The organism is Gluconobacter sp. P1C6_b (assembly GCF_018811945.1).
Lineage (GTDB): Bacteria > Pseudomonadota > Alphaproteobacteria > Acetobacterales > Acetobacteraceae > Gluconobacter.
The window spans coordinates 1-57671 of sequence record NZ_JACRVU010000009.1 but is presented as its reverse complement, the minus strand read 5'-3'; the positions used below and the strand labels follow the sequence as shown (position 1 = coordinate 57671).

46 protein-coding genes (1 of these 46 running past the window's edge) are annotated in these 57671 nt (G+C 62.2%); 20 read left to right on the top strand and 26 right to left on the bottom strand.

From position 1 onward, the window contains the following. Window positions 1-1852: the 5' portion of a TonB-dependent siderophore receptor gene (locus tag KP701_RS08330; RefSeq protein ID WP_215746769.1), read on the bottom strand. The gene continues 470 nt to the left of window position 1, outside the view; only the first 1852 of its 2322 coding nucleotides appear in the window; the start codon lies at window positions 1850-1852; its stop codon lies beyond the left edge, outside the window. A 284-nt stretch (window positions 1853-2136) separates the two neighbouring features. On the opposite strand from KP701_RS08330, the gene pstS reads away from it, so the two are divergent. The 3 genes from pstS to ppk2 all read left to right on the top strand — a co-directional run bounded on the left by pstS (window position 2137) and on the right by ppk2 (window position 5705). Beyond that, window positions 2137-3126: a phosphate ABC transporter substrate-binding protein PstS gene (gene pstS, locus KP701_RS08325; protein ID WP_215746768.1), complete on the top strand. Its 990-nt coding sequence runs from the start codon at window positions 2137-2139 to the stop codon at window positions 3124-3126. Between the two features lie 104 nt (window positions 3127-3230). Then, a complete protein-coding gene (locus KP701_RS08320; protein ID WP_215746767.1) occupies window positions 3231-4685 on the top strand; it encodes a carbohydrate porin in 1455 nt (484 codons plus the stop codon). 102 nt (window positions 4686-4787) lie between these two features. Continuing rightward, window positions 4788-5705 (top strand): polyphosphate kinase 2, encoded by a 918-nt coding sequence (ppk2, locus tag KP701_RS08315; RefSeq protein WP_215746766.1) that lies wholly within the window; start codon window positions 4788-4790, stop codon window positions 5703-5705. Window positions 5706-5777: 72 nt separating this feature from the next. Here the strand turns inward: ppk2 and KP701_RS08310 are convergent, their stop codons facing one another. The 3 genes from KP701_RS08310 to KP701_RS08300 all read right to left on the bottom strand — a co-directional run bounded on the left by KP701_RS08310 (window position 5778) and on the right by KP701_RS08300 (window position 10303). Next, complete coding sequence (locus KP701_RS08310) at window positions 5778-8084, bottom strand: TonB-dependent receptor (RefSeq protein ID WP_215746765.1); 2307 nt, start codon at window positions 8082-8084, stop codon at window positions 5778-5780. A 249-nt stretch (window positions 8085-8333) separates the two neighbouring features. After that, window positions 8334-9488, bottom strand: coding sequence for a Xaa-Pro peptidase family protein (locus tag KP701_RS08305; protein WP_215746764.1), 1155 nt, complete (start codon window positions 9486-9488; stop codon window positions 8334-8336). Window positions 9489-9664: 176 nt separating this feature from the next. Continuing rightward, window positions 9665-10303, bottom strand: coding sequence for a TetR/AcrR family transcriptional regulator (locus tag KP701_RS08300; RefSeq protein WP_215746763.1), 639 nt, complete (start codon window positions 10301-10303; stop codon window positions 9665-9667). A gap of 291 nt (window positions 10304-10594) precedes the next feature. On the opposite strand from KP701_RS08300, the gene KP701_RS08295 reads away from it, so the two are divergent. Further along, window positions 10595-12748, top strand: coding sequence for a TonB-dependent receptor (locus KP701_RS08295; protein ID WP_252345494.1), 2154 nt, complete (start codon window positions 10595-10597; stop codon window positions 12746-12748). A gap of 7 nt (window positions 12749-12755) precedes the next feature. Here the strand turns inward: KP701_RS08295 and KP701_RS08290 are convergent, their stop codons facing one another. From KP701_RS08290 to KP701_RS08270, 5 genes are all read right to left on the bottom strand, one after another. Beyond that, window positions 12756-13964 carry a DUF1501 domain-containing protein gene (locus tag KP701_RS08290; RefSeq protein ID WP_215746761.1) on the bottom strand — a complete coding sequence of 403 codons (1209 nt, stop codon included), beginning with the start codon at window positions 13962-13964 and terminating at the stop codon, window positions 12756-12758. Window positions 13965-13967: 3 nt separating this feature from the next. Further along, on the bottom strand, window positions 13968-15281 hold the full coding sequence (locus KP701_RS08285) for a DUF1800 family protein (RefSeq protein ID WP_215746760.1): 1314 nt from the start codon (window positions 15279-15281) through the stop codon (window positions 13968-13970). Between the two features lie 106 nt (window positions 15282-15387). Then, the gene (locus KP701_RS08280) at window positions 15388-16587 is read right to left on the bottom strand and encodes a glutathionylspermidine synthase family protein (RefSeq protein ID WP_215746759.1); all 1200 of its coding nucleotides are present in this window, start codon (window positions 16585-16587) and stop codon (window positions 15388-15390) included. A gap of 9 nt (window positions 16588-16596) precedes the next feature. Beyond that, window positions 16597-16944, bottom strand: a complete 348-nt coding sequence (locus tag KP701_RS08275) for a hypothetical protein (RefSeq protein ID WP_215746758.1) — start codon at window positions 16942-16944, stop codon at window positions 16597-16599. A gap of 78 nt (window positions 16945-17022) precedes the next feature. After that, window positions 17023-17817 (bottom strand): deaminated glutathione amidase, encoded by a 795-nt coding sequence (locus KP701_RS08270; protein ID WP_215746757.1) that lies wholly within the window; start codon window positions 17815-17817, stop codon window positions 17023-17025. Between the two features lie 660 nt (window positions 17818-18477). Here KP701_RS08270 and KP701_RS08265 point away from each other — a divergent pair. Beyond that, on the top strand, window positions 18478-20313 hold the full coding sequence (locus tag KP701_RS08265; protein ID WP_252345493.1) for a hypothetical protein: 1836 nt from the start codon (window positions 18478-18480) through the stop codon (window positions 20311-20313). A gap of 21 nt (window positions 20314-20334) precedes the next feature. Here KP701_RS08265 and KP701_RS08260 read toward each other — a convergent pair whose 3' ends face one another. The 3 genes from KP701_RS08260 to KP701_RS08250 are packed head-to-tail and all read right to left on the bottom strand — an operon-like array spanning window position 20335 to window position 25751. Further along, complete coding sequence (locus KP701_RS08260) at window positions 20335-23412, bottom strand: efflux RND transporter permease subunit (protein WP_215746755.1); 3078 nt, start codon at window positions 23410-23412, stop codon at window positions 20335-20337. A 9-nt stretch (window positions 23413-23421) separates the two neighbouring features. Beyond that, complete coding sequence (locus KP701_RS08255; RefSeq protein ID WP_215746754.1) at window positions 23422-24585, bottom strand: efflux RND transporter periplasmic adaptor subunit; 1164 nt, start codon at window positions 24583-24585, stop codon at window positions 23422-23424. Next, window positions 24582-25751 (bottom strand): TolC family protein, encoded by a 1170-nt coding sequence (locus KP701_RS08250; protein ID WP_371818931.1) that lies wholly within the window; start codon window positions 25749-25751, stop codon window positions 24582-24584. Before KP701_RS08250 ends, KP701_RS08255 begins: the two co-directional genes overlap by 4 nt. Window positions 25752-26070: 319 nt before the next feature. Between KP701_RS08250 and KP701_RS08245 the strand changes: the two genes are divergently transcribed. Both KP701_RS08245 and KP701_RS08240 read left to right on the top strand, forming a co-directional pair. Continuing rightward, window positions 26071-26754, top strand: coding sequence for a Fe2+-dependent dioxygenase (locus KP701_RS08245; protein WP_215746753.1), 684 nt, complete (start codon window positions 26071-26073; stop codon window positions 26752-26754). Window positions 26755-27025: 271 nt separating this feature from the next. Then, window positions 27026-28762 carry a putative bifunctional diguanylate cyclase/phosphodiesterase gene (locus tag KP701_RS08240; protein WP_371818925.1) on the top strand — a complete coding sequence of 579 codons (1737 nt, stop codon included), beginning with the start codon at window positions 27026-27028 and terminating at the stop codon, window positions 28760-28762. Window positions 28763-28791: 29 nt separating this feature from the next. On the opposite strand, the gene KP701_RS08235 is transcribed toward KP701_RS08240, so the two are convergent. Next, the gene (locus KP701_RS08235; protein ID WP_215746752.1) at window positions 28792-31098 is read right to left on the bottom strand and encodes a TonB-dependent receptor; all 2307 of its coding nucleotides are present in this window, start codon (window positions 31096-31098) and stop codon (window positions 28792-28794) included. Between the two features lie 234 nt (window positions 31099-31332). Here KP701_RS08235 and KP701_RS08230 point away from each other — a divergent pair, with 234 nt between their 5' ends. Further along, entirely contained in the window at window positions 31333-33669 is a 2337-nt protein-coding gene (locus KP701_RS08230) for a TonB-dependent receptor (RefSeq protein WP_215746751.1), read from the top strand. Window positions 33670-33683: 14 nt separating this feature from the next. On the opposite strand, the gene KP701_RS08225 is transcribed toward KP701_RS08230, so the two are convergent. Together KP701_RS08225 and KP701_RS08220 are read right to left on the bottom strand one after the other, a co-directional pair. Further along, window positions 33684-34337, bottom strand: coding sequence for a TetR/AcrR family transcriptional regulator (locus KP701_RS08225; protein ID WP_215746750.1), 654 nt, complete (start codon window positions 34335-34337; stop codon window positions 33684-33686). Between the two features lie 127 nt (window positions 34338-34464). After that, window positions 34465-34941: a cytochrome c gene (locus KP701_RS08220; RefSeq protein WP_252345491.1), complete on the bottom strand. Its 477-nt coding sequence runs from the start codon at window positions 34939-34941 to the stop codon at window positions 34465-34467. Between the two features lie 164 nt (window positions 34942-35105). Between KP701_RS08220 and petA the strand changes: the two genes are divergently transcribed. The 3 genes from petA to KP701_RS08205 are packed head-to-tail and all read left to right on the top strand — an operon-like array spanning window position 35106 to window position 37618. Beyond that, the gene (gene petA / locus KP701_RS08215) at window positions 35106-35738 is read left to right on the top strand and encodes a ubiquinol-cytochrome c reductase iron-sulfur subunit (RefSeq protein WP_215746749.1); all 633 of its coding nucleotides are present in this window, start codon (window positions 35106-35108) and stop codon (window positions 35736-35738) included. A 12-nt stretch (window positions 35739-35750) separates the two neighbouring features. Then, on the top strand, window positions 35751-36929 hold the full coding sequence (locus tag KP701_RS08210) for a cytochrome b N-terminal domain-containing protein (protein ID WP_215746748.1): 1179 nt from the start codon (window positions 35751-35753) through the stop codon (window positions 36927-36929). Next, window positions 36926-37618: a cytochrome c1 gene (locus tag KP701_RS08205; RefSeq protein WP_215746747.1), complete on the top strand. Its 693-nt coding sequence runs from the start codon at window positions 36926-36928 to the stop codon at window positions 37616-37618. The genes KP701_RS08210 and KP701_RS08205 overlap by 4 nt, the downstream gene beginning before the upstream one ends. 15 nt (window positions 37619-37633) lie before the next feature. Here the strand turns inward: KP701_RS08205 and KP701_RS08200 are convergent, their stop codons facing one another. Then, on the bottom strand, window positions 37634-38023 hold the full coding sequence (locus KP701_RS08200; protein ID WP_215746746.1) for an STN domain-containing protein: 390 nt from the start codon (window positions 38021-38023) through the stop codon (window positions 37634-37636). A gap of 179 nt (window positions 38024-38202) precedes the next feature. Then, window positions 38203-38745 carry a cupin domain-containing protein gene (locus tag KP701_RS08195; RefSeq protein WP_215746745.1) on the bottom strand — a complete coding sequence of 181 codons (543 nt, stop codon included), beginning with the start codon at window positions 38743-38745 and terminating at the stop codon, window positions 38203-38205. 285 nt (window positions 38746-39030) lie between these two features. Between KP701_RS08195 and KP701_RS08190 the strand changes: the two genes are divergently transcribed. Further along, complete coding sequence (locus tag KP701_RS08190; protein WP_153429962.1) at window positions 39031-39381, top strand: hypothetical protein; 351 nt, start codon at window positions 39031-39033, stop codon at window positions 39379-39381. A 6-nt stretch (window positions 39382-39387) separates the two neighbouring features. Here KP701_RS08190 and KP701_RS08185 read toward each other — a convergent pair whose 3' ends face one another. The 3 genes from KP701_RS08185 to KP701_RS08175 are packed head-to-tail and all read right to left on the bottom strand — an operon-like array spanning window position 39388 to window position 42832. After that, a complete protein-coding gene (locus KP701_RS08185) occupies window positions 39388-40155 on the bottom strand; it encodes a sulfite exporter TauE/SafE family protein (RefSeq protein WP_215746744.1) in 768 nt (255 codons plus the stop codon). Between the two features lie 7 nt (window positions 40156-40162). Continuing rightward, window positions 40163-41851, bottom strand: coding sequence for a bifunctional protein tyrosine phosphatase family protein/NAD(P)/FAD-dependent oxidoreductase (locus tag KP701_RS08180; RefSeq protein WP_215746743.1), 1689 nt, complete (start codon window positions 41849-41851; stop codon window positions 40163-40165). 54 nt (window positions 41852-41905) lie between these two features. Then, complete coding sequence (locus KP701_RS08175; RefSeq protein ID WP_215746742.1) at window positions 41906-42832, bottom strand: MBL fold metallo-hydrolase; 927 nt, start codon at window positions 42830-42832, stop codon at window positions 41906-41908. 108 nt (window positions 42833-42940) lie between these two features. On the opposite strand from KP701_RS08175, the gene KP701_RS08170 reads away from it, so the two are divergent. The 4 genes from KP701_RS08170 (at window position 42941) to KP701_RS08155 (ending at window position 45658) form a co-directional block, all read left to right on the top strand. Further along, window positions 42941-43588, top strand: coding sequence for a peroxiredoxin (locus KP701_RS08170; RefSeq protein WP_215746741.1), 648 nt, complete (start codon window positions 42941-42943; stop codon window positions 43586-43588). Then, window positions 43585-43968, top strand: coding sequence for a helix-turn-helix transcriptional regulator (locus KP701_RS08165; RefSeq protein WP_011252152.1), 384 nt, complete (start codon window positions 43585-43587; stop codon window positions 43966-43968). The genes KP701_RS08170 and KP701_RS08165 overlap by 4 nt, the downstream gene beginning before the upstream one ends. Before the next feature lie 127 nt (window positions 43969-44095). After that, the gene (locus KP701_RS08160) at window positions 44096-44353 is read left to right on the top strand and encodes a hypothetical protein (protein WP_215746740.1); all 258 of its coding nucleotides are present in this window, start codon (window positions 44096-44098) and stop codon (window positions 44351-44353) included. Between the two features lie 231 nt (window positions 44354-44584). Then, window positions 44585-45658: a LacI family DNA-binding transcriptional regulator gene (locus KP701_RS08155; protein WP_225197411.1), complete on the top strand. Its 1074-nt coding sequence runs from the start codon at window positions 44585-44587 to the stop codon at window positions 45656-45658. Between the two features lie 20 nt (window positions 45659-45678). Here the strand turns inward: KP701_RS08155 and KP701_RS08150 are convergent, their stop codons facing one another. The 5 genes from KP701_RS08150 to KP701_RS08130 all read right to left on the bottom strand — a co-directional run bounded on the left by KP701_RS08150 (window position 45679) and on the right by KP701_RS08130 (window position 51437). Then, entirely contained in the window at window positions 45679-46344 is a 666-nt protein-coding gene (locus KP701_RS08150; RefSeq protein WP_215746739.1) for an HAD family hydrolase, read from the bottom strand. Between the two features lie 63 nt (window positions 46345-46407). Then, a complete protein-coding gene (locus tag KP701_RS08145; protein ID WP_215746738.1) occupies window positions 46408-48594 on the bottom strand; it encodes a family 20 glycosylhydrolase in 2187 nt (728 codons plus the stop codon). 28 nt (window positions 48595-48622) lie between these two features. Continuing rightward, window positions 48623-49627 carry an ABC transporter substrate-binding protein gene (locus KP701_RS08140; protein WP_215746737.1) on the bottom strand — a complete coding sequence of 335 codons (1005 nt, stop codon included), beginning with the start codon at window positions 49625-49627 and terminating at the stop codon, window positions 48623-48625. Then, window positions 49624-50406 carry an ABC transporter ATP-binding protein gene (locus tag KP701_RS08135; RefSeq protein WP_215746736.1) on the bottom strand — a complete coding sequence of 261 codons (783 nt, stop codon included), beginning with the start codon at window positions 50404-50406 and terminating at the stop codon, window positions 49624-49626. The genes KP701_RS08140 and KP701_RS08135 overlap by 4 nt, the downstream gene beginning before the upstream one ends. Then, on the bottom strand, window positions 50403-51437 hold the full coding sequence (locus KP701_RS08130; protein ID WP_215746735.1) for an iron ABC transporter permease: 1035 nt from the start codon (window positions 51435-51437) through the stop codon (window positions 50403-50405). Before KP701_RS08130 ends, KP701_RS08135 begins: the two co-directional genes overlap by 4 nt. Window positions 51438-51899: 462 nt before the next feature. Here KP701_RS08130 and KP701_RS08125 point away from each other — a divergent pair, with 462 nt between their 5' ends. The 4 genes from KP701_RS08125 to KP701_RS08110 all read left to right on the top strand — a co-directional run bounded on the left by KP701_RS08125 (window position 51900) and on the right by KP701_RS08110 (window position 56833). Then, window positions 51900-53234, top strand: coding sequence for a cytochrome c (locus KP701_RS08125; RefSeq protein ID WP_215746734.1), 1335 nt, complete (start codon window positions 51900-51902; stop codon window positions 53232-53234). 26 nt (window positions 53235-53260) lie between these two features. Next, window positions 53261-53737, top strand: coding sequence for a (2Fe-2S)-binding protein (locus KP701_RS08120; RefSeq protein WP_062497722.1), 477 nt, complete (start codon window positions 53261-53263; stop codon window positions 53735-53737). Next, the gene (locus tag KP701_RS08115) at window positions 53730-56045 is read left to right on the top strand and encodes a xanthine dehydrogenase family protein molybdopterin-binding subunit (RefSeq protein WP_215746733.1); all 2316 of its coding nucleotides are present in this window, start codon (window positions 53730-53732) and stop codon (window positions 56043-56045) included. The genes KP701_RS08120 and KP701_RS08115 overlap by 8 nt, the downstream gene beginning before the upstream one ends. 194 nt (window positions 56046-56239) lie before the next feature. Beyond that, complete coding sequence (locus KP701_RS08110) at window positions 56240-56833, top strand: DUF4339 domain-containing protein (RefSeq protein ID WP_215746732.1); 594 nt, start codon at window positions 56240-56242, stop codon at window positions 56831-56833. Window positions 56834-56837: 4 nt separating this feature from the next. On the opposite strand, the gene KP701_RS08105 is transcribed toward KP701_RS08110, so the two are convergent. Continuing rightward, window positions 56838-57671, bottom strand: an 834-nt coding sequence (locus KP701_RS08105) for a glycosyltransferase family 4 protein (RefSeq protein ID WP_215746731.1), incomplete at its 5' end; no start/stop codon positions are given.

Here is a 57671-nt window from a genome sequence, read left to right as displayed (position 1 = left end):
AGCCGGTGATGATATTGCCGCTCTCGTCATAGGTGTACGAGTTGTTCTGCTCGATCTGATACAGCGCCGCCGTCATGCCCAGATGCTTGTTGAGGAAGTCCATCTTGGTGCCGACTTCGAACAGGTCGCTGCGCTGAGGCTTGAGGTTCTTTCCGTTGACCGGGACGTCTCCAACGCTCGCCTGATTGGTGATTTCAGACGACACATCCGTTCCGACCGGCTTGTAGGAGCGGGAGAACGTGAAATAGACGGTCTTGTTGTCGTCCAGATCATACATCAGGCTCGCGGACGGGCTGAACTTGCTGGACGACTGGGACTGCGTGCCCGAGGAAGCGGCCGCCGCACTCCAGTATGTGCTCTCGAAGCTGTCCCAGCGGAACGTTCCGAACAGGGACAGACGCTTCGTGATGTGAATCTTGTCTGCCAGGAAGAGACCCAGATCGCGGAAATCCGCCGTCCGGTGCCCGCTGGAGGGCCAGGTGATATAGGTGCCCGGCGAGGAATAGGACGGGTTGCGGATCGTCTGGTCGTTCACACGGTTCACATACGTGCCCATGATCCGGTCGTCCTTGGTGTAGTTGATGTCCACACCTGCACTGACGTCGTGACGCAGGAAACCCGTGTTGAACTTCGCCCGCGCCATCATGACGTTCTGGATGCCCCATCCATCCTGCTGATAGGCCACACCACCGCCAGCACCGTAAGGCAGCGTCGGGTTGCCGCCTGACAGGAACGACGTGACACAGGTCCCGGTGCAGGCATTGGGGGTCGTTGCGGAATAGTCACGATGGTAGTGCGTAAAACGCGTATCATTGTTGAACGTCAGCCAGCGCGCGATTTCCGACGAGAACTTCGACGTCACCATGTGGATGTTCGAATTGTCCATGTTGAAGCTGCGCGCATAGCTCGTATCGCGGTTCAGACCATGGCTCGTGATCGGGGAATAAATGCCGCCGATCTGGATCATCGGAACACCGTAATCCGGCGTGCCACGGCTGCCGAGCCACTGGTAATTCAGGTGATAGGTCGTTTTCGTCCCCAGACCGAAACCAAGATCGGCTGCGACACCGTAACGGTCCGTGCGGATATTATCGCGGTCAGCCACGTCCTGCTTGTTGTACATGCCGTTCACGCGCAGGGCGGTATGCTTGCCAAGCTGGTAGTTCACATCCGCCGTGCCGCGATACTGCATGCCGCTGGCGAAGGTCTGGTCCAGATCGTAATGGTTACCCAGATGCGCCTTCTTGAGCGTCTGGTTGATCACGCCACCCACATTACCCGCGCCGAAATACTCGCCGCTCGGCCCCTTGATGACTTCGACGCTCTCGGTATTGAACGTATCCCGCACATAGGTTCCGAAGTCCCGCAGGCCATCCTCATAGATGTCGCCACGCGCCTGCTGGCCGCGGATGCGGAACTGGTCGCCATTGAGGCCGCCATTGCCCTCGCCCGTGGACATGGTGATGCCCGGAACATTGGCGAGCGCCTGATCCAGCGTGAACAGGCGCTGCTGGATGATCAGCTCTTTCGGCACGACGCTGATGGTCTGCGGCGTGTCACGGACCGTGCCCGGCATGCGCCCGATATCGAGGGACGTGTTGTTCGTATTGCTGCTGTCAGCGTCCACCTGCCCGTGAACGCGCACGGCGGACAGGTTGATCGTGCTGTCGGTCGCGGTCGTGCCAGTATCCGTTCCGTCCTGTGCCTCGGCATCCCCGGCTTCTGCGACACCCAGTCCTGCGCCGAGCGCCAGCATGACGAGGGCTGACCATTTCTGGCCCGAACCGTCGCGGGATGACCTGAAAGATGCGCCCGATGGCGACGGGATCGAAAAATCGTTTTCTGAAGGCATGCGGCACCTGAACTCTGGAAACTTCACAGATCTTCGGACGGTTTCCGCCTGATCCGGAGGGGACCACGCGTCAGGCAAAACCGCCGCGACGTTCTGACTGGGGTCTGTTTCCCGCATCCCAGATGTTAATGCAAATGATTCTCATTAGCAATATTGTGTAATAATGACACTGTTGCTTCGAGGCCACAGGTGGCCGCTTAAACCTTGATGACAGGCATGGTCACGACGTTCCCCGCAGTGATACTGACAGGGCAGCCGGAGCATCAGAACGGAGCGTGGTCAGCATGTTTGATCGTGTGGGGTTTATCGCGCGCGTCCTTGCGGGCGCTCTTGTTATCATGGCCTTCGGGACGGCGCATGCAGCCGCTCTCACAGGGAGCGGCTCGAGCTTCGCCGCGCCCCTTTACCGTGCCTGGGGCGCTGAACTCCACCGTCAGACCGGCCTTTCCCTGACATACCGCAGCGTCGGTTCGGGCGAGGGACAAAAGCTCGTCATGGCGGGAAAGGTGGATTTCGGTGCATCGGACCTCCCGCTTTCGGGGGACGTTCTGGATAAACGGGGGCTTTACCAGTTCCCGACGGCGATCGGCGCGATCGTGGTGGTCATCAATGTTCCTGGCGTCGCGTCCAATCAGATGAAGCTGGACGGACCAACACTTGCCGCCCTGTTTGACGGCAGGATCACGTCATGGGCCGATCCGCGCATCCGTGCGCTCAATCCCGGCCTGCGCCTGCCGGATCTGGATGTGCTGCCGATCCATCGCGAGGAAGCCTCGGGCACCAGTCAGGTCTTCAGCGACTATCTTCATGCCGTCGCCCCCGACTGGAAAGCCGGGATGTGGGGTGATGGCTCGGAAGCGCGGGGCAATGACGGGGTGGCGGCCAGCGTGCGGCAGTCCATCGGCGGGATCGGCTTTGTGGAATACGCCTTCGCGCGTCGGGACCGGCTGAATACCGTACGGCTGAAAAACCATGCCGGGCAGTTTGTCGCCCCCGGCAAAGCGGCTTTCACAGGCGCGGCCAGCAGCGCGGACTGGCTCCATGCGGACCATTACGCCGTACATTTTCTGGATGCCCCGGCCCCGCAGGCCTGGCCGATCATGAGCGCGACTTTCGTTCTGGTTCCCGCCCATCCGGCGGACAGGACAGCGACTGCGGCAGTGAAAACATTGTTCCGGTATGGACTGAAACAGGGCGATGATATCGCACGGGATCTGGATTACGTGCCGTTGCCCGGACCCGTAAAAGACAGGGTCCTGTCCAGTTGGCCGTGAACGCCTGATCCTGAGCGGACGTCATAATAACTTCACTTCCCATCTCCCTCCCCTTGCTGTGAATGGTCGGGACATTCCAGCACCTTGGGGAAAGGGGACCCCTCTTGTCAGACCGCGTTCCGGATCGTTGGCATCTGGCCGGTCTGTGTATTGTTCTGGGTTTACTGATCGGAACCGGACACGCGGCCACAGCGCCGCTGGTGACAGACGTTCTGCCCTCCGGTGTGCCTCTGCCCTCCCCCGCCCCCGGTTTTGTCCTGCCCCCTGAAGACACCGGCACCGAGCTTCTGGGCGACGCGGGTGGGGCGCGGTCCTGGCTGGCCCGCAAGGGGATCCGGTTCAATCTTCAGGATGTCGAGGAAATCTGGGGCCTGACCTCGGGCGGACAGCATCCCGGCCCGACCTATGACGGCATGACGGCCGCAACACTCCTGCTGGAGACGCGGCGGGCTTTCGGCTGGCATGACGGGCTGCTCAATATCAGCGCCATTCAGGTGCGCGGACGTTCGCTTGCAGGAGAACGCCTTGGCTCCCTGAACCCGGTCAGTGGTTATGATGCGGGCCGCACGACGCGCCTGTTCGAACTCTGGTACGGGCAGGGATTTTTCGGAAACCGGCTGGATATCCGCGTCGGCACGATCGATCTGGATACCGAATTCCTCGTCAGCCAGAACGCGTCCCTGTTCCTGAATGCCAGTTTCGGCTGGCCGCTCTCGACATCCAGCAATCTCTATTCGGGCGGCCCGTCATGGCCGTTTTCCGCCGTCGGCACACGGATTAAATGGTCGCCCGCCTATCCGCTCGTGCTCATGCTGGCCATCACCGACGACAACCCGACCAAAGGACCGTTCTACAGCGACATCAGCCCGACCCGTATCGATCCGTCGGGCACAACCTTTTCCACCAGTGGCGGCACACTGTTCATGGGGGAGGCACAGCTCTGGGTGGATGCCGCACAAAGCCTTTCGGGAAAGGACGCGCCAGCCCTTCCCGGAACATGGAAAATCGGTGGCCTGTACGATACCGGGCGCTTCCCGGACCCGCGCTACGACAGCCATAGCGGCCTGCTCGGCAGTCCCGACAGCACGGGGAAACCGCTGTATCATTCCGGAACCTGGCTGGGATATGTCGTGCTGGATCAGGCCCTGTGGCGTACGGTGAGCGAGCCCGTCAAAGCCATCAACACCTTCGTCCGCGCCACCCTCGCCAGCGGGACACGCAACCGCTTCACGACGGAAGTGGAGGCCGGTCTGACCTTTCAGGGCTTCGTACCGTCCCGTCCCAATGACGTGATCGGGATCGGCTGGGGCACCGGGTTTTACAGTCATCGCGCAAAGGAAAACGCGCGGGACGTCATCCGCCTGTCGGACAGTTCGGGCAGGCTTCTGGTTCCGGAACATCATATCGAACTGACATGGCAGCTCCCTGTGCGCGACTACATCACCCTTCAGCCGGACTTCCAGTATTTCTGGAACCTTGGCGGACAGGAGCCGGAAAAAGGGGCGGTTTCCGCATCCCGCGGCGCCGTTCTGGGACTGAACATGACCACCACGTTCTGAAAACCTGCATTGTGATTTCAATTAACTTTCAAACTTCAGTCCCACTGCGCCCGGTAAGGTTCCGTTCACGGCCCGTGATGCCGATGACAAAGGAACCAATCCATGACGCAGGACAACGATTTCGTGGGCCTTTCGCCAGACGAACAGGCCCGGGAGCGCATGCGCTACGAAATCATCGATGACCTGGATGAGGAATTCGAACTCTCCCTGGAAGAAAACGAAGGGAAAGGCCTCGATCCTGCGGAGCGTGCCTTCCGTCGCACCTATTTCCGCGAGCTGATCCGCCTTCAGGGCGAGCTCATCAGGCTTCAGGACTGGGTCAAGGCCACGGGCGAGCGCATTGTCGTCGTGTTCGAGGGCCGTGACGCTGCCGGCAAAGGAGGCGCCATCAAGCGCATCACCCAGCGCCTGAACCCGCGCATCTGCCGCGTCGCCGCCCTGCCCGCCCCGAATGACCGCGAGCGCACGCAGTGGTATTTCCAGCGCTACGTGGCCCATCTTCCGGCCGCGGGTGAAATCGTCCTGTTCGACCGAAGCTGGTACAACCGCGCCGGCGTCGAGCGCGTCATGGGTTTCTGCACGGAGGAGGAATACGAAGAGTTCTTCCGCTCCGTTCCGGAATTCGAACGCATGCTGGTCCGCAGCGGCATCCGGGTCATCAAGTTCTGGTTCTCGATCACCGACGAAGAACAGGAATCACGCTTCCGCGCCCGCATCCAGGACCCGCTGAAGCAGTGGAAGCTCAGCCCGATGGACCTTGAAAGCCGCCGCCGCTGGGAAAACTATACCCTGGCCAAGGAAGTCATGCTGGAACGCTCCAGCATCCCTGAAGCCCCGTGGTGGGTCGTCCCGGCAGTCGACAAGAAACGTGCGCGCCTGAACTGCATCGCACATCTGCTGTCCCTCGTGCCCTACGAACCCGTCAGCCGCCCCGAAGTCGTCCTGCCCGAGCGCGTGTTCCATCCGGATTACGAGCGCGAACCCACGCCCGAAACGATGCTCGTACCCGAACGCTACTGAAAACCGCTCATCCTCTCTCCGTTCGGCTGGACGGGAAGAGGAGACACATCGCATCTGGCGAAGCGCACAGGTTCAGAAATCCACCCGCAGTCGGCCGCCCACCATGCGCGGCGTTCCCGGAATGCCGAAAATGCCGTTCAGCCCCGTCTGGCGCGTCACGTCATAGCGGCGGTCCAGGATGTTGTTGACATAGGTCCCGAGAGACCATTTTCCACTTTTCGGCGCGAAGGTCAGGCCGACGTCCATCAGGAAATACGCCGGCATCCGATACAGGTTGTTCCCCGGAACATCGACCTGCGAGCCGCGATAGCTGTAGTCGAGATACGGCGTGAGCGACCACTGTGCCCCAAGCTTCGCCTTATAGGATGCCGAGCCTTCCAGCGTGAGCTTCGGAATCCCCATATCAACCCCGGCATAGCTGCGATACAGCGCCATCAGCTTTCCGGTCCTGATATAGGTCGCCGCCACGGCCGTGGTATCGATCGCGCTGTAATCTTCATAGTTTCCGCGTTCGTACCCGAAATGCTGATGCAGCAGCAGCCCCGGAATGGGATTGGCGTCGATCTCCATTTCCACACCCCAGATCCGGCTTTTGGGAATATTCACGTACTGTCCGACCACACCATAATTCGGCACGACCGCCAGACCGGCCACCTGCTGGCCATGGTAGTCGTACCAGAACGCATCGCCATTGAGGCGGATTTTGTGGTTCCAGTAATCAGACTTGAAACCGACCTCATAGGCCAGGAGGGATTCCGGTTTGGTCGGATTGAGCTGCGAGGCCACAACCGTATTGTTCGCCGTAAAGCCGCCCGGCTTGAAGCCCTTGCGAATGGAGCCATAGAACATCAGGTTATCAAACGCCTGATACTCGATCCCGCCCATCCCCGAAAACTGGTTCGTCAGCGCCCCACGACGCCCGTAATGGTTGTCGAACGGTGTGGGATAGACAGCCGTATTATAGCGCATTGTCTGCATGTTATAGAGATCGCGGTCATCGGATTCATGCGTGATCCCCGCCAGAAGATGCAGCCGCTTCGTGACCGTCAGGCGCAGATGGCCGTACTGGCTGAACGCCTGCTGATCCTGATTGTAGCTCGTCCGCTGGATATAGGGCCGCGACCCCGACCCGGTGTAATCGTTGAAAATGACCGAATGCATCTGTGTGCGGTCATAATACATGCCCACATTCCATTGCAGCCGGTCATGCGGATTGCGCGACGCCAGCCTCACTTCCTGCGAGAACAGGTTCGCATCCGTATTGACGTCATCGTCATAAATCGCATAGCGCGTGCCATCCAGATCCATCAGATTATGCACATACATCTGCTGGAACGCGCTGATGGTGCTCAGATCGGCAAAACCGAGATTGCGCGTGAAATTGACGCCCGCCCCCCAGAACGTGTTGTTGTAGGATGGCTTCGTCCCTGCGGAATTGCCCGTGATCTTCAGGAAATCCGGCGTAAAGCCCCAGCCCGTGTTGCGGTTATTCTGATAGGTCGGCGTATTGCGCGCCAGATCCTGAATGTTATAGGCGCCCATCGCCTGGGAATTATCCTGCATCCAGTTGCCGCTGAAAACGATATTCGTCCTGTCATCCGGCTGCCAGGCCAGCTTGGCCCGCAAGCCGCCCTTGTTGGCATTCCCCAGCGACTGCCCGGTATTGATGTTCTTCTGAAATCCCCCGCCCTGCTGCGTAAAACCCGCAATACGGTACTGCACGTTCGACGACAGCGGCCCCGACACATACAGGTTCGTAATGCTCCGGTCATAGGTCGCAATGTCTTCCGATGCGCCATAATGGAATGCCTTCGTCGGATCGGCCGTCTTGATATTGATCTCACCGGCTGTCACCGTCTGACCATGCGTAAAGCCCGATGGGCCGGTACTCACATCAACCCCGGCCATGTCGAACATTGCCGCACCCGCCATATAACCGATCGGCAGCGCCACACCGTCCACATAGGTCATGACCGACGGCGTATTGTTCGCCGTAAAATCGTTCATGCCCACACCGCGCAGCGTGAAGTTCACCGCCGAACTCGAACCCTGCGGCTGCACCGTCAGATTGGGCGCAAGGTTCATCAGCCCCTTCACATCCGTCACCTGATGCCGCGCCAGTTCGGTTGAATCGATATGCGTGACCGACATGCCCTGATGCTGCATCGCCAGCTGCCCGAACGCATTTTTCCTGCGGTACACCTGGATCGATTCCGGATCCGAAGACGGCGCGACGTGCTTCACCCGCACCATCGACGGCCTGGCAGCAGGGTGACCTTTCGTTCCATGCACAGTCTTGCCCGACGTCGTTGCCGCGACAGCCGGCAGCGTCAGAACCAGCGCACTCGTACACAGGAGAATATTGTTAATTCGGAACATTTCAGGTCTCCCCGGGACAACTCCGGTTTCAGAAGATGTGGCAGTCATGCGGAAAGCATGGAAAACTCAGTACGCGTCCCCGAGAAACAGGAGCCGGTCGTGAAATCCGGAGAACGGAAGACGCTCCAGTCGATCTGCAATGAACATAGGTTTCTATTCCGGAACGAAAGACAGCAGAGAAATGCAATTTCTTCCGGCAGTTCTTCCGCCCCCGGCCTTTCACGGCAGGAGGCGCAGGCCGGAAGGGCTTTACCCGACGATCAGGTCTTCTTTTCTGTCGGGATATTGCGTGAGGATCTCGTAGCCCGTCTCCGTCACCAGAACCGTGTCGGAATGGCGATACCCGCCCTTCCCTTTGATGTAGATCCCCGGCTCGATGCTGAAGATCATGCCCGGCTGGATGACGTTGTCCTCGCCCAGCGCCAGGAACGGCGCTTCATGGCTCGTGACGCCAAAGCTGTGCCCCGTCCGGTGCAGCGGCGTCTCATAGCCGGCCGCATGCGCGATCGCCTGACAGGCGGCATCGATTTCCGAACCGATCGCCCCGGGTTTGAGCATGTCATAGGCCCTGTAACGCATCTCCATCATCGTATCGAAAGGCCGCTTTGCTTCTTCAGGGATCGTCTGAAGGAAGAAGGTGCGTTCAATTTCCGCCCCATAGCCGTTGATCTTGCCAGCCACGAGCCCGAGGAACGGGCCGCCCGGCTCACAGGTCGCCATCAGGCACGAGAAATTATGCGGATCATCCGTATAGGCCGGCGGCTGGATCAGCCCGGCCGCATGGCTCGACATGACGTTGTACTGCGGAGATTCCGTCAGACAGCGCTGATAGAAATACGGCGTCACGTCACCGATGGCATGCGCCACCATCCCACCGGGCTGCACCTTGTCCAGCATCATCGCCAGCGCCTTCGTCATCACATCGCTCGTCCAGGCGATCCGCGAAATCTCATGCGCCGACTTGATCTCACGGACCTCGTCAATGATGTTCAGCACCTTCACCGGATTGGGGATCTGCGCCTGCAGATACGCCGGACAGGCCCCCTCGATCCCGACCACCCCCTGCTTCGGCAGCGCCTCGGCAAACCGGTCGGACCAGCGTGATCCCACAACGGCCGGGAACTCCGCATAGCTCAGAAGCTTCAGCTCCCCGACTTTGTGCCGCAGCACATGCGGCACTTCGAGCACCGGCACGACAAAGAACGTCTCGGTCATCGTCAGCACGAGCACAAACGGCCGTTCATGCACGAAATTCGCAAAATTCGTCAGGTAATAGACATTGTTCGGATCAAAGGAGACATAGGCCGAAAGCCCGGCCTTCTCCATTTTCTCACGAACCTTCCCATGACGTTCGGCGATCTCGGGTGCGGAAACCTGTGCGGCAGTCAGAGGCGGCATTGTCATGTTTGACCTTATCTGTCCGGAACAAGCGCCTTTTCCCTTACGGGGCAGCCCGTTCGTGAATCCAATATAAAAGCAATACAACCTACTTGTTTTATGAGCGTCAAGAAAATTATTCTAAAAATGCAATGACCTTCGAGCCGCCGCAGCCTCTGCTCCCGAACCATGCTGCTCCAGACTTAAGGGGCTGCAATCCTGAGAAATTCCGCCCTGGAGAAGCGACGCCACACTTCAAAGGACCGCGCCAGATCCTCCAGCGGCACACCACGCGCACGCTCGACCGCCAACCCGCGCAAAAGCGCCGAATTGAGCAGCCGCAACTCGACGAAATGCGGGTCCGGCGGGGCCATGCGCCGCCCTGAAAGCCAGCGGATCATGAACTGATCGATCCGCTCCAGCACCGGTGCCGTCACCGCCTCCAGATCCGGATCGCTCCGCCGCGCCAGCTCGATTTCCACTGTGGCCAGAAATTCCGGCCCATCCGTCACCAGCCGCCACATCGTGTCCAGCATGGCATCCACGCGCTCTTCCGGACTGCCTTTCATGCTCAGCGCCCGCCGGTACAGCCGTGCGCGCTTGACCGCATAATGCCGCAGCACCATCGCCATGACCTGCGCCTTGGTCGGAAACTGATGCTGCATCGCCCCCAGACTGACGCCCGCCGTTTTGGCGATGCGCTGGACGGTCGTTGCGGCATAGCCCTGCGTCTGCAGCAGCATGACGGTTGCCTGAATGACCTTGCCGCGCGTCTCCGCACTGCGATCGGCCTGTGTCCGGCGACGGACGACCACAGGAGCGGGAGGAGATGAAACAGTCATAGGCCTGAGGAAAATTCCCTGACGAAAAACAGTCCGGAACGAGGTTCCCTCTTACAGACACTCCCCCCGATAGGAAATGCCCCATCGATCGGCGCCCTGCCCCGAAAACCTCAGACGAATCAATATAGCATATTGCATATCATAATGCAGATGCTTTAATCCTGACAGCCTTCCATCATCCATGATGACCCAAACCCCGTTCGCAGGCCGCCTTGCATGCACACCACCAGATATAGCATAAGCTATATAATAATCAGTTTACTATTCCGAAATAAGCGCTCCTGTGCGTGGATGACCGTCAGTCTGACCGTTCTCGGGACGGCGCTCGCAGACCCTGCATTGCCCGAAACAAAACCGCAGACCGTCAGGAAAGCCGCCTCAGCCGAAAAACCCCCTGTCCCCGAACGGATCAGTGTGACAGGGCATCTCAACCGCGAACGGGCCCGCATTTTTCCGGGTCTCGGGGCAGTGGATTACACCATCGACCAGCGCCAGATCACCACGACACCGGGTGGTCAGAACGCAGCCTTCAGCCAGATCCTCCTGCGTGTCCCCGGTGTCGTTCTCGACAGCTATGGCGAGGTCCATGTCCGGGGTGAGCATGGCGGCCTGACCTATCGCGTCAACGGAGTGCTGCTGCCTGAAGGGCTGAACGGTTTCGGCCAGGAACTCGATACCCGCATCATCCAGTCCGTGGATCTGCTGACCGGCACCCTCCCCGCACAGTTCGGCTTTCGCACCGCAGGCGTTGTGGACGTGACGACCAAAACCGGTGACAGCCTCAAACACAATCAGGTCTCGCTTTACGGTGGGAGCTACAACACGTTTGTCCCCTCCGTGCAGCTTGGCGGCCAGCATGGAAAGCTGGATTATTTCACCACCCTGTCCTTCACGCGCAACACCATCGGCATCGAAAATCCGAGCGACACGTTCCGCGCGATCCATGATGTGACCGAACAGGAAAAGGCGTTCTCGTATCTTTCCTGGCATCTGGACGAGGCGAGCCGCCTCACGCTGCTGACCAGCGCTTCTTACGCGGATTTCGAAATTCCCAACTCTTTCAAGACTTTCGACACGAACAGCCCGGACTACACGACCCTTTATAACGTCGCAGGCGTCAATCCGCACGATCCGTCCATGAACTGGGCCAACCTGAACGACAGCCAGACCGAACAGAATTACTATGCCGTCCTGTCCTATCAGCGCACGACCGACCGGCTGAATCTTCAGGTCTCACCCTATTTCCGCTACGGCCGGATCGACTACACGCCGGACCGTGACCGGGACCTGATCTATCAGGGCGTGTCCGAACATGAGGTCAACGATTTCACGACCGGCGGCCTGCAGACTGACCTGTCCTATGACATCGCACGCCATCACACCTTACTGGCCGGGCTGCTGGGACAGTACACGTCCGAACGTCTCGATACCGACACACTCGCTTTTCCGGTCGATGATATGGGCAACCAGACCGTGAACACACCCGTGCGTCTGATCGATAATACCGGAAACTGGTCGGTCGAGGCCGGGGCCTATATCCAGGACGAATACAGGATCACGCGCAACCTGACCTTCAATTACGGCATCCGCTACGACCGTTTCGCCTCGTCTTTCGACAATGAAGGCCAGTTGAGCCCGCGTGCGAACATGGTCTGGAAACCGACGCGCACCACGACGCTACATCTCGGCTATTCCCGCTATTTCGCCCCGCCTTCCCCGCAATATGTCTACCCGTCCACCTTGGCCCGCTTTGCCGGAACGACGAACGCGGCCGCCAATACCATCGACAGCGCCACGAAGGTCGAGAAATCGCATTATGTGGATGGTGGCATCCTTCAGCGCATCACGCCCGGTTTTCAGATCACGCTCGATGCCTATGCCAAATGGGCGCATGACCTTACCGATCTGGGCCAGTTCGGCCGCGCGGTCATTCTCGCGCCCTTCAGCTACCGGCGCGGGCGTGTCTACGGCGCCGAATTCGGCAGTTCCTGGCGGCATGGGCCGTGGTCCCTGTTCGGCAATTTTTCCTATGTAAAAACCTCGGCCCGCGACATCAATTCGGCACAGTACCAGTTTGATCCGGCCGAGCTCGCCTATATCCGCACTCATGCGATCCAGCTTGACCATCAGGGCGAATTCACCGCCACGGCCGGGGCTTCGTGGACCACGAAACACGACATGGCCTATGTCGATTTCATCTATGGCTACGGCCTGCGCAGCGGCTTTGCCAATCTGGACAAGGAGCCGCAATACGACGTCTTCAATATCGGTTACCAGCATACGTTCACGAAGGTCCCTTTCGGGCATGATATCAAAGTCCGGGCTGATGCCGTCAATCTGTTCGACAAACGCTACCAGCTCCGGGACGGCAGCGGGGTCGGCATTTATCAGGCGCAATATGGACAGCGCCGGGGTACCTTCTTCTCGGTCGTCTCGGAGTTCTGAAACGCGTTTAGACCGGGACGACCAGCCCTTTCATGGGGTCCACGGCCGGGCCCGGAAAGACCGTTGCAACGGCCCGCGACGGCAGATGCAGGTGATCGCATAGCACCCCAGCCGCTACCGCCCGCAGATCCGTCGTGGGGGCAAGATCCCGGTTCTCGAACAGCTGACTGCTCCGCAGACCCGGCCAGGTTCCCCCGACTTTCCCGCCAGCCACGGCCCCACCGGCCAGAAAGGCAACCGTGCCCGTTCCGTGATCCGTCCCACCTGTGCCGTTGATGCGCACCGTCCGTCCGAACTCCGTCATCGCAAGAACCACCGTACGTTTCCAGCTTTCGCCAAGCCCCTGACGCAGCGCTCCGATACCGCGATCGAGCTGCGCCAGCGGACTGCCCAGCCGTCCAAGCTGCCCGGCATGCGTGTCCCATCCGCCAATTTCCAGAGCTGCGATCCGCGGGCCATGCGGCGTGGCCAGCATCTGCCCGGCCGCCGTGGAGAGGCGGGTAAAAGCATCGGGCTTGCGGGACTTTTCCGGAGCGGTGGGGGCCCCCATGTCCATCCTGGACGCCTCGGAAAATCCGCGGGCCTTCAGGGCGCTGCGGAAAGCAGGGCCTGTCACGGGATCATGAGCGTTCAGGGCGAGGATCTGGCTGTAGAGATCGGCGTCCGGATGCTGGCTTCCGGCCGGGGCATAGCTGCCCACCCGGGCCGCACCCCGCAGCAGAAGCGGCACCGTCAGCCCCATGGCCAGCCCGTAGCCGTCCGGCCGGTTTGCCTTCCCCTGAAGCACCGCAACGGCCCGGTTCAGCCACCCGCTGTCCAGACGCTCATCCGCGCCGCTTTCCAGATAATCCTGAGCCTCGAAATGCGACCGGCTGCGATAATGCCCCGCCACCGCGTGGATCGGCAGCATCTGGCCTTCTCCATACAGCCCGTGCAGGTTTGCAAGCGACGGGTGCAGACCGTAGAACCCGCCCAGATCGAGCAAGCCGCCCTCCTGCCCCGGTTCGGGGAGGACGAGCGCCCGGCGATACGTCACGAGACCGGGGTCGCCATAGGGGGTGACAGCGGAGAGGCCATCCAGCGCGCCCCGAAGGATCACGACCACAAGACGCGGATCATCCGGCCCACCGGAAGAGCCCGCAAAGGCCAGAGAGGAACGTCCAAGTGTCCAGCTGCCAGCCAGACCGAGCAGAGCAGTACGACGGGAAATCATCATGACTCAGCGCCTCTGGAATTCAGGGGAAGAAAACAGCAGGGCCAGCGCATCCTGACGCGACCCGGCATGATGCATGGCCGTGCGGGTCTGGGGCCGGAGAGCCGGCCCAAGGGCGATATCGGCAATGTCCATCGGATCGCCGCTGCGGACATGCGCGGCCACCCTCCACGCCCAGTCCGCACGGGCCAGCATGTCCGCGGGTGCGCACCAGTCCGCCGCATCGTCGCTCCAGCCATTGGGCAGCGGTGCCGTCCAGAGCGGCTGTCCGAGGGTGCTGAAAGCTGACGTCAGCTGATGGGCGGGGGAATGCGGATCGTCCGGGCGGCTGGGCTCTCCACCGACGGATAAGGCACGCAGAACGGCCGTAGCGTAGTCCATGGGCGAACGGAACTTGCCCCCGCCCGGCCCCGGATCGGGCAGATCCGCCAGCGCGAGGGATGCCGCCTGCAGATCGCCTTCACTGTCCCGCAAAACGGTCTCGACATGCCGCACGGAAGCAGGGGACGGCGTGTCCGATACGAAATGCCGGACCATCTGCGTGGCGATGTGGCGATAGGTCGCGGGATGGGTACCAAGGAAGTGCAGGGCCTGCACGCCGCCGTCCTCGCCTTCCGGAAAGGTCTGGCCCATGAGCGTTTTCGGTCCCGGTTCGTGCGCCTTTTCCCGGAACACGAAACCCGGCCGGTCTGCCTTCATGTCCACGCCCCAGCCCGTCAGGATTGCGGCAAAGGACGTCACATCTCCCTGATTGTATCCGGCGGCAGGCGAGACTGTGTGCAGCTCCAGACATTCACGGGCCAGATTCTCGTTCAGCCCGTGATGGCTCTTCCGGCCAGCCACGCTGCCCGGCCCGATGGAGGACGCATTGTCCAGATACATCAGCATAGCCGGATGGCGCATGACCGCCAGAAGCATGTCCGAAAAGCGTCCGGTCACATGCGGGCGGATGGCCTCGCGCATATAGGCGCCGATGACAGCACGCGTGCTGCCCTGCCGCAGGCTCACGGTGAAATGATTGAACCAGAACCACGCCAGCCGCTCCCGGAAGGGCTGATCCGTCAGCAGCAGGGTATCCATCTGCGTGGCGACTTCCCCCTGGAAGATCGGCTTGACCAGTGGATCGCCCTGAACCTTCGTGCGACGTTGTTCCCGCAGTGCGATCAGGCCATCGGCACAGGGAGATACCCCTCTGAACGTGGCTGTGTCAGGCCCGGTCAGCTGATGCGCGAGCCAGTCACGTAGCGACAGGCCCGCTCCATCCCGCGCACTCTCCCGCTGGCCCCACCCAAATCTGTTGATTGCACTGACAGGTCGCATGGCATCCTCACGATGTCGGAAGTCGGCACCCTACAGGACGCTGATCCCCTCATGTGGCAAAACCGGGGCAGTGTTGTGTGAAGTTTTCAGACACGCTCGCGATCGCTCACCCCGAGCGCAGCAGCCTGCGCATGAAGCCCGGCCTGCGGACCAGATGCGGCACGATCGGCGAGGTGTGCCGCACAATCGGATCCTGGCTCTCCCGCATGGTCAGACCGGAAAAGCTCTCCCCGACAATCCATGCCCCGACCGATGCCGTCACCCCATCAATCCGGTGATCGGCGAATTCCTGATAGATTTTCGGATACGCGCCATAGGCCCCGGCCTCAGCGCAAAGGGCGCGGCCATCACGCAGAATGCGCACGTTCTCGCCGCCACGGGCATGGATCGGCTTCTCCACATAGGCCCGGGGAGAAGAACGCCCGTCCTTGCCGGTCACGTCCTGCGCCGAATAAGCGGCGGCAAGCAGGTTGGGATGTCCCGGATAGCGTTTCCACAGAACAGGCAGCAGCGCCTTGTTGGACAGCAGCGCCGTCCAGGGTGGGTTCAGGAATGTGCAGCCGCAGTGCTCAAGGTGTCGGGCGCCGGGATCGCGGAACATCAGCTCCCACGGATACATGCGGATCATGCTCCGGACGATGCGCCCGCGATGCAGAAGCTGGCCGCCATGCGTAATTTCCAGATCGCGTAATTCGCAGTGGATCGCTTCAAGTCCCGCCTGTTCGGCCCATTGCCGGTAATACACGGCATGGGTCGTGTCTTCGAGATTGTCCGGATAGGGCACGATATGAAGGATGCGATCAATCCGCCCCTTCCGTCGCAGATCCGCCAGCCGATTTACAAGGGCCTGCGCGTCCAGAGGGGCATGAGCATGCGGATGTCCTCTCTGCCGATACCATGAGGTCTGCATCCGCGTGCTTTCGGGCAGTGTCGCGGGCGTGTCGGCATTATATTCGATCAGCCGGGGCTGACCGTCGCACCAGGCGAGATCGAAGCGCCCGATCAGAAACGGATCACGCCGCATCCAGGACTGGCGCACCACGTCCTGCACGGCAGGCGGAATGTGAAACGCATCCAGGCCGCCCGGCTGCCTCACGGCCTCGTCCACGACTGACAGGCAGAGCTGGTGCAGCGTTTCGGAGACTTTTCGGATCAGTGTGACAGCAGCCGCATCGAACTCGTAACGGACATCCTCGCGCCAGGCGAAGCTTCCATCGGCGTTGCGGTAATAATGGTAGCCGAGCCGGTCCGCCTCAGCCCTCCAGTCCGGTCGTGCAGAAGACGTCAGGCGGCGGAGCTGAACCATGCGCGAAAACTATTCGCCCCCGCCCGCATGGCCACCCGCGCTTTCGCCAAATCCTGCATGGCCCGCCGAACTTTCCCCGCCTTCTCCCGAACCGCCTTCTCCGGGGCCAGAACGGCCGCCGCGGCCATCATCGTCAGGTTTTCTGGAGGATCTGGGAACATACACCGCCCCCGAGGAACGTCCGGAATCCGAACAGTTCTGGGGACGCTGGGCCTGCGCGGTGGCAGGAGCGCACGGGTCTGGCCGGCCCGCCTGAGCCTGCATCGCCTGCGGGTTGCGCAGACTCAGACCGATCACACCAAGTCCCGTAACGAGAGCCCCGGCTCCCACACCCCACGCGATACGGTTCTTCATCATTCGTCTGCAAGGCTGTTTAACAGAAACTCACTGTAACATACCCGTTTGCAGAAGATATACCTCTCGTACAGCCAGATTTCAGCCTTGCAGGTCCGCCAGAACAGGGGCCGCAAACCGCCGGTTTTCCAGCACCGGCAGCACCCGACGCGCATGCGCGACCCGCTCCCGGTCCAGCGTCGCAAAGCCCAGAGCCGGCGCCTCGCCCAGAGCCAGCGTCACAACGCCCAGCGGATCGACCACCATGCTGAACCCGGTATTGCGGGAGCCGCATTCCCCGACCGCCACGACATAGCAGGTGTTTTCCAGCGCCCGCGCCACGGACATGATTTCCCAATGGCGTTCCTTGCCCGGGCCCCGCACCCAGGCGGCTGGCAGCAGCAGAACTTCCGCCCCCGCCAGTGCCAAATGACGCGCCAGTTCCGGAAAACGCACATCGTAGCAGGTCATCAGACCCACCTTCATGTCCCCGATCTGCACAACAGGCGGCAGTTCCAGCCCCGGCGAAGTGCGCTGGGATTCTTTCATGCTGAACGCGTCATACAGATGCAGCTTGCGGTATGTTGCGATGAACGCTCCGTCGCGCAGCACGAACTGCGTGTTGTAGAACCGTCCATTCCCGTCAGGCACATTCACACACCCCACGACAGCGATGCCCTGACTGGCCTTGCGCAGCCCTTCCATGAACGGGCCGTCCAGCGGCTGCGCCGTCTTTGGCAGAAGCTCGGGATTGTTGATATCCTGCGCCAGGATTCCTTCGGGCAGGACCAGAAGCTCGGCCCCTCCTTCCCGCGCCCGTGCGATCAGATCGAGGCATTGCCGCTGGTTGGTTTCCCAGTCCGGCGCAACAGCAAACTGTCCCAGAGCAACTCTCATCACCGCGTTCCATTTCCCAAAAGCCGCATGAACCATCATGCCCGTCGACCCAGCATGCCTGAGCGGCAGGACGGGGTGAAGATGAAATGCAGAACCCGGTTGGGTGATCCTGTCAGCCGCCAGCGCCCGGAACGGCTCTGATACTTTTTATTACAGAGACAAGGATCAACACATCGAAAAGAAAATGATGAAAATTCCGGACAGGACACAAATCAAGACCGAACAAGTTATGAATACAAAATTATATTTAATCTGAATTTGTTTAAAAAAATATCTAATAAATTTACATTCAATTTTCTGAATTCTTGTTTGTTCTTTCAAGGAACGCTCCTCTCCTCACGGAAAATAATTTCACTATTCCGTGAATTTATCCGAAATCAGGGCGGGAATATTACACGTTCCCCGCACTTCCCCGCGGCCTGCGGCGCGTCAGGACCGACCTGAAAATCTTTTTAAAAGCTATCGTGCCCGAGTTCATGCACATGTTCAGGACATCTTTTGACATGGGGGAATTAGTTGAAACTGCTTACCTTCCGCACGCTACGTTCCCTGCGGTTATCGGGACGCGGATATCTGTTTCTCGGAACGACACTGGGTGCCCTTATGCTAGGCACAGCAGCACGGGCCGATGACGATATCGTTTCAAAGATGGAACAGGAAATGAGCCGTCTTCAGGCAGCTCAAGCCCATGTGCAGGAAGAACAGCGCGCCATCAATCACGACATGGCCGTGCTGAAAGCGGAAATCGCCCGACACCACGCCTCAGGCACTTCTGCCACCCATGCGTCCCCCTCGCATGACGGACAGCTCGCCACCGCCCGTCCGGCAGCTCGCAGTGATGTCCACGCAGACCATGGCGAACGGATCACCACCGCATCCGCCCGCCGTCATGGCATCAAAACCGCCGAAGCCCCCCAGTTCACGGCCGCCCCCGGCGAAATGGCCGCCGCCACGGGAGCCGAACCCGTCCGCGGAGCCGTGGCACGACGCGACCGCGTTTCCCTCTCCCCCACCGGACGCGGCCTGGTCGACACCGGCAAGGGGTCGGAACTCGATGTCGTCGGCCACCGCGCCGAAGACGTCCTCGTCCACTTCGCGGAAAACGGCGTGGGTCCACACCCGCGTGAAACGCTGGGCGCGCAGTCCGCGGGTGCCGTCGGCGATCACGGCGTGTTCCGTCTTGGCCCGGTCACGCTCATGCTTGGCGGTTTCGTCGACACCGCCGCCGTACTCGAGAACCGCCATGTCGCATCCGATACGTTCAACTACTGGCAGGACATGCCGTATCCGAACGAGCCGCGCTATCACACCAATAATTTCGACGGCGGCGCCCGCTACAGTCGTCTGTCCCTGCTCGCACGTGGCAACATCAATTCCGAAGCCACGATCTCGGGCTTCTTTGAATCCGATTTCGGCGCGGGTGCCGTCACGACCGATCCTTACGAGAGCAACAGCTATTCCTTCCGCATGCGTCAGGCCTATCTCGCCTATGACGACAACAAGGCGGGCTGGCATTTCCTCGGCGGCCAGGCCTGGAGCCTCCTGACGCCGGGCCGTGCCGGTATCGTCGCGCGACAGGAAAGCCTTCCGGAAACGATCGAGGCCTCGATGCTTGCAGGCCAGACCTGGTCCCGTCAGTGGCAGGTGCGCATCGTGAAGGATTTCTTCCATCACCGCCTGTGGACCGGTCTTTCGATCGAAAATCCCGCCACACTGTATGACACGACCGGCTTTTCCACCAGCAACGGTGCCGTGTCGATGCCCAACGGCTCCACCGTCACGATCGGCGAGAACGGCGTTGGCCTGACCAACGACACAACCAATTTCTCCAACGAGATCGCGCCCGACGTCATCGGCAAGGTCGCTTACGATCCTGTCTGGGGCCATTACGAAATGGAAGGCATCCTGCACTTCCCCCATGACCGCGTGACCATGGGCAATACCGGCCATAACAACACCGCCATTGGCGGCGGCGCGGGCGGTTCGATGATCCTGCCGCTCATTCCCGGCAAACTGGAACTGCGCATGGCCGGGCTCGCGGGCTGGGGGATCAACCGCTATGGGTCCGTCCTGCTGCCCGATGCCACGCTCAAGGCCAATGGCAGCCCCGATCCGCTCTTCGGCGTTCAGGCCCAGGCAGGCGTCATCGCGCATCCCAACCCGCGCATTGACGTCTACGGCTATTTCGGCACGCAGCGCGTCGGCCATTCCTATTTCAACGAAAACGGCAACTCCTACGGCTACGGCAATCCGGGCTACTCCAACGCGGGCTGTCTGCAGGAACTCTCCACCCTGTCCTGCACCGCCAATACCCGCAGCGTTTCGGAAATCACGATCGGCGGCTGGTGGCGTTTCTTCAAGGGCAAGTTCGGCACGGTGGAAGCGGGCACGCAGCTTGCCTATTCGCGACGGCAGATCTGGTCCGGCATTGGTGGCGATCCGCATACCAGCATGAGCCAGATTTTCTTCGACTTCCGCTATCTGCCCTTCCAGTAAGGGCTCCCGCCCCGGGCAGGCTTATCCCCTGTTTGGGGCGCTTTTGTCTTCGTGGCCAAAGAACCGCGCATACAGCGTCGGCAGCACGAACAGCGTCAGCAGCGTCGAAGACACCAGCCCTCCGATCACGACCGATGCCAGGGGTCGCTCCACTTCCGCGCCCGACCCGCCCGAAAACGCCATGGGAAAGAAGCCCAGACTGGCCACGGATGCCGTCGCCAGAACTGGCCGCAACCGGCTGCGCGCCGCCTGAAACGCCGCATCCGCTGCCGCCAGACCGTCCTGACGGAACACCCGGATCTGGCTGACCAGAACCACACCGTTCAGGATCGCCACGCCAAACAGCGCAATGAACCCGATCCCCGCCGCAATGCTGAACGGCAGCCCCCGCAGCGCGAGCACGAAAATCCCGCCCGTCGCCGCCATCGGCAGATTGGCAAAGACCAGCGCCGCCGCGCCGAACGACCCCAGAGCCGCCACCAGCAGCAGGAAAATCAGCGCCAGCGCGATCGGCACGACAATGAACAGTCGATGCAGCGCCGATTGCAGGTTCCGGAACTGCCCGGCCCAGACCATCCGGTAGCCCGGCGGCATCCGGATCTTCTGCGTTACAGCCTGCTGCGCTGCCGCGACGAACGAACTCACGTCCCGCCCGCGGATATTGGCCTGCACGATCACCCGGCGATGGATATTGTCCCGGTCAATCCGCGACACCCCGTCCGACAGCACGATATCCGCCACCTGCGACAGCAGAACCCAGCCCTGCCCGTCCGCCCGGCGCACCTGAAGATGTCCGATCCGATCCACTGAACTGACCGCATCCTCCCGCAAACGCACCTGCGTCGGAATGATTGCGCCCTGAACCGTCACCGGCTTGCCGACATGGCCGCCCACGGCCTCAACAACCGCCAGAATATCCGGTACCGACACACCCAGCCGCGCCGCCGCATCGCGATTGACGTCAATATGCAGGAACGGCACCGTCCCGCTTCCCTGCAACGCCACATCCGCCGCACCGCGCACGGTTCGCAACGTCTCGACCACCTGCCCTGCAATCCGGTTCAGCTCCGCAAGGTCATCGCCATAGACCGAAATCGCAAGCTGTGTGCGCACACCGGCCAGCAGATCATCCATCCGCATCTGGATCGGCTGCGACCAGGAATACGCCGCATCCGGCCGCGTCTTTTCCAGCACGTCATTGATCTTCGTGACCAGCCCGGCCTGCGTGGACGCCGTCTTCCAGTCCTCATGCGGGCGTAGGAAAATGAACGTATCGGTCTCGTTCGTCCCCATCGGATCGGTCGGGATCGCCGCCGTTCCCGTACTGCTCACAACCGTCTGCACTTCCGGAAAAGACCGCAGGATTTTCTCTTCCGCCGTCACTCCCTCCAGCACCGTATCGAGCGACGCCCCCGGCAGCCGCGTCGAGGTCAGGACCAGCGAGCCCTCCTCGAGCTGCGGCACGAACTCGCCGCCCAGACGGCCGCCGATCAGCACCGCCAGCAGAAACGCCGCCACGGTCACGACCAGAAGCCGCCCGCTGTGATGCTCCGTCCAGCGCAGCGCCGGTTCGTAATACCGTCGCACCGTCCGCACGAACCAGGTCTCCCGGTCCGGCTGGGCATTGCGCATCACCAGCGCCGCCAGCACCGGCACACAGACGAAGCAGTAAGCCAGCGAGGCCAGCAGCGCCATGATGACCGTCTGCGCCATCGGCCGGAACATCTTGCCCTCGATGCCCTGAAGCGTGAGCACTGGCAGATAGACCATGATGATGACGAAGATCGCGAAACTGACCGGTCGCACCACAGCCTTTGCGGCATCCGCCGTCAGCGCGGCAAAAGACCCTGCCTGCCGGCGCTCCCCACGCTCGACCATGATGTGCTCCACCACGACGAGCGAACTGTCCACGATCATTCCGAAATCGATCGCGCCCAGACTCAGCAGATTGGCCGACACGCCGAACAGCCGCATCCCCGCCATTGCCGCCACCAGAGACGCCGGAATGACGGACACGATCACCAGCGCCGCCCGCCAGTCCCCCAGCACGACGACGAGCACGAACAGTACCAGCGCCGCGCCGATCAGCAGGTTTTCCTTGACCGTATGGATGGTCTGCCCCGTCAGGCTCGCCCGGCTGTAAAATGGCTCCAGAGTCACACCCGGCGGCAGAGACTGCCGGATTGTCGGCAGAACTCGCCCGATCGCCGCCAGCGTCGCATTCGAGCTCGCCCCGGTCTGCATCATCACGACGCCGATGACCGCCTCGCCCTGCCCGTCGCGCGTCACGGCTCCAAGCCGCGTGCGGGGACCAGCGGAGACAACGCCCATGTCCCGCAGCCGGATCACATGCCCGCCCGTACCCAGCTTCACCGGAATGGCGCCGAAATCCGCCAGACTGCCTATAAGGGCGCGGCCGACCACCACATTCTGCTCGGCATGATGCGCAATCCAGCCACCGCCGGACGACGCATTGTTCGTGTCCACAGCCTGCACGATCTCGCTGACCGAAACGCCAAACGCCCGCATCCGCGCCGGATCGACCGCTACCTGATACGTCTCGACCGACCCGCCATTGACGTTGACGTCCACCACGCCCGGCACCAGCCGCAACTGCGGCACGACTGTCCAGGTCATGAGGCGGTTCAGTTCCATCAGTGACAGACCGCCGCCCCGGATCTGAAGCTGCATGATCTCGCCCATGCCCGTCGCCAGCGGCCCCATCGAGACACTCACGCCCGGCATGGTGATGCTGTCCCGCGCCGCCTGTAGCCGCTCGGAAACCCGCGTCCGGTCCAGATCAATGTCCGTCGCGTCATCGAATTGCAGATAAACCGCCGACACCCCCGTCCGCGACACGGAGCGCAGGTCTGTCACGCCCGGAATCCCGGTCAGGCTCGCTTCAACCGGAAAGGTGATGAGCTTCTCGACCTCTTCCGTCGCCAGACCGGGTGCCGTGACCGAAACCATGACCTGTTTGGGCGAAATATCCGGCACTGGCTCGACCGGCAGGCCGGGTACCGTCATCACCCCGCCGATCATCAGCGCGACAAGCAGGCCCAGCAGGACAAAACGGTTGGACTGGAAAAAATGCAGCATGAAACCCGGTCAGTCCGTATCCAGCCCGCTGACAAGCGACATGGATTTCAGAGCAAAACTGCCTTCCGTCACCACACGGTCCCCCGCCTTCAGATTGCCCTGCACAACGACACTTTCATCCGTCGCCAGCCGCACCCGGACTTCGCGCGGCGCATACTGGCCCTCGGCCGTCTGCACATAGACGAGATCGTGCCCTTCGATCGTCTGCAGCGCGCTCGATGGCACAATCATGCCGTCCACGGCCTCACTGGTCTCAAGAGCTGCATCCAGCATGATCCCCGGCCGCAGGAACGCCACCGGCCTGTCCACGACACACACCACCCGCACCAGCCCCGTCACCGGATCGGCCACGCCATCAATCGTCGTTATTTTCGCCCGGAACGGCTCGGCCCGCGCGTTCCCCGAAGGCCGCACCGTCACAACGCCACCGGGCACCAACCGCGACACCTCATCCGGCCGCAGATCCGCAACAATCCACACGCCCGACAGATCCACAATCGTCGCCACAGGCTGCCCCGGCGTCACATCCGACGCCACGGAGGTCTGAATGGACTGCACCACGCCCCGCACCGGCGAAATCAGCGTGGACGCCTCATCCTGCACGATCTTTTCCGTCACGGAAGTGAACTCTTCCGTCAGACGATGCTGGATCACCCCGATATCCGCTTCCCGTGCCACGACCGTGCTGCGCGCCTGTTGCACGGCCGCCTGGCGCCGTCGGACTTCTCCGACGGACACCGTGCTACCCACAAGCGACTGCCCACGCCGATACGCCAGCTCGGCTTCCCCCAACGTTGCTTTCGCAGACGCCAGAGCCGCCTGATCCTGCTCCATCTGAAGATGCAGGATATGCAACGAGTGATCCGTGTAATCGATGAGCGCCTGCCCGGGCACCACGTTCTGCCCCGGCGTGACACGCACAGCCGTGACTTTCCCGTCCCCGCTCGTGCGGATCACGACCGTCCGCGACAGATCCGCGCTCACCCGCGCCAGCGCTGACACCGTGTCATGCAGCGTTCCCTGCCGCACCGTCGCGGTCTGGAGATGCTCGCCCTCCCGCGCTTCGGCCCCGAGCGTCAGCGGCTGCATCCAGCCCGGCCCGTCCGCCGCACTCGCGTGCCCAAGTACGCACAGTGCCACCCCACAGACCAGAAAACGCACAAACCGGCTCATGGAATGGTCCCCGTCGCAATACCCATCCGGATGATCGCCGCATGCCAGGCGATCTCCGCACGGTTCAGATCCAGCAGCGCCCGGTACGCATCCATCCGTGCGCGCAACGCCTCGATCAGCGGCGTCTCACCCACCCGCCAGGACCGCTCCATCCCGTCCGCCCGGCGCAACATGGAACTCGCCTCGACCCGCGAATTCGACAGCGATCCTGTCGCCGCGACCAGATGTGCCCGCACCTGCGCCATCTCGTTGCGCACGGCCCGCCGCGCCTCGACTTCCTGCCGCGTGGCGGCCGCCATCCGGTCGCGTGCGGCAGATTCCTGCGGCGTATTCGTCACCGCGCTCGGCAGCGGCACCCGCAGATTGACCCCCACCTGCGTATCCCAGGGGCTCTGATACTGCCCCTGATCAATCGCATCGACGCCGATTTCCGGATTGGGCATGAAGCTCTTGCGCGCCAGCTTCATCTGGTTCTGCGCCGCAATCACGGCCTGATGCGTCGCCCGCACCCGCGGGTCCACATCCTCGACCCAGCGCGCATCATTGGCCCGCGTCAGCGCCAGCCAGTGCTCGTCCGCCTGCGTGATGTCCGGCACGCCCGGCAGCCCCGTCAGCGTCCGCAACTGGCTCGCCGTGGTCTCGATTTCCTCGGCCGCCATGTCCGCTTCGCTGCGGGCCTGCGCCAGCTGCGCTTCCACGGCCTGCTGGTCCGACACCGCGATTTCCCCGACATGCCCGGCCCGCCGCACATCCGCTTCGATCCGCTTTAGCGCAGCTACAGTCGCCAGCGCCGCCGTCTGCCGCCGCATGGCCATGATCGCAGCCCCGGTCGCATCCACGACCCGTACCGCAACCGACATCCGTTCCACATCAAGGCGAACGGTCGCCGTCTTCGCCTCGGCCTTGGCCACGTTCTCGGTCGCCGTGCCCTGCCCCGGCAGCCACAGCGGCACCGAAACCCCACCTTGCCAGGTGATGTACCCATGATTGGACCCGCTGATGCGGTCATCATAATAGTCGCCCGTCAGCGTCGGGCCGCCCGCGAACCAGGACTGCGCCGCCTTCGCCCGCGCATCGGCGGAATCCTGATTGACCTCCAGCTCAGCCCGTACGGGGTCCGCTTTCCAGGCCGCCGCAATCGCATCATGAATGGACAGCGGCGCCATGAGGCCCCCTTGCGCCCGGCTCTGTCCCGCTCCGACGATACAGGCCACCATGAGCGCCACGCCGGTCAGCCACCCGCGCGACATCCCCGTCGGGCGCGTAACGAAAAGGGAAAGAAATGCCATGTCCGTGTCATCCCCTGCCCCGCCAGTCCTGTCAACGAAAGGAAATGCGACATTTGCCGCCGTTCCCGCACATGACGCCAGAGGCCTGCACCAATTGCCCCCCTCCCCAAACGGCTTTATGACTCCGAGATAAGAGTCATTCTCATTTTGAGCCCGTTCTTCTCATCCCCGTCCTCCCCCTCAAGGCCCGACGTCCATGCTGATCCATATCCCGAACGTCCTCTCTCCCGAAGAAGTCCGCTACTTCCGTGACAGACTGGAAGCCGCCGAATGGACGGACGGGCGCGTCACCGCGGGGGAGCAGTCCGCCAAGGCCAAGCTCAATCTCCAGATCCCGCAGGACTCCCCCGAATGCCGCGAACTCGGCGAGTTCGTCCTGCGCGCTCTCGGCCGCAACCCGACCTTCAACAGCGCCGCCCTCCCCCTGCGCGTCTACCCGCCGCTCTTCAACCGCTACGACACCGGCATGCATTTCGACGCCCATGTGGACAACGCCATCCGCCCGATCCCCGGTGCCGGGATGCGCATCCGCACGGACGTCTCCTCCACGCTCTTCCTCACCGGACCGGACGAGTATGACGGCGGCGAACTCGTCATCCAGGACACCTACGGCACCCAGAGCATCAAGCTCCCCGCCGGCGACATGGTACTCTATCCCTCGACCAGCCTGCACAGCGTCAACCGTATCACACGCGGCAGCCGCTGGGCCTCGTTCTTCTGGTCCCAGTCCATGGTCCGCGATGATACGAAGCGCCGTCTGCTTTACGAATTCGACTGCTCCATCATCGAAACCCGCAAGGCGCTGCCCGACAGCCATCCCGCCGTTCTCGGGCTGACCTCGACCTATCACAACCTGCTGCGCCAGTGGGCCGAACTGTAAGAAAAGCCCCCCATTCAGGGTTCCGAAAGAGCTGGACGCGCCTCATTCTGTTAAGAAAATCTTCCTCCGAAACAGTCAAAATAAAACTGACATTTCCCACAGCAAGAAAGAAAAACTCCGCAACAGACCTTCAAAAATATACCTGAAAACAGAAGGATATCCTTTTAACGAACGCTTAATTATTCTATGATATTACTCAGATCTCCTATCGAGAGAGCCAGCCTGGGTGATGGAAAAGCAAGAGGATGATTTCAGGAGAAGCCTGGATTATGTGAAGAACTGGCCTCAGGGCACCCGCGACGATTTCGTTCTTCATGCCCTGGACTGTTCTGCTATTGTCGCCATTACCGACACCCGTGGCCGCATTCTTTCCGTCAACAGCCGGTTCGAGGAGATCAGCGGCTATACGCGGAACGAACTCATTGGCAACGATCACCGGATGCTGCGCTCCGGCCAGCATGACCGGAAGTTCTTCCGGCAGATGTACCGGACGATTGCCTCAGGCCATGTCTGGCACGGCGAGATCTGCAACCGCCGGCGCGACGGCTCCCTTTACTGGGTCGACACCACGATCGTTCCCCATATTTCGGAAAGTGGAAAAGTCACCAGCTATGTGGCCATCCGCTTTGATATCACGTCGCGCAAGCAGGCGGAAAACCACCTGAAATCCAGCCGTCAGAAGCTCCAGCACGCTGTCAATACGGACTTCCTGACCAAGATTTCCAACCGCCTGCACTTCTCCCATACCCTGCGTAAAACCCTGCGCCAGAGTGCGGCAGGCCATATCTGTCTGGCCCTGCTCGACATCGACACGTTCAAGACGGTCAACGACACGTCAGGGCACGATTCCGGAGACCGACTGCTGCGCAAAGTCGCCGAGAAGCTCCAGTCCTTCCAGAGTGAAAACTGCTTCATCGCCCGCATCGGTGGCGACGAATTCGCCATCCTCATGACGGGTGACTGCCCGGCACTGTTCGAAAAGATCCTTCTCGAAATCCTCGAGCAGATGCGCTTCAGCTTCCGCAACCGCACCATGACCCATGCCTGCACTGTCAGCATCGGCTATGTCCGCGTCCCCCTCGTCGATGCGCGGGAAAAAGCCCTGCTGAAATGCGCCGATCTCGCGCTCTATGCCGCCAAGACCAGCGGCAGGAACCGTATCCGCGAATATCATCCCGTCATGGAAGAGAAACTGGACCATGCCGGCCGCCTGCGCAGGCGTGTCCAGACCGGACTGCGCAACCAGAGCATTGCGGTCTTTTACCAGCCCATCTTTTCCCTGAGCACGCCCGGCAATATTTCCTTCGAGGCTCTGCTACACTGGGACCATCCGCAGCACCCCATCCTCTCGCCGCAGCATTTCCCCGAAGTCTTTGAAGACCCCAGACTGACCCTGACCCTGAACACCTTCGTCACGCGGCAGGTCATGCAGGACATGCGCAAGCTTCGCGAGCAGAACATCCGCTTCGAACGTATCGCCATCAACATCACGTCCTGCGATTTCGAAGGTAGCGATTTCTTCTGGAAAATCGCTCTCCTCGCCGAGGAAATGAATATCCCGCTCACCTCCCTGGCCCTCGAAATCACCGAGAACATCTTCTCGCGCCCACACCACGGGCAGATCGAGCAGGAACTCGACACCCTACACCGGAAAGGCATCCAGATTTCCCTCGATGATTTCGGGACGGGATTTGCGTCCCTGACGCATCTCAAGACCATCACGTTCGATGCGGTAAAGATCAACCGGGCTTTCGTGGCCGGTCTGGAACGCCATGGAACAGATGCCGCGATCATCAGGGGCGTGATCGACATCGTCCACAGCCTCGGGCGCAAGGTCGTGGCCGAGGGGATCGGCAACGCCACACAGGTCCGCACGCTTCTGGAGATGGAATGCGATTTCGTGCAGGGAGATTTTCTGTGCGAAGCCGTGCCGCTCATGGACATCCCGGCGGCCCTTGAAAAGATCCGCTACCAAGCGCTTCTGCCCCCGGCAGCAAAACCAGCCTGACGGATCATTCGACCCGTCAGGCACCAGCGTCAGAAACGCTGGTCAATACCGGTAAGGATCGTCCGGCGCAGACCATACTGCGGCGCCCCCACACCGATGCCACTACCGTCACGCAGCAGATAGGTCCGATCGAACAGGTTGGTCACATCCAGACGCAGCTGGGTGCGCTTGAGGAACGGCACCTGGAACAGATCCTTGAAGGACTGGACCAGCGACAGGTTGAACGTGGCGTACTGAGGCACGGAATCCCCGTTCGGCGTTGCACCATCGGCCCGTAGACCGCTGCCATAGACCATCGTGGCGGACAGGCGCAGCGGGTGGCCGGTTCTGTGGAAGAACGAGTAGCTTGCTCCGGCAGACGCCGTCCAGCGCTGGTCATGGTCGAGATGGATCCAGTGCTTGGCGGTATAGGCCAGATCATCCGGATCGAAGTTCCACTGGGCCGTGACGATATCCTTGCCGATGGCGCGCGACCAGGAGAAATTGCCGTACACACTAAAGGCGCCCCGGGTGTAATCAGTGGCGAACTCATAGCCATTGACCTGCCCGCGACGGTAGTTGAATGCCGACAGGATGACCGGGGAGCCGAACTGCCCTTCATCGATCATGTTCTTGGCGAGCTTCACATAGGCGTCAAACGACGCATGCCAGCCCGGCAGGATCGTCTGTGCGAAGCCTGCGTCGAAGTAATGGTCGCGCTCGGCCTTCACATTGCTGTTCAGGAACGTCCCCGGAGCCGCTGACGTATTGGCAAATTTGTTGAGCGACGTACCGCCAACGAGTTCGAACGGCGGCGGCGTGAAGTAACGCGAATATCCTGCATGGAACGTGCCACCGTGCCAGGGCTTGTAAACGATGTTCAGGCGCGGGCTGACCTGCTTGGCGTGGGTATATTCATCCACACCGTCAAACCGCAGACCGTAATTGATCGTCAGGTTCTTCAGCGGGCGCCACTCGTCCTGCGCATAGAGGCCATACATCCAGCCCGTCCGGCCCGTGCCGTCATGGATGGTGAGCGGATTGTCGGAATAGACCGCGTTACCATCAGCATCCTCACCACTCTGCGGGTAAACAGTTGAATCCGACTTGGAAACGTTCCGCTCCACATAGATCTGATAGCCGAAGCGGACCGTATGATCTCTGGCAGCCTGCCAGGTGGCGTCGGACTGCGTTCCCGTCGAAAAAACCGAACGCGCCGCACGCTGGGCAATACCGTTATAGATCAGATCGCCCAGCGGATCAGGCGAATACCGCAGCGAGCTGTAACGCAGCACGGCGGACGTCTGGAAGCTCAGCTTGCCCATGTCCTTCTGCAGGGACAGGATGCCGAAATCCGTAATTTCCTTCTGATGCTCGGTCAGGCTCGAACTGTCGCCATTGCCATAGAGCTTCTGCGACAGATCACTACTGGTAAAGGACGGATTGGCGAACTGGCGCTGCTGTCCCGGGTTGTTGGGAAGCTGGTACTCGGCGTTGGACACACCGGCGGTCAGGCTGATCCGCGTGTTCTCATCCACCGTGTAACGGGCATGACCCAGGAAGTGGTACTGGTTCGTCAGATCGTGGATCGCGTTGAAGCTCGGCGTGGTGTTTTCGATGCCGACACGGTTGTGAACGAAATCACCCGTCGCAAACCAGTCCCACTTGCCATGATGGCCGCCAAACTGCGCGGACGGGAAGAAATAGTCGCGTGCGCCACCATAGATCGAAACGTCACCGCCGGCATCGGAATAGCCGTTCTTGGTGTTGATATCGATCACACCAGCCTGCAGGAAGCCGTACTCACTGGGCAGCGCGCCGGTCGTCAGAGACATGGAATGGGCAAAGCGCGTCATGAGCGTCTGTCCGAACACGCTCATGCCTTCCGGAAGTGCCACGCCGTCGAGACGGAACTGCACCTCATTATGATCGCCACGAACGTGGATCTGCCCGTAGCTGTCCTGAGCCACACCCGGGGCCTGCAGCAGCAGCGTGTTCAGACCCGCATTGTCGCCGCCGGGATTCGTCTCGATGGCCTGCCGCGAGAAATTATAGGTCGTCGCACCCGTGGACGGCTGAAGGGCAGCGCGGGCGCGCTCGAGATGGGCGTTGACGGTAATGTCATCCGCGCCCGTGCGACTGCTCTCCGTCGTTGTCGTACCATGCTGGTCGTCAGCATGACCGAAGCTGGCGCGGGCGGCCGTGGACTCATCGTCCGTCTGGGTTTCAGCGGTGGGCGCAGCAGCCTGGGAAGACGTTACCGACGGGGTCACCGACTGGGCGAACGCGGAATCGGCAAGGGCGGTAGTGCAGCCCAGAAGCAGAAGAAAGGAACGGGCAGACACGATAGACGGCATGAAGCCTCCGGACAGGGGATACGGCAGAGACGAAAGATTGTCAGAGCGGAATGCTTATTATGTTATATCATAACAGTTCAAGCAAAATCTGCGCCTCTGTGCGCCATTGTGCATCGAGCGTTTGCTCTGTTGCATGAGTACAATATAAGCACGGTTATTTTTCGGGCTTTGCTGTCCTTTTTCAGGCAGGCTGCCCCTTCGGAACGTCCCCTCTTCAGGAGAACCGCCCTTTCCATGACGCTTCGCAAGGCCCTTCTCCTGAGCGCCAGCCTCAGTGCCAGCTTCCTTGGCCCGTCCCTCGCCCTGGCAGCCTCGCCGGAAAAGGCGAAGCCTCTGGCTGGCAAGGCCGAAGCGTCCCCTCACGCCAGCGCCCATCATTCAGCCGCAAAGCCTGTACCCCACAAGGTCGCCCCCCAGTCCATCCAGGCCCGTGACACCGAAACGATTGCCGTCACTGCCCGCCGGACAGACTTCGCCTTTGCCGCAGCACAGCACAGCCCGGACGCAGACACGCGCCTGACCGCCGACCGCCTGACCCAGCGCGGCGTCGTCACCCTGCGCGATCTGGAGCGCGTGGCGCCCAACCTGACGATCCAGTCCATCAACGGCACGGCCTCCACCAATTTCTATCTGCGGGGAGTCGGCTTCAACGACTTCACCATGAACAACATCCCGACCGTCATGACCTATTTCGATGACGTGCCCTTCGCGTTATCGACCATGTCGAGCGGCCTGATGTTCGATCTGGCGGACGCCACCGTCACCCCCGGCCCGGTCGGCACCACACACGGACAATCCGACACCGGCGGCGAAGTCCGCTTCCGCACCGCCGACCCGACCAGCACCCTGCATTACGGCGCCAGTCAGGACATCGCTTCCTACGCCCGCAGCCGGAGCGAAGCGTATATTTCAGGCCCGATCGCCAAAGGGCTGGATTTCCGGCTGGCCGGGCAGATCCGACAGGGTGGTGGCTGGCAGACCGATCCGCAGAACGGCGCCCATCTCGGAGACGCGGATTCCTACGCCCTGCGCGGCAAGCTGCGCTGGCATTCGGATGACAATCGCACCACGATCCTGCTCTCCGGCCATTTCGTACAGGACAACAGCCAGGTCGTCACAAGCCAGGCCATCCACCGCCTGATCGGCACGAGCGGCCTGCCCCAGCTCGGCCAGACGCAGGCCGAATGGTCTGTCCGTCCGCAATTCGCCAACCTGATCGGACGTCCGGAAAGCCTCAAACCCAGCGAGCACAACCAGTTCTGGGGCTGGGACCTGCATATCGATCATGATTTCGGGTTCGCGAAACTCACCTCCGTCTCCGCCTTCGAGACCGAACGGCAGGGTGAATACACCGATCAGGACGGCACCTCCCGTTCCGAAGCGGACACCTACCGCACCATCAGCGCCAATGCCTTCACGCAGGAACTGCGTCTGGGCTCCAGCAATCCCGACAGCCGCCTGCAATGGGTGGTCGGTGCATTCTACCAGCGCAGCCGCATGAAACAGCGCTTCTTCTTCGACTATACCGACTATGCGGCCCGCGGTTACATGATGGCCACGTCCTTCTCCATGAATCAGGAGAGCACGTCCGAATTCGGCCATATCAGCTATCGCCTGCCGCATAACGTGACGCTGTTCGCCGGTCTGCTGCACGAAATCGACGACCGCAGCCTGCCCGGTCTTACTTCGGAAATCTTCGGCGGCAAGACCACGGCCTTCCACGGCGAGAGCACGGCCTCGGCCCAGTTCGCCGGACAGGTTGGCGTGTCATGGCAGGCGACAAAGAGCACGCTCGTCTATTACAAGATGAGCAAGGGCTTCAAACCCGGCGGCTTCAGCGCCAACAACACCCAGATCCAGGCCCAGCTTGACCCGTTCGGTCCGGAGACCGTGCTGACCTACGAACTCGGCTTCAAGAGCGACCCGATCCCCAATGTCCTGCGCCTGAACGGTGCCGCCTTTTACAACGACTTCCATAACCAGCAGGTCGTGGGCACGGTGCTGATCCCGAATTACGGACCGCTGAGCGAGATCACGAACGTCCCCAAATCCGAAAGCTGGGGCTTCGAGGGCACGATCGAACTACACCCGGTACGCCATGTCTTCGTGACGCAGAATATCGGCTGGCAGCGCGGCAACTATCAGGACTTCCTGAACGTCAACCGCGCCGCAACCAATGCCGCCTACGCCAAGACAGGCGTCTGGCAGGCGGTGAACAGCAATTTCGCGGGTGTGGATAACGGCCAGCCCAAGCTAACCCTCAACGGTCAGGCCGAATGGCGACAGGCGCTGACACCGGGACTGGGCTTCGATATCGGGCCGGACTGGTCCTATCGCGGCAGTCAGGCCATCGCGGTCGGCGGCACGGGGTTCTATCGCCTGCCGCCCTATTTCCTGCTCGGCGCCCATGCGACCCTGCGTCCCTCATCAGGGAAGTGGGAAGCCACGGTCTACGCCTCGAACCTGCTCAACCGCAGCTTTTTCGAAAGCGGCGGCATGGCGACAACAACCTATTTCTACATCCCCGGACCGCCCCGTTTCATTGGCGGCCGCGTGTCGTACGGCTTCTGAGGCCCCTATAGCGCTCAGCCAACAATCAGGCTGCGCGCCAGAGACCGGATTTCCTTAAGGGTCCTGTCGGCATCCATGGGCTCGCGCCCCAGAAGATTCATGGCGCGGAAATGGATGGTGCTGAGCAGCATGTCCAGGACCGTGTCGGGATTCTGACAGAAAACCTTCTCGCCACGCCTGCTGGCACGCTCAAGGAAAAGCGTCATCTGCGCACGCGCCGGTACCACGCTCACTTCCCACAGGACCTGACCGAATTCCGGGTCATGCACGGCTTCACCCAGCAGGGTTCCGTAAGTGCGGCCCAGAGGGGTGACCAGAAACCGGATGCGTGCCGCGATAAGCTCATCCACGTCACCGGCGAAGCTGCCTGTATCGATCTGCGGGGTCAGATCGTCACGCCACAGACGCATCGCATCAAAGAACATGGCCTGTTTCGTCGGCCAGCGCCGATAGACCGTCGCGGTCGACACTCCGGCGGCCTTGGCGACGCGACTGATGGTGAGGCCCTGATAGCCTTCTTCCACGAGCACCTGCGCGATCGCCGCAAGGATATTATCCTTGAGCCTCAGATTGACCGGCCGCCCCGGTGCCCGGGTCGCTGTCCGGTCCCGAGCGGGAACGTGAACATTCTTTAGCGGTAAAGTATGCGGCACTATGGTCTGTGACATGGTCGTTCCCCTCTCTGGCCATTTCACCGGCTGGCATCACTTGGAATGAACGCAGCTAGTCAGATATGGACCCGCCGTTACAAGACGCATTTACGTTTGTTTGGTAACAAAATATGTCCGTTTTTCCTCAGGGGATCACATGAGCCGTCTGAAGGGCAGCCCGTTTCGCCTGAAGCGCGGCCGCATCCATTGGCGCAGCCCTGACGGAGGCCACATCCTGGGCGGACATCCCGGCAGGCGCCGCGCTGTTACCCACGGTGCCCACATAGGCCAGGACGGCTGCAATATCCTCATCCGACAGCGCCCGGAATGAGGGCATGAATCCCTTGTAGGACTGTCCGTCCACCGTGATCGGACCATGCAGCCCGTTCACCAGAACCGCCGCCAGATACGCTTTTCCGTCCGGATTGCCCGCAATCTGCCCGACCCGTCCCGCAAGCGGGGGGAAAGCCCCCGGACGCCCCGCGCCCGCAGGTCCGTGACACATCGCGCATTTTCCCCGATACAGCGTCGCTCCATCCGCCGCTATGGCCTGGGACACCATGAGCGGCATCAGACACAGAAGAGCCGCAGGCATGATCCTGAAACGGGTTTTCGTTGTCATGTCCGGGGCCCTTCCGCAGCTTGTGTCGTTACATCACTTCGGAAAACACTAGCTCCCAAACGCCCCGAAAGCTACCGCACGCCGCCTTTCTCGAAAGCGCAAAGACGCCTATCCTGCTGTCATCTTTCCTGCCGGGCAGCCGGCGCAGCCGGCAGAGGTTCCGCATGACCCAGAGCGAGACGCCCCCTTCTTCGGATGGCACCAGACGGCGGGATCTGCTGGCCACCGGGACCGTGGTGCTCGGCTGTGCGGGGGCCTGCGCCCTGGCTGTACCCTTTGTCGAGAGCCTGAAAAACCCGGCAGCAACTCCCCTGTCCGACCGGCTGCTGCACGTCGATCTGTCCTCCCTGACACCCGGGCAGGACATGACCCTGCGCTGGCGGGACTGGCCTGTTTTCATCCAGCACCGCACGCCTGAGATGCTGGCTGCGCTTCAGGCTCCGGACCATCTGGCCACCCTGCGGGACGCGGATTCGAAAGTCCTTCAGCAGCCAAAGGACGCGACGAACTGGCACCGTTCAGTCCGCCCGGAATATGGCGTGCTCATCGGGGTCTGCACCCATCTTGGCTGTGTGCCCTCTTTCGAAAAACCCGGCTCCACGCCAGAAGCGAAGGGGGGATATTTCTGTCCCTGCCACGGATCACATTTCGACGCGGCCGGCCGTGTCGCACGCCGCGCACCCGCGCCCTGCAATCTGCCAGTCCCGCCCGTGACGTTCCTTTCCGACACGAAACTTCGCATCGGCCACAGCGCGGGTGATCCGGGCTTCAGCATGTCCGACATCCAGCAGATCTGAAGACCGACCCGCATGACTTCGCCCCTGAAAACCCCCGACACAGATCCGCGCGGCTGGTTCGAACGTCGCTTGCCGGTCATGAGCCTGCTGCGCCGCGAATATGTCGCTTTCCCGATGCCCCGCAACCTCAATGCGTTGTGGAGCTTTGGCGCGTTCCTGATCGTCACGATGGTTTTCATGGTCGCCAGCGGCCTGTTCCTCGCGATCAACTACACGCCCGACATCACGCAGGCTTTCGCCAGCGTCGAGGCCATAGACCGGCAGATCCCCTCGGGCTGGTTCATTCGCAGCCTGCACATGGGCGGCGTGACGATGCTGTTCGCCTGCCTCTACATCCATATCGGGCGCAGCCTGTGGTACGGCTCCTACAAGGCCCCGCGCGAACTGCTCTGGCTGACAGGCCTTGGCCTGATGCTGATGGTGATGGTGACGGCCTTTGCCGGTTATGTTCTGCCCTGGGGACAGATGTCCTACTGGGGGGCCACGGTGATCCTGAATGCCGTCCATGCCATTCCCCTGATCGGGCAGCCGCTGTCCGAACTCCTGCTGGGCGGCGATACGCTTGGGAACGTGGCGCTGCACCGCCTTTTCGTTCTGCATTTCACGATGGCTTTCGCGATCCTCGCCGCCATTGCCCTGCATGTCGCGGCGCTGCATGTCGTGAAATCGAACAATCCTTCGGGCATTGACCCTGTCAGCCCGAGCCAGACCCTGCCATTCCACCCCTATTACACCAGCCGCGACGGCTTCGCGCTCTGCCTGTTCCTGATGGTCTATGCCGGGCTGGTCTTTTTCCTGCCCGATCTTCTCACGCTGGCCGACAACTACGTTCAGGCCAACCCGCTCGTTACACCACGCGACATCCGGCCGGAATGGTATTTCGCCCCCTTCTACGCAATCCTCCGCGCTGTGCCCTCACGCCTCGGCGGGCTTCTCCTCGCCTCGGGGAGCCTCGCCGTCCTGTTCGTGCTGCCCTGGCTGGACCGCTCGGCCGTCCGCCCCGCAACACGGCGACCAATGGTGCGCCTGTCGCTGCCCCTCGCCTTCGCGGCCTTCATCCTGCTCGGCATTGCGGGGATGCACGCGCCGACACCGGCATGGCTTCTCGCCAGCCGCGTGGCGATGGCCTGGTGGTTCATCCATTTCCTGCTCGTCATGCCACTCGCCTCCGAACGGGAGATGTCGTCATGACGCACTGGCCCCGGAACTTCCTCCTCGCCACCAGCCTGACCGTCCTGCCCGCCGCAGCCAGCACCCCGGCCCAGCGCGGCCTGATGGTCTTCCAGCAGGTCTGCAGCGCCTGCCACGGCCTGGAACATGTCGATTACGGCGACATGAGCAGCCTCGGCCTCTCGACGGATGAGATCCGAAAATGGGCCGCCGATCAGCAGCTTCCCAACGGCACGGACGATAACGGTGATCCAAAAACCCGTCCCGCCACAGCCACCGATCCTATCCTGTCGCCCTACCCCAACGAGGCTGTAGGACGGCTCGCCAATCACGGACTGCTGCCGCCCGATCTCTCCCGCCTGGCCCTGACGCTGCCCGGCGGTGCCGGGGAAATCCGGCAGATCCTGCTCTCTTATGCTCCCGCCCCTGCGGGCGTGAAACTCGACGAAGGGCGCTATTACAACACCGCCCTGAAATGGAAACATATCGGCATGCCCCCGCCCCTTCAGGACGGCATGCTCACCTATCCCGACGGCACCCAGGCCACCCCCGCACAGATGGCTGGCGACGTCTCGGCCTTTCTCGACTGGGTCGCCCATCCCCATCAGGCCGAACGCAGACGGATCGGCATCTATGTTCTCGCCTATCTCGCTCTGATGGCGCTCCTGACCTTCCTGCTGCAGCGCCGAATCTGGAAAGGACGCCGCTGACCACGCCTTCCTGAACTACATCCGCTCAGCATGGTCCATGCGATGCGCGGCCCGATAGGTCAGCGGCATGACGGCCAGCCCCTGAACCGTCTCGATCACGTCCAGCTCGGCATTACCCAGAAGCCGGATCAGCGCCTCACGCGGCGTATAGACGCCGGCAACGGCAATGCTGTTACCGCCTCGCAGAAGCCCTTCATCCATCAGTATGGGGCATTTCGTCTTGCGGGACAGTTCCGTCACAGCCTCGGCAAGCGTCTTCGTTTCGATCTGAAGCATCGTACGCTGAACCGGGCAGATGTCCCGTGTCCGCGTCACGCTCTCTGCCACGACCGGACCGCTCAGCAACAGGACACAGACCCCCACACCAAGCCCCCTGCGCAAAGAAGTGGCGACCACACGAAACATGTCATCTCTTTCTGGGTGCGGACAATCTGGCATGTCCGTGGCTCTCCGCAGGGCATGCCCGCCCTGTGGACCACAATACAGACAGGCATAATCCCACAACACAACGCCGCAACCTGTGGGAAAGCACACCCCTCCCGTTCTTTTGAACGCGGAGCTTCTGAAAGTCCGGGACGGAAATCCTAGAACGTCGGCGGCGTACAGGCGCTGATGATCTCGCAACCCTCGGAACTCAGGCAGCGGAAACGATGCGGCTGACGGCTGTCGAAATGATAGGCATCACCCGGGCCCAGGATCTCGCGCCTGTCTCCCACCGTGATTTCCACCTGCCCGTGCAGGACAAACCCACCTTCTTCGCCTTCATGGGCATAGACCGTGGCCCCGGTATCCGCCCCGGATGCATAGGTCTCACGCAGGATCTGAAGGCTTCGGCCAAACAGGGGGGCCCCGACCTGGCGAAAGGTCACACCACCCTGCTCGAACGTCATCAGTTCGCCCTCCCGGTAGAAGATCTTTTCTCCACCTTCAGGAGCTATGCTGAAAAACTCCCCGAGCGTCACGGGGATCCCGTCCAGAATACGCTTGAGCGTTCCAACAGACGGATTCATGTCACCTGATTCGATGAGGGAGATCGTGGAATTGGTCACCCCTGTCCGCTTGGCCAGTTCTCGCTGGGACAGGTTCCGTGCCGTCCGCACAAATCGCAGGCGTGCTCCCAGATCCATCCCTTTGTATCCTCCCCAACCTCATGCGTGTCACCAGTATGTCATATCGAAACAGAAAGGAAACCTTGAAAATCATAATACCGGGGGGTGGTACAATTTTTCTGCGCCGCTCAGGGGAGAAAGCGGCCTGCATCCGGGAACGTCTGGCCCGAAAGGCCGTTCTGGAGTAAACACGCAGTCGGAGCGACGTGCTTTGCAAGACCTGAAAAGCGCGGAGACTTCCGAATATTCCGGTTACGGCTCCGAGAGTCTGCGCAAAGACATCAGGAACAGGGTGGATTACAGATGCTGTACGCTTCGACGGGGTGTTTCACTCTCACGGTGATCATGGGCGTCTGGCTCGCCATTTTCGCGGCCCGGTACAAGCGCCCCTTCAGCTTCCTCACGCCCGTGCATGTCGGCTCGGCCATTGTAGGCTCGATCTTTCTGGTCATCGCCATCAGCAACGGCGACAGCCGGCTCATGCTGAATGTGGCGCTTGCCGTGGCCATCGCGGCCTTCGGTGTGCTGATGGCCTTCTTCCGCAGGCGCGGCGCCATGATCGCGCCGCTCTATATGTGTCACATCCTTCTGGCGGTGATGTTCTATTTCTCGATGGTCTGCTTCACCATCTTCCCGAATTTCGGCCTCGACTGACCGCTGTTACAGGGCCGAAAGGCTCTTCCAGATCATATAGGCCGCAACCGTGAAGATGACGCACGCAAAGAACGTCGTCAGCGCCGCGCCGGAACCCGACAGACGCTTCGCCGCCCGGGTTCCGAGAAAACTGCCAACAATTCCCCCCGCTACAAACAGCGCCCCCATCACCCAGTCCACATAGCCCGAAAGCATGTAACTCAACGCCGTACTCGCCCCCAGCGCCGCCACGGCCACAAGAGATGTCCCCACAGCATTGAGAATGGGCATCCGCGTGCAGGCAATCAGCGCGGGCACGATCAGGAACCCGCCCCCGATCCCGAAAAACCCGGACAGAACACCCGTCCCGGCCCCGGCCATCATGACGCGCGGCATGTTCTGGCGATTGCATGCCGCCCCCGCCTCACTCTTGTTGCGCCGTCCCCGCAGCATGAGCACGCCCACCACGACCATCAGCAGCGCAAAACAGAGCAGCAGCTTCTGCCCGTTCACGGCCTTGCCGAACGCTGCCCCGATGAGCGCCCCCACCACACCGCAGGGCGCGAAAATGGCAGCGCATTTCCATTTGACCGTCCCCGCCCGGGCATGGCTGACCAGCCCGGTCAGCGCATTGACCGCCACGGCCATCGCGCTCGTCCCGATCGCGACATGGGGGTTCTTCACCCCCACCACATAGACCATCAGGGGAACGGCAAGGATGGACCCCCCGCCCCCGATCAGCCCCAGCGTGAACCCGATCAGGACACCGCAGGCCAGTTCAAGCGCAATCTGCACAACCGGTTCAGCCGTCCTTCTTCGCGTTCAACGGCTTGGGCGCAACCATGAGCTCGCGCCCCTTGAGCATGCCGTCCCAGTACATTAGCGGCATGACATATTTCTTGAGCCACCAGGCCAGACGCGTCGGCTTCTGCCCGTTGAGCAGCCATTTCGGCAGTGTCGGCGCCAGCTTCCCGCCATAACGGAACTCGGCCAGCACGATCCGCCCGTTCTCCACCGTCAGAGGACAGGCGCCATAACCTTCATATTCCGAAACCGGAGCCTGATGCTTCAGGAAGGCCAGCACATTGGTCGCCACCACGGGCGCCTGCACGCGGACCGCGGCAGCCGTCTTGGCCGAAGACGTCCCGATCACGTCACCAATGGCGAACACATCCGGGAAACGCACATGCTGCAACGTCGCCGGATTGACCTCAACGAACCCATCCGAACCTGCCAGCGCACTCTCGCGGATCACCTGCGGCGCACTCTGCGGCGGCACCACATGCAGCATATCGAACTTGCGCTCGACCCGCTCCACACCGTCCCCGACCTTGCGCTCGAACACGGCGGTCCGGTTCGGACCATCCACTTCCACCAACTTTGACCCGGTGTGCAGCCCGACGTGATAGCGCTTGATGTATTCCATCAGCGGCGGCACGAACTCCTTCACGCCAAACAGCCCCGGCGTTGCGGTGTCGAACTCAACCGAAATGCTGTCCAGCACACCCCGGCGCTTCCAGGCATCACAGGACAGATACACGGCCTTCTGCGGCGCACCGGCGCATTTGATCGGCATGGGCGGCTGCGTGAAGATCGCCGTACCGCTCTTGAGTTGCTGCACGAGCTGCCAGGTATAGGGCGCCAGATCGAAGCGGTAGTTCGACGTCACGCCGTTCTTGCCCAGCGTCTCCGCCAGCCCCGGAATGGCATTCCAGTTCAGCGTGATGCCCGTCGCCACGATCAGCGCATCATAGGAGACAACAGACCCGTCCCCCAGAACCACTTCCCGCACATCCGGCCGGAACAGCTTCGCCGCCTGCCGCACCCAGACGACATCCCTGGGCATGACATCCGCTTCCTTGCGGCGCGTCTGGGCCGCCTGAAAGACCCCCCCGCCCACAAGCGTCCAGCCCGGCTGGTAGAAATGCTCATTCGACGGCTCGACCACGCCGATGGACAGATGGCTGTTGCGCTTGAGCAGACTGCCCGCAACCGACAGCCCCCCCGCGCCACCGCCAATAATCAGCACCTGAAAATGTGCCGCTCCCTTGCGCGGCGCTGCGGACGGTGCCGCAACACTCTCGATCCGCCCCCGCAGACCGCTAACATCCACCCCGGCCTTGCCCGCCGCAGCAATGATCTCAGTCGCCGGACGCTTGCCCGCTTCCGCCAGAGCCCAGATCTGCGCCGCCCGCGCGCCTGACCGGCAATAACCGACAACCGGCGCCGGAAGCGTGGCCAGAGCCGTCCGTGTCTGCGCCACCTGCGCCTCATCCGGCACCGTCCCCGCCTTCACGGGAATGGCGGCGAATGCCAGCCCGGCCTCTTTGGCCGCTTCTTCAATCACCGGCATTTCCGGCTGGTCCGGGGCTTCCCCGTCAGGACGGAAACACAGGATCGTGCGAAAACCCTCTGCCTTCAGATCCACAATATCCTGCACGGTAATCTGGGGGGAAACGGCGTAGCTGTCGGTCAGATAACGGGTTGGCATGGGAACTCCAGAAACGGCTAAAATCTCGGGAAATAAGGTACAGGCGCGCCCAGGTCAGACGCGATTGACGGGAATTTTGATGTAGCTCACGCCATCAGCTTCAGGTTCGGGCAGATGCCCCCCGCGCATATTGACCTGCACGGAGGGCATCAGCAGACGCGGCATCGCCAGAGTGGCATCGCGCTCCGTCCGCATTTTCACGAATTCCTCTTCGCTCACGCCGTCATGAACATGGATGTTGTAATCCCGCTCATGCCCCACGGTCGTCAGCCAGGCATACTCGTCCCGGCCGGGCGCCTTGTAATCGTGGCACAGGAACAGCCGCGTCTCGACCGGAAGCGACAGCAGACGGCGGATGGAGCGGAACAGCTGGCGCGGATCCCCACCCGGGAAATCCGCCCGCGCCGTTCCGAAATCCGGCATGAAGATCGTATCGCCCACAAAGGCGGCATTGCCGATCACGAACGCCATGTCGGCCGGTGTATGGCCCGGAACATGCAGCACCGTCACGGGAAGGTCCCCGATCCGGAAGGTCTCGCCGTCGGTGAACAGATGATCGAACTGCGATCCGTCCCGCGCAAACCGCGTTCCGGCATTGAAGATCTTGCCGAACACCGCCTGAACCCGCGTGATATCCGCGCCGATCCCCAGCTTTCCGCCAATCTTTTCCTGCAGCCAGGGGGCGGCGGAGAGGTGATCGGCATGGGCATGCGTCTCAAGCTGCCAGTCGACGGTCAGACCTTCGCGCTCCACGTAATCGACGATCGCCTGCGCCGATCCATGGGACGTGCGACCGGCGGCTGCGTCATAATCGAGCACAGAGTCGATGACGGCTGCACGCTTCGTGACGGGACAATGGACGACGTGGCTCGCGGTATTCGTAGCTTCGTCGAAAAACGTACAGACAACGGGAGCGGGCGCCGTGCCTTCCTCGGTTCGCCGGATCTGGCCTGTTGCGGCCTGGACTGCTGCATCATGCATGGCGTTCACCTTCTGGCTGTGGAATGCCTTTACGACACTTTCATTAACTGTTAAGTTAATATTGTAAGTATTGCATGTCAAGCGCCCTGATGCTTTTGGAACCGGATCATGAACGTATCCCCTCCCGCTGAATCCTCCCTTCCGTTTCTGCGCATTGGCGACCGGGCTCCGGATTTCAGCGCCCGAACCACGCATGGCGAATTCATCATGAGCGCCCTGCGCGGACACTGGGTGCTGCTCTTCGCCCATCCGGCCGATTTCACGCCGGTCTGCACCAGCGAGTTCATCGCCCTGGCCCGCAGCGCGGAAGAGTTCCAGAAGCGGGACTGCGCCCTGCTCGGCATCTCGGCGGACAGCCTCCCGGCGCATCTTGCCTGGGTCGAGGCCATCAACACGCAGTTCGGGATCCAGATCCCTTTCCCCATCATCGAGGACCCCTCCCTCGCCGTCGCCCGCGCCTATGGCATGCTGGACAGCGCGGCACAGGACAGCGCCACCGTGCGCTCGGTTTTCGTGATCGACCCCTCGGGCATCATCCGCGCCATCCTGAACTATCCGGCCACGGTCGGGCGCTCCGTTCCCGAACTGCTGCGCCTGCTCTGCGCACTTCAGGAAGTGGACCGTGCAGGCGCGCTCACGCCTGAAAGCTGGCAGCCGGGACAGCGCACCGTCGCCCCCCCGCTCCAGACACAGGCCGCTGTGGAAAAGGCCGGTGCGACATGGTTCTTCCAGCCCATGCCCCGGGAGCGCTCATGACCGTCCTGCTTCCCCTTGAGAAAAGCCGCGAACTGGCGGAATGGCTTCGCATCCTCGCCCAGCCGCAGCGCCTCATGATCCTCTCCGCCCTGCTCGACAGCACCCATGCCGTCAGCGAGATCGAGACCATGACCGGCATCGGACAACCCACGCTGAGCCAGCATCTGGGCGCACTCAGGCGCGCCGGACTGATCGAATCCCAGCGCGAATCCCGTGCCATCCATTACTGCTGGACCGACACGCCGGATGCCCGCCGCGCACGCGCCCTGCTGATGAGCCTGCAGCCCGGCGCACTTCCGCCAGAGCTTCCTTCCCCCACACCGGAAACCACACCCGGGCCAGCAGCCTCGGCGCGGTTTGCCCGTATTCTTCACCCCTGACAATCCTCAATCAGGAATTGTCCGGTCCTTATTGAAGACAGCAGGGGAACTGTAGTTGCGATAAAGTTATTCGGGACTGAAACCGCAAAAAGTCCCATACGCTTACCTGAAGGTAAGGAGAAAGAATATGATCCGTTATTTTATCGCTCTGACCGGTCTGACATTTGCACTGACGCAGGCCGCAGGCGCTGCCACCCGCGAAGAACAGAAGCAGGCCTGTCAGGGCGACGCCATCCGTCTGTGTACGCTGGCCATTCCCAACGAAGCCAAGATCACCGCCTGCATGAAAAAGAAGATCGACCAGCTTTCCCCGAAATGCCGCGCGATGTTCACCCCGGTGCCACAGCCCAAGAAAGCCCCCGCCCCGAAGCCGAAACAGGACTGACCTGCGATCTCACGGGCGCGAACCGCTTTTGAAGAGACCCGAGGGAGACCGTGGGCAAAGACGAATAGGAAATTTTCAATTTTCGTAAATCCTCCCGCGCCCGTGACTGGTTTCTGTCCGGCAGAATGGGTATGGTGATTCCAGTGATTTTTCAAAGAGCACTGACACCATACTGCGAGCGTCAGGATCTGACATGACGGGTCTGGTGTCGTTACTGGACAGACCATACCCATGACCAGACAGCATGACCGCCGCAAAGTAACCCTCAAGGACGTGGCGGCGCAGGTCGGCGTCTCCCATACAACGGTCTCAAACGCCTATATCCGCCCCGGTCAGCTCTCCGCCGCCCTGCGCGAGAAGATCCTCGCCGCCGCACAGGAACTCGGCTACACCGGCCCCGATCCGGCCGCCAAGCAGCTCGCCACCGGCCGTGCCGGCGCGCTGGGCTTCCTCTTCAGCGAGGACCTGCCCTACGCCTTCACCGATCCCGCGGTCCTCAGCGTCCTCAACGGCGTCGCCCGCTCCTGCGACGAGCTGGAAACCGACCTCGCCCTGATTTCCGCCGGCAGCAACCTGCGCAACCGCACGGCCCCCGTCTCACTCGGCAACGCTGCCGTGGACGGTTACATCCTCTATTCCGTAGCCCCCGACAGCCGCTGCGTCATGATGGCCCAGCAGCGCAATGTCCCCCTCGTGGTGGTGGATCAGCCCCGCCTCAACGGCGTGCCCTATGTCGGGATTGACGATCGCGGCTCCGCCTACCGCGCAGCCAGGACGCTTCTCGATCTCGGCCACCGGCATTTCGGCATCCTGTCGCTCAAAACAGCCCATGACGGCTATTTCGGCCCGCTGACCGCCAAACGCCGCGCCAATATCGCCCACAGCACCATTGCCATGCGCCTTGAAGGCTATGTACTCGCGCTGCAGGAAGCCGGGATCGCGCCCGAAGACGTCCCCACCTGGGAAATCCCGATCAATTCCGAGGACATGGGCGCCCAGGGCGTGCGCCATCTCCTCAACCGCGCCCAGCGCCCGACCGCCATCCTCGCGATGAGCGACCGGGTGGCCATCGGCGCCATGCAGACCATCCGCGAGCTTGGCCTGAACATCCCGCAGGATGTGTCGATCTTCGGATTCGACGACATCCCCAAGGCCGAAACCGAAGACCTGAGCACGATCCGCCAGCCGCATGAGCGCAAAGGCACGGAAGCCGTCCGCCTGCTGAGCGCCGCCACGGGAAGCAGCGAAAACGTCATCCTCGACACCGAACTGGTTCTGCGGGGCAGTATCGGCCCCGCCGTCTGAGTTTCCCTTTCAGGAGACCTTCAGCCCTTGAGCGCCGCCGGAAGATCCGCGAAAGCGTCGATCCGCAGATCCGGCCCCAGTGCGGCGCATTGCTGCGACGACCCATGACCATAACTGGCCCAGCATGAGGCGATCCCGGCGTTACGGGCGAACTGGAGGTCGGCCACGGTATCGCCCACCATCAGGAAAGCCGAACGCGGCAGATCGGGAAAGAGCGGAAGCACGCGCTCTTCCATCACGCGCGGATCGGGCTTGTGCGGAAAATTCGGCTCCGACGCCACAACACCGCTGAAAAATGGTTCCAGCCCGAACCGCGCCATGCTCGCATGAACTGTAGGCGCATGCTTGTTGCTGAGAATGGCGAGGGTTTTTCCCTGTTCCTTCAGAGCGACCAGCGTCTCCACCACCCCGTCGAACAGGACCGTCTCTTCCTCGTCGGCCGCCGGATAGAACGCGCGGTAGTGCCGCACGAATGAAGCGGCGTCGCGTTCGTCGCTTTTAGGTGCAATCGCCTGGAACAGGGTCTGGAGCGTCCCGCCCCGCGTCAGTTCCTGTTTGAGGACATCCGCGGAAGGTGCTGTCACACCAACCGCATCAAAGGCCTCTTTGAGGCTACGCAGAATGGCTGGCTGCGTCTCCGCCAGAGTGCCGTCATAGTCGAGGAGAAGGATCGGAAAACGTGTCATATCCCCTTTTCCCCCGCCCGGCGCCGGAAATCCATCCCCCCGGTCCAACAACAGGCCGATGCCTTACTCCGCGCGCTCTGCCACACCCGTCAGGAGCGCCCGGAGGCCCGGCAGGATCGCAATCAGCAATCCCCCCGGCGGCTGCGGGCTATGCGCGGATGCCAGCATGCTGGCCGAGTTTTCAAAGGCCGCCTGCTGTTCCTGAAGCAGCCGGTTCGCATCCATCCGCCAGGCCGAACCGTCCCGCCCGTCCAGCACCCCGAGCCCCGCGCGCGACAGCAGACCGACGGCATGCGACACCGGCACGACCGCCTCCAACACCGGAACGCCCTTCGCGCCCGTCACAAACGCCGCGTCATTGTCCGACCAGCGCTGAAGCATCTGCCGCAGCGGGGCCGCAAGCGCGCGCTCGCCCCGGACATACCGCGCGGCCATCACATTGAACCGCAAAGCTACGAACGCATCCGGGTCTGTCACCGCAACCGGCGCGGACAGCATCGCATCCCCGCTGGATGCAGCGAGATGGTTGAGAGCGTAGTTGCGGACCGGGACCGTCACCTCGGTCAGGATCTTCAGCGCCTCCGAATGCCCCGGCGCCATGGCCTCACGCATGGCTTCCCGATGCTGCGTCGCCTGCAGCCCGGTCGCCTCAAGCTCCGCCATCACAAGCGGCAGGCGCCGTTCCAGATCGGAAACATCGCGTACATCCTGCGCGGACCAGAACCGCTCGGCCAGAGCCGTCATCCGGGGCCACAGCCGCCCATCCAGCATCGGCTCGGACACCATTTCCGCCCAGAGCGTGCCTTCAGCCCCCATGACCAGCGCCTTCTGCCCCTCATCCAGCGGCGGGGCATGCTCGTCCATCGCGAACGGCACCGAAAATTCAGGATGTTTGGGCGGATATTTCGCCAGCTGATCCGCCGTGATCCCCTCGGCCTTCGTATCAAACGGATCGACCGCATAATGGGCGGCGGACGGCCGCAGCAGATCCAGATAATACCCCGCCGACACCACAACCGGATGCCCGGCCTGCGTCGCCGTCCCGGTCCATTTCGAGGCCCGCCAGGGTTCGACGACGACATTTTTGGGGATCGGCGCCTCGCTGACCTCGTCCCAGCCCATCATGACATGACCCTGGGCGGAAACGATCTTCGCGACCTCTCCCGTAAAAGCCGCCTGAAGCGCAGCGGCCGTCTCGAAGCCATGCGCCTTCATATAGGCCGCAATGGCCGGATTCTTCGTCCACTGGGAGGAAACGACCTCATCGCCACCGGTATGAACATAACGGTCCGGAAAAAGTCCGCCCATCTCCCCGTACAGCACGCGCACAAAGCGCAATGTCTGCGGATTGGTCGGGTCCAGCGCGGCATTGTTGAGATTCAGGCCCTTGGTGGTCACATCCGGCAGAGGCTGGGCCGCCAGTTCGGGATAGGCCTGAAGGATCGCCAGCGCATGGCCGGGCACGTCGATTTCCGGTACGACACGGATGCCGCGGTCAGCCGCATAGGCCACGACCTCGCGGATCTGCGCCTGCTTGTAATACTGGCCGTGCGATGCCACAGTCTGGAGCTTCGGGAACATCCGGCTCTCGACCCGGAAGGCGGCTCCGTCGCTCAGATGCCAGTGCAGGACATTGAGCTTGACCAGTTCCATCGCATCGAGCTGACGCTCGACGGTCTCGACCGTGTCGAAATGCCGCGACACATCCATCAGCAGACCGCGCCAGGCAAACCGGGGCGCATCATCAATATGAACCCGCTCCACCACAGCCCCCTGCGGCGTGGCCCGGACAAGCTGAAGCAGCGTCGCCAGCCCGTGGATCACACCCGCCGGTCCGTCCGCCTCCAGCCGTGCGCCGGTGGCGGATGTCGTGAGCGCATAACGCTCCTTTTCATCCACGCTGAGATAAGCCCGGTCCAGCCCGACCGAAACATGCAGCACATAGGGAGCACCATGCCCCGCAGGCCCGGCGATCGCGGTCAGACGTGTCGTAAACCGTGCCACCGCCCGCTGAAGCAGGGGCGACGGTCGCGTATCCCATACGATCTGAACCCCGCCACCAATGGAGGCGACGCCGTTGGAGACCGAAACAGTCTGCGGCACGGGCAGCAGGGTCTCTTCCGCCCGCGCAACACTCCCCAGCCCTCCTCCCAGTTCTCCGGCCAGCACACTTCCCGCAAGAAGCAGCCACGCCGCGCGGAAAAACCTGCGGGAAGAACTCAGGCCGCGAGGCGAGGCGGTATGCGTCATACGGGGTTTTCCTCGGAAAATCGGAAGATCAGTGCGTATCGGTAGCGGGTGGAAGCGCATCGAGCATCCGCTGCGCATCATCGGCCGAGAGCGTGATGCCATAGAAATCATGATAGAAAGACCGGATCGACCGGATCATCGCCGGGACATCCACCTGCCCGGTCTGGACGATCTGCCGGGCCCAGATCACCTGAAGCATCAATTCCGGGCCATAGCGGTCCCAGGGAAAAAGACCCGTCGGATTGCGATAGACCCGCCCCGACTGCACGGCCTTGAGCTTCGACCAGACGGGGTCCTTTTTCAGGGCTGCCGGATCGCCCGCATTGGCAGCGACGATCAGAATATCCGGGTTCCAGGACAGAACCTGCTCAATGGAAACAGGCTGCTTGTTGCCGTGAATCCCCTGCGCCGCATTCTGCCCGCCTGCACTGCGGATCCACTGGTCAATGATGCTGTCATCACCGTCCACCCGCAGCGGCTTGAGGGACTCCACATGCAGCACGCGGGGCCCCTGCGGGTTGGTCGGGGCCTGCGAGACGACCTGAAGGAATGCCGAGCGATAGGCCTGCGCCCGTTTGGCGGCCATCGGCGTCTGAAGCAGGGTCGCGGTCCCGTCCACGCAGTCGAGCATCGCGTCGAAGCGGTCGAACCCTTCGGGAGCCACGTTCAGTCCCGCGCGTGTCAGGGCCTCGGCGGAATGGCCCGAGTTGGTGACGAATACCAGATCGGGATGCAGCGCCAGCAGTTCTTCCGCATTCAGATTGCCCGGATCCAGCGTCTCCGCCTTCGCCAGTTCCGGCACCAGACGGAACATCCAGGGCAGCATCGCCGGACGCGCCACGGTGCCCACGATCCGGTCCTGCGCGCCCAGCATGATAAGCGTCGCATTATGCGCGTACCAGCCTTCCACGATCCGCGCAGGCGGAGCGGCATACGCCACAGGCGCCGGTAGGGATATGGCCAGCGCCCCGCCCAGCAGGGTCGCCGGGAGCGTGAGGGCCGAAAACCGCTTCAAGAGTTGTGAGAGTGTCATTTCTCGTCCCTTCCATGATGGAAAAAGCGGTTTCCGGCATGGTCCGTCTGGGTCAGAGGCACACCGTAAAGCGCTGACATCCGTTGCGCCGTCACAACATCCTGTGGCGGCCCGTCCGCGTCAATCCGGCCGTGATCGAGGACCAGAACCCGGCTTGCGCGGACATACAGTTCTTCCGGCCGGTGCGAGGTGAGCATAACAAGCCGGCCTTCCCGCGCAAGATCCGCCAGCAGCGCCATCAGCCTCAACTGATACCCGTAATCCAGCCCGGTCATCGGCTCATCCAGCAGCAGGCCCTGCGCGTCCTGCGCAATGGCCCGCGCCAGCACGACCCGCTGGCGCTCCCCGCCGGAAAGTTCCGTCACCGGACGATCCGCAAATCCCGACAGCCCCATCCGCTCCAGCGCGGCATCAACGGCCAGCCGGTCTTTCGAAGACAGCCGCCCCGTCAGCCCGGAATAAGGCACACGCCCCAGTTCCACCATCCGCCGCACCGTATAGGGAAAGGTCGCGACATGACTTTGCGGCACATAGGCGAGATGCCGCGCAATGGCAGAAGCCGACCATTTCCGCAGAGAGCGCCCTTCCAGAAAAACATCTCCGACCGAAGGCATCAGAAACCCCATCAGCAGCCGCAGCAGCGTACTCTTGCCCGCCCCGTTCAGACCCAGCAGCCCGACCAGCTCGCCCTTTTCCAGCGAGAGATCGATGCCCTCCAGCACGAGAGCATTCCCCCGTGGCTGACGAAATCCCAGGTTCCGGCACGACAGCAGCGTCATGCCACCCCACTCCGCAGACGCCGCAACACCAGCACGAAGGCCAGCGCCCCGAAAAGCTGCGTGACGATCCCGAGCGGGACCTCCCCCGTCGTCAGACTGCGCGCACAGGTATCGGCCAGTACCAGCCCGGCCGCCCCCAGAAGCGCCGTCACCGGCATCATGCTCCGATGCTCCGCCCCGGCCAGAAGCCGCGCGACATGCGGTACCAGAAGCCCGATCCAGCCAATGATCCCCGCCATCGAGATCGTCATGGCACAGGCCAGCGTTGCCAGAACAATCAGCGCCGGCCGCATGACCCGCACCGACACGCCCAGACTGCGCGCCTCGTCATCCCCGAGCGACAGCACATCAAGCACCGGCGCACACAGAACCAGCGCCACCGTCAGAACAATCAGCGGCCCCGACATCCAGGCCAGTTCCTGCCATCCGCTCGGTGCCAGACTGCCCAGCAACCAGTTCACGATGGCCGGGAGTTGATCCATCGGATCGGCCAGATATTTCACCAAAGACAGTAATGCGGTGAAGATCGCATTCCCGATCAGACCGCCCAGAAGCAGCGTCAGGATCCCCCCACCGGGCAGCGTCCTGCTGATCAGCAGTCCCGTCCCGACAGCCAGCAGACCGCCGCCGAACGCACCCATCTGCACCACAACCGCCGACCCGCCACTGACGATACTGAGCGCAGCACCAAACGCCGCCCCACTCAGAACCCCAAGCAGATCGGGCGAGACCAGCGGATTGCGGAACACCGCCTGATAGGTCGCTCCCCCGCAGGACAGCGCACTCCCGACCAGCAGCGCCGCCAGAATACGCGGCAGTCGCGCCTGCATGACGACAACCTGCGCCACGGGATCACTCGCGGGAGACAGATGCAGCAGAGACCCAAATACCCCCATCACGCGCAGCGGCGACAGCGGATACCGCCCCAGGCAGAGCGCGCACAGGACGCTCAGGATGACAAAGGCCAGTGCGAGAGACCGGATCAGGGCAGGACGGGGGGAAATAACGCTTCCTCTCGGCAGAACGGCCAATCTGCCGCCGGGAAATCATAAGCCAAGCCTTCCCGCATCACCAGAACCCCACCGGGGGATAGGCCAAGGCAGAAACCGGGGTCTGAACTCCCCTCGGAACAGGTCCTGGAAGTCCGTCAGAAGCATAGGAGGCTTTTGACACTCGGTGTCAGAATATTCGCCGAGAGACATACTTGCCACAGAAGCAATGTAACAGACCCTCACGACACCCCATCAATATCCTTCTCATATCCGTGCAGAGTCCACCTCAGGGAATACTGCAATCAGGACCGAGAATATCCCGTATTAACGCTGAAAGAGCGCAAAATCTGTGTTATTTTCATGACAGAGGCGACATTTATTTCCGGAAACACCCGGTTTTGAGATAACGCAATCTTTCCTTTCACGGCTCCGTGCCCTAGGTTGCACCCAACTGCCATCTTTTGTGGCAAACAATTTCAAACCTGCCGGGACAGTTTAAGCATGCTCAAACGGATAGCTGCCGCCGTCATTGGCCTTGGCGCAGTGGGAGGCATCGGCTTTCTTGCCTATGCCTGGTACCCCGCCATTGCCCCGATCGCGCGGCCAGCCGCATCGTCATTCTCCGCAGACGCCATCAGCCGTGGCGAAATCGTGGCGAATGGCGGCTACTGTGCGGAATGTCATACCCGCGTGGATGGCAAGCCCGGCCCCGAACTGGCCGGCGACTTCAAGATGGCCACACCCTTTGGTGACATCTTTTCGTCCAACATCACGCCTGATGAAGAATGGGGAATCGGCAACTGGTCGCTGGCCGCGTTCAAGCGCGCCATGAACAAGGGCATCGCCCGCGACGGCTCCCAACTCTATCCGGCGTTCCCGTTCGACCATTTCACGAAGGTCAGCGATCAGGACGTCTCGGACCTGTACGCCTATCTGATGACGCGCCCGGCCATCCACATGAAGCCGCGTGACAATACAGTCCCCTTCCCGATCAACATCCGCCTGATCGGCCAGGGCTTCTGGAAACTGCTGTTCTTCACCCCGGGCCGCTACCAGAACGACCCGAAGCATGACGCACAGTGGAACCGCGGCGCATACCTCGCCGAAGGCAACGAGCATTGCGGCGCCTGCCATACGCCGCGTAACCTTCTCGGGGCCGAGAAGATGAGCAGTGTCTATGACGGTGCGGTCATCGACGGCTGGATTGCCCCGCCGCTGAACGACCACAACCCGACGCCCGTCGTCTGGACCGAAGACGAGCTGTTCCAGTACCTGCGCTTCGGCGTAGCCCCGCTGCACGGTTCCGCCGCAGGCCCGATGTCGCCCGTTCCGCACCGCTTCCTCTCCAAGATCCCCGAGGAAGATGTGCATGCCATCGCACATTATTATGCGGACGTGGACAAGGCTGCCCAGCGCAGTGCTGGCGATCAGGCCGCGATCTCCCGTGCCATGCAGATGTCCGGCCGTGACCTGACGGGTCCGCAGCCGCTCGACGAAGACGCACGCCTGTATCAGGGAGCCTGTGGCGCCTGCCATTACAATTCCGGCCCGAACCCCGTTCTGGGTCGCCCGGAACTGGCCTTGAACAACGCGCTGTGGCTGGATGAGCCGAACAACCTCTATCAGGTCATGCTGCACGGCATCACCGCGGAGGAAGGTCAGGACCACATCTCGATGCCGAGCTTCTATTCCGGCCTGTCCGATCATGACATGGCCCGCATCGCCGCGTATCTGCGTCGCACACGCACCACGCTGCCCCCCTGGACGGATCTGGAGAAGAAGGCTGCCAGCGCGCGCGCCACGCTCGAAGCTCCGCCCATCAACGCTTCGCACTGATCCGGGCAGGACTGGGAAAACAGGACATGACCACGAAATTTGAACTCAACGGACAGCCCGTTACGGTCGACGCCCCGGCAGACACCCCCCTGCTCTGGGTCATCCGTGACGATCTGAACCTGACCGGCACCAAGTTCGGCTGCGGCATCGGTGAATGCGGCGCCTGCACCGTCCATGTGGGCGGCCGCGCCACACGCTCCTGCATCACGCCACTCTCCGCCGTCGAAGGCGCCTCGATCACCACGATCGAAGGCCTCGACCCGGAAGGCAACCACGTCGTGCAGGTCGCCTGGCGTGACCAGCAGGTGCCACAGTGCGGCTACTGCCAGTCCGGTCAGATCATGCAGGCCGCAAGCCTCCTGAAGGACTACCCGAACCCGACGGACGACCAGATTGACGGCGTGATGGGCGGCAGCCTCTGCCGCTGCATGACCTATATCCGCATCCGCAAGGCCATCAAGGAAGCTGCCTCAAGGCAGCAGGAAGGCGCCAACAATGGCTAAAATCGAACAGATTGCGAAAAAGAGCGACGCCACGCGCCTCTCCCGCCGCAACTTCCTGATGACGGCCGCAGGCGCCGGGCTGATGTTCGGTTTCGCCCGCAAGGCCGGCGCCGCGACGACCCTGCCCTCCGCCATGCCGCCGGAAGCCGCGTTCGAGCCCAATATCTGGTGCGCCATCGCCCCGGACGGGTCGATCAACGTCAACATCGTCCGCGCCGAAATGGGCCAGCATGTCGGCACCGCCCTCGCCCGCATCATCGCGGACGAGATGGATGCCGACTGGGACAAGATCAAGATCACGCAGGTCGACACCGCCCCGAAATGGGCTGGCAAATACGTCACCGGTGGGTCCTGGTCCGTGTGGGACACCTGGGACACATTCCGTCAGGCCGGTGCCGCCGCCCGTAGCGTGATGCTGACCGAGGGCGCAAAGCTCCTCGGCACCACGCCGGACCGCTGCACGGTCAGTGAGAGCGTCGTCTCCGCTGGTGGCAAGAGCGTCTCCTTCGGTGACATCGTCGCCCGCGCCAAGCCGACCCAGACCTTCACACCCGAAGAGATGGCCAGGCTGCCGCTCAAGCCGACGACCAACCGCCGCCTGATCAGCAAGCAGGTCCCGGCTCTCGACATTCCGGACAAGACGACCGGCAAGGCGATCTACGGCATCGACGTCAAGCTCGACGGCATGGTCTATGGCCGTCCGAAAATGCCGCCGACCCGCTACGCCGCAAAGGTCATCTCCGTGGACGACAGCGCCGCGAAGAAGATCCCGGGCTATGTGCGCTACGTCGTGCTGGACGATCCCTCCGGCATCGTTCCGGGCTGGGTCGTGGCACTGGCGAAGACCTATCCCGCCGCAATCCGCGCCGCCGATGCCCTGAAGGTCCAGTGGAATCCCGGCCCGACGATCAACGTCTCCGAGGCGGACATCATCGAACACGGCCGCAAGCTGGCCGCCGACCCGAAGAACGGCACCCGCGTCTTCAACGACAAGGGTGTGGACGAAGCCCTGACCATCCATCCCGGTCAGGTCTTCGAGCGCAGCTACACCTGTGCCTCGGTCGCGCATTACCAGCTCGAACCGGTGAACGCCGTGGCCCGCCACATTGACGGCATGTGGGAAATCCACACCGGCAACCAGTGGCAGTCCCTGATCCTGCCGCAGCTCGCCAAGTCGCTTCAGGTCCCCGAAGAGCAGGTCGTCATGCGCACCTACATGCTCGGCGGCGGCTTCGGACGTCGTCTGAATGGTGATTACTGCATCCCCGCGGCCCTTGCGTCCAAGGCCATCGGCGGCGCACCGGTCAAGCTGATCCTGACCCGTTCCGATGACATGGAGCTGGATTCCATCCGCTCGCCGTCCATCCAGACGATCAAGGTTGCGCTCGACAACGACCGCAAGAAGATCGTGGGCATGGACTATGTCGCGGTCGCAGGATGGCCGACGCAGGTCATGGCTCCGGCCTTTCTCGCCACGGGCGAAGACGGCAAGAAATACGATCCGTTCGCCATCGCCGGCGCCGATCACTGGTACGAAACCGGTCCGACCCGCGTCCGCGCCGTCAGCAACGATCTGGCCAATGCGACCTTCCGTCCCGGCTGGCTGCGCTCGGTCAGTGCCGGCTGGACCCCGTGGGCGCTGGAATGCTTCCTCGACGAGCTGGCCCATTCCACGAAGCAGGACCCGCTGGCCTTCCGCCTGTCCATGTTCACGGCGCAGGGCCGCAACGCCGGTCAGGCTCCGAACTCCGTGGGTGGCGCCAAGCGTCAGGCCGCCGTGCTCCAGCGTCTGGCTGACAAAATCGGTTATGCCAACAAGCAGCTCCCGGCCGATACCGGTATCGGCATCGCCACCAGCTTCGGTCAGGAACGCGGCATGCCGACCTGGACGGCCGGTGCGGCACAGGTTCATGTCGATCGCAGGACGGGCGTGATCACCTGCCAGAAGCTCTGGCTCGTGCTTGATGCCGGCACCATCGTCGATCCGGGCGGGGCACTCGCCCAGACCGAAGGCGCGGCGCTGTGGGGTCTGAGCATGGCCCTGTTCGAAGGCACCGAGATCGTCAACGGCACGATCAAGGACCGCAACCTCAACACCTACACCCCGCTGCGCATCCCCGATGTGCCGGATATGGACATCGAGTTCATCCAGAACACCGAAAAGCCCACGGGCCTCGGTGAGCCGGGGGTCACGGTCGTCGCTCCCGCCATTGGCAACGCGCTCTTCAACGCCGTTGGCATCCGCCTGCGTCACATGCCGATGCGCCCTGCCGACGTCCGCCGCGAACTGAAGCAGCATACGAGCTGATCCAGTCCGCAGATCACGAGAAAGGCCGCAGTCCTCCCGGACCTGCGGCCTTTTTCATACGTGGCGACAGGGCCACATCCCATAATCCGGACGGGATAGGTCTTGCCAAAAACCCCAAAAGTCGTGAGAGACTGAGCCGTTCAGGAACCAGCAGGAGCCGGAACGACGATACGCCGCCGGAAAAAGGACGAACTGTGAGCTGGTTTTACGAAGAACATGGCACCCGCAAGGGGCCGGTGTCCGCAGACGGGATGAAAGCCCTGGTCACGGAAGGGATCATCGGACATTCCACCCTGTGCTGGACCGAAAGCTTCGGCGGCGAATGGCACCCGGCCGGAAGCTGCGTGTTCTGGCCGCCCCAGCCCGAAGGTGTTCCCCCGGCCCTTCCCGCAAGCCTGATCTCGAACCGCTGGCTGTGGCTCAGCCTGATCGGCCCGTTCTTCGGCAGCATGGCGATCGGAATTCTGGAGGGATTCGGCCTCATTCCGGCGTTCGCGAGCAATATCGGCACCATGGTCGTCAGTGTGGGGATTTTCTACTGCGCGCTGATCATGGACCGCCGCAGCCTGCTGGCGGCGGGCTTCCGTCCCGGCACGATCCTGTGGGTCCTCCTGCCCCCGCTCTATTTCTGGCGTCGCATCCAGATCGTGGGGCACGGCATGCTGCTCTTTTTCCTGTCGGTGCTGGTGTTCCTGTGCGAGTTCATTCCCGCGATCACCAATGGCTGGCACATCATGCCGGACGAAGGCCTCTCCAGCTACGTCTCCCGCCGCTACTACGAACTGTAAGCCCTCAGCAGTACCGGCGGTAAAACGCTTCGACCCTGCTGGCTGCCGCACCGATCCTGTAGCGCGACATATCCCACTGGCGCGGCACGGCACTTTCCAGACGCCGCAGCCCTTCCGTCAGCGCCCCCAGACTGTCCGGCGCCACCAGACAGTCCGGCGCATCCGCCAGAATATCCTTCACGCCCCCAGCCGCCGTAGCGCAGACTGGTAATCCAGCTTCCATGGCCTCCAGCAGCACCAGCCCGAACGGCTCATGCCGTGAGGGGACGATAAACGCATCGAACGCCGCCAGAAGATCGGGCATGTCCGTGCGGTAGCCGGTGAAGATGATGTCAGGACGCCCCTGTGCCGCCTGTTGCAGCGCGCCACGCTCCGGCCCGTCGCCCACCATAACGAGACGGGTTCCGGGCTTCAGCTCCGCCTGTTGCCAGGCCTGGATCAGAAGCCCGAAGTTCTTTTCCTCCACCATCCGTCCCGCCGCGCCGATCACGACGCCGCCGTCCGGAATGTTCCATTCCCGCCGCATCCGCTCCCGCAGAGCCGTGCGCGCTTCACAGGTTGATGCCGGAGGTACCGTCCAGTTGGGGATCAGCGCAGAGGCGTCACGCTGTTTTTCCGGCAGGGCCTCCTGCTGCCAGGACGCAATGCAGACCAGCCCGTCATGCGCGCCATAGCTGCGACCGCGATAGGAGGTGTGCAGCGTGGCCACCACCGGAACGGACCCCGCCAGACCCGCCCGGCGCAGCCAGCTCACGCGGGCGGAGGCACGGCCGAGATGGGTATGGACGATATCATGACGGCCGCTGCGCAGCTCGGAGGCCAGCGCAGGGAGATAGCC

Coding starts and splice junctions, on each gene's coding strand:
- pstS (WP_215746768.1), top strand. CDS start 2,137: ATGTTTGATCGTGTGGGGTTTATCGCGCGCGTCCTTGCGGGCGCTCTT.
- ppk2 (WP_215746766.1), top strand. CDS start 4,788: ATGACGCAGGACAACGATTTCGTGGGCCTTTCGCCAGACGAACAGGCC.
- KP701_RS08310 (WP_215746765.1), bottom strand. CDS start 8,084: ATGTTCCGAATTAACAATATTCTCCTGTGTACGAGTGCGCTGGTTCTG.
- KP701_RS08305 (WP_215746764.1), bottom strand. CDS start 9,488: ATGACAATGCCGCCTCTGACTGCCGCACAGGTTTCCGCACCCGAGATC.
- KP701_RS08300 (WP_215746763.1), bottom strand. CDS start 10,303: ATGACTGTTTCATCTCCTCCCGCTCCTGTGGTCGTCCGTCGCCGGACA.
- KP701_RS08295 (WP_252345494.1), top strand. CDS start 10,595: ATGACCGTCAGTCTGACCGTTCTCGGGACGGCGCTCGCAGACCCTGCA.
- KP701_RS08290 (WP_215746761.1), bottom strand. CDS start 13,964: ATGATGATTTCCCGTCGTACTGCTCTGCTCGGTCTGGCTGGCAGCTGG.
- KP701_RS08285 (WP_215746760.1), bottom strand. CDS start 15,281: ATGCGACCTGTCAGTGCAATCAACAGATTTGGGTGGGGCCAGCGGGAG.
- KP701_RS08280 (WP_215746759.1), bottom strand. CDS start 16,587: ATGGTTCAGCTCCGCCGCCTGACGTCTTCTGCACGACCGGACTGGAGG.
- KP701_RS08275 (WP_215746758.1), bottom strand. CDS start 16,944: ATGATGAAGAACCGTATCGCGTGGGGTGTGGGAGCCGGGGCTCTCGTT.
- KP701_RS08270 (WP_215746757.1), bottom strand. CDS start 17,817: ATGAGAGTTGCTCTGGGACAGTTTGCTGTTGCGCCGGACTGGGAAACC.
- KP701_RS08265 (WP_252345493.1), top strand. CDS start 18,478: ATGAGCCGTCTTCAGGCAGCTCAAGCCCATGTGCAGGAAGAACAGCGC.
- KP701_RS08260 (WP_215746755.1), bottom strand. CDS start 23,412: ATGCTGCATTTTTTCCAGTCCAACCGTTTTGTCCTGCTGGGCCTGCTT.
- KP701_RS08255 (WP_215746754.1), bottom strand. CDS start 24,585: ATGAGCCGGTTTGTGCGTTTTCTGGTCTGTGGGGTGGCACTGTGCGTA.
- KP701_RS08250 (WP_371818931.1), bottom strand. CDS start 25,751: ATGGCGCCGCTGTCCATTCATGATGCGATTGCGGCGGCCTGGAAAGCG.
- KP701_RS08245 (WP_215746753.1), top strand. CDS start 26,071: ATGCTGATCCATATCCCGAACGTCCTCTCTCCCGAAGAAGTCCGCTAC.
- KP701_RS08235 (WP_215746752.1), bottom strand. CDS start 31,098: ATGCCGTCTATCGTGTCTGCCCGTTCCTTTCTTCTGCTTCTGGGCTGC.
- KP701_RS08230 (WP_215746751.1), top strand. CDS start 31,333: ATGACGCTTCGCAAGGCCCTTCTCCTGAGCGCCAGCCTCAGTGCCAGC.
- KP701_RS08225 (WP_215746750.1), bottom strand. CDS start 34,337: ATGTCACAGACCATAGTGCCGCATACTTTACCGCTAAAGAATGTTCAC.
- KP701_RS08220 (WP_252345491.1), bottom strand. CDS start 34,941: ATGACAACGAAAACCCGTTTCAGGATCATGCCTGCGGCTCTTCTGTGT.
- petA (WP_215746749.1), top strand. CDS start 35,106: ATGACCCAGAGCGAGACGCCCCCTTCTTCGGATGGCACCAGACGGCGG.
- KP701_RS08210 (WP_215746748.1), top strand. CDS start 35,751: ATGACTTCGCCCCTGAAAACCCCCGACACAGATCCGCGCGGCTGGTTC.
- KP701_RS08205 (WP_215746747.1), top strand. CDS start 36,926: ATGACGCACTGGCCCCGGAACTTCCTCCTCGCCACCAGCCTGACCGTC.
- KP701_RS08200 (WP_215746746.1), bottom strand. CDS start 38,023: ATGTTTCGTGTGGTCGCCACTTCTTTGCGCAGGGGGCTTGGTGTGGGG.
- KP701_RS08195 (WP_215746745.1), bottom strand. CDS start 38,745: ATGGATCTGGGAGCACGCCTGCGATTTGTGCGGACGGCACGGAACCTG.
- KP701_RS08190 (WP_153429962.1), top strand. CDS start 39,031: ATGCTGTACGCTTCGACGGGGTGTTTCACTCTCACGGTGATCATGGGC.
- KP701_RS08180 (WP_215746743.1), bottom strand. CDS start 41,851: ATGCCAACCCGTTATCTGACCGACAGCTACGCCGTTTCCCCCCAGATT.
- KP701_RS08175 (WP_215746742.1), bottom strand. CDS start 42,832: ATGCATGATGCAGCAGTCCAGGCCGCAACAGGCCAGATCCGGCGAACC.
- KP701_RS08170 (WP_215746741.1), top strand. CDS start 42,941: ATGAACGTATCCCCTCCCGCTGAATCCTCCCTTCCGTTTCTGCGCATT.
- KP701_RS08165 (WP_011252152.1), top strand. CDS start 43,585: ATGACCGTCCTGCTTCCCCTTGAGAAAAGCCGCGAACTGGCGGAATGG.
- KP701_RS08160 (WP_215746740.1), top strand. CDS start 44,096: ATGATCCGTTATTTTATCGCTCTGACCGGTCTGACATTTGCACTGACG.
- KP701_RS08155 (WP_225197411.1), top strand. CDS start 44,585: ATGACCAGACAGCATGACCGCCGCAAAGTAACCCTCAAGGACGTGGCG.
- KP701_RS08150 (WP_215746739.1), bottom strand. CDS start 46,344: ATGACACGTTTTCCGATCCTTCTCCTCGACTATGACGGCACTCTGGCG.
- KP701_RS08145 (WP_215746738.1), bottom strand. CDS start 48,594: ATGACGCATACCGCCTCGCCTCGCGGCCTGAGTTCTTCCCGCAGGTTT.
- KP701_RS08140 (WP_215746737.1), bottom strand. CDS start 49,627: ATGACACTCTCACAACTCTTGAAGCGGTTTTCGGCCCTCACGCTCCCG.
- KP701_RS08135 (WP_215746736.1), bottom strand. CDS start 50,406: ATGACGCTGCTGTCGTGCCGGAACCTGGGATTTCGTCAGCCACGGGGG.
- KP701_RS08125 (WP_215746734.1), top strand. CDS start 51,900: ATGCTCAAACGGATAGCTGCCGCCGTCATTGGCCTTGGCGCAGTGGGA.
- KP701_RS08120 (WP_062497722.1), top strand. CDS start 53,261: ATGACCACGAAATTTGAACTCAACGGACAGCCCGTTACGGTCGACGCC.
- KP701_RS08115 (WP_215746733.1), top strand. CDS start 53,730: ATGGCTAAAATCGAACAGATTGCGAAAAAGAGCGACGCCACGCGCCTC.